Genomic DNA, 57,671 nt, shown 5'->3' on the forward strand with positions numbered 1-57,671 from the left:
AGTGGGCGGCCGGCTCGGGCACTCCCTCGCTCGTCGTCAGCGGCGAGGAATCGGTGAGCCAGGTGCGGCTCCGGGCGGAACCCGCGCTAGGAAAGCGGTACGGCGTAGCCGGGAATCGACGGCCAGCGCACGGTCAGCACGATCGACTCCTGCTCCGCCCACCAGGAATGATCGACTCCCGGCCCCCAGACGACGTAGTCACCCTGCCTGTCGAGCAGGACGGTCCGATCGGGCAGTTCGACCCGGAAGCGGCCGCTGATCAGCACCAGCAGCGCGGTACGCCGCTCGCCGGTCGCCCATTGCTCGCGCCGGTCCCCCGGCGGGTGCGCACCCCACTTGATCTCGACGTCGGCGCTGTGCCGGACCCCGGCTTCCGGCGGCATGAAGTGGCCGAGAAGCCATCCCCGTTCGAGCGGAGCGTCCACACCCGCATTGCCCACGTACACCTCGTCCGCCACAGCCCCTCCCGATCACAAGATCGCCGAAAGGATACGCGCGGACGATGGGCAGGGCCGCTTCCTCCGCGGAAAGCGACCGGAAGAGGCCCTGCCATCAGATCAGGCGGTGCAGGTACCGCCGTTGAGCTTCACGCCGCTCGCCGACGGGCTCGGCGGGCCGCTGCTGATGAAGCCGATCGAGGCCGACGCCCCGACGGCGAGGGTCTGCCCCCAACTCGGCGCGGTCGCGGTGACCGTGGTGCCGCTCTGCGACACCGTGGCGTTCCAGCCCTGGGAGACGGTGTTGCCGCTGGGCATCGTCCAGGTCGCCGTCCAGGGGCTCACCGGGGCGTTGCCCGTGTTGCGCACGGTCACGGTGGCCTGGTAGCCGCCCGACCAGGAACTGTCGATCCGTACCGTCGCCGCGCAGGCGCCGCTGCCGGCCGGCGGTGGGGTCGTCGTCGGCGGGGTGGTTGGTGGGGTGGTTGGTGGGGTGGTTGGTGGGGTGGTCGGCGGCGTCGTCGGACCACCGCCCCCGCCAAAGGTGACGTCCGAGCAGTTGTAGAACGCCTCGGGGCTGTCGGAGCGCTGCCAGATGGAGTAGATGATGTGGCGTCCGCTCTTGTTGGGCAGCCGCGCGTTCCACACGTACTCGGCGCCCGAGGCGCCGCTGCCCAGCGGCGGGTTCGTCACCTGGTCGAACGGGGTGGCCTCGAGGTCCGACCAGGTCAACGGGGTGTTCGGATTCCACCCGTCCTTCGTCACGTACTGGTACCAGGTGCCCGGGTGCGGCGCCCACGCGTTGTAGCGGAACGTGATGCCGGCGCCGGACTGGAGGGCGGTCGTCGGCCAGTCGGTCCGGGCCGCGTTGTACGCGGCGTACTTCACGGTCCCGGCGCCACAGAGCTGGCCGTCCGGGATGATCTCGCGGTGCCGACCGCCCGCGTTGCCGATCAGCACACCGTAGAAGTCCCACAGCGGCTGCTTGCCGCCCTGGGCCACGGCCGCCGCGCAGGCCGGGTTGGTGGGGTTCAGGTCACCGCCACCGCCCGCCTTGCCGTCGACGTAGCAGGCGTAGGTGCGGGTGGCCGGATAGGTCATCGCGCCGTGCGCGAGCGCCACCTCGGGCTTGAGGAGCAGCGGGAGCCCCGTGCCCAGCACCGCGGCGGCGGCGAGCACGGCAAACCTGGGTCTGATTCTCAACGTACTTCCCCTTCGGATGCGGCTGCGCCCGGCCGCGCAAGGCCCGTGCACGGGCCGGCGACGGAGGAAGGCGCAGGCGGGGTCCGCCGCGGGAGGCCCGCGGGACCCGGTTGCGAAACTGTCATGGCGGCGCTGCGGGATACGGTCCACATCGGAAAGCGCTGCCCTGACGCTTCCGAGCCCGGCACACCGTCGCAGCACACGGCCACTCGCTACCGCCACGTACCGACATTTCACCACGGCCCGGACGCGGACAGCAACGCACGTCGATACGTATGCCAGCCGCCTGCCGCCCATGACAGCGGCCGGCCCGGCCTCCCAGGTGCGGGAGGCCGGGCCGGCCGGTGCTGCGGGAGGGGTTACCGGCTGCCCCAGTAGCCCTGCTGGGTCTGCACGTTGAGTTGGTCGACCCGAACCGCGTGGGCCGTGACCGTACGCCAGTCCCTGATCTCCAGCACGTCCAGACCCTTCTGGATATCGCTGGAGTAGATGTGGCCGTTGTACCAGTAGGTCGACCAGGCGCCGCCGAGGATCGCGCGGTCGTTCGAGAGCGGTCCGCGCTCCCAGTAGCCGATTTCCACGGGGTGGGCGGAGTCGGTGAAGTCCCACACCGACACGCCACCCTGATACCACGCCTGGACCATGATGTCCCGCCCCAGCACCGGGATCAACGAGCCGTTGTGGGCCACGCAGTTCTCGTTGTTGGTGTTGGTCCGCGGGATCTTGTAGTAGCTCTTGAACACCATCTGCCGGTTGTCACCCTTACCGGTGATGTCGTAGATGGCGTTCGCGCCGCGGGTCGGACCCTCGGTCGGGTTACAGGTGGGCGCGCCACCGCCGCCGAGCTCGTCGGTGAAGACGACCTTCGTGCCCGTGTTGTTGAAGGTGGCCGAGTGCCAGAACGAGAAGTTGACCGTGTCCCGCACCCGGTTGATGACGCGTGGCGCCTCCCGGTTGGAGATGTCCATCAGGATGCCGTCACCCATGCACGCACCCGCCGCCAGGTCCTTCGACGGGTAGGCGGTGATGTCGTGGCAGCCACTCGTGTCCCAGGCACCCTCGCGACCGGGGTAGCCGCCGTCCGGGAAGAGGTTGGGCGTCGCGACCACGGCCGCGTCCGTCGGCTTCTTCACCGGCACCTTGATGATGGAGATGGAGTCGTGCGGAGGCTGGCAGTCCGGGAGGGTCGCGTCCGGGAAGTACGACGATACGTACAGGTAAACGGACTTGCTGTCCTTGCCCGGGACCAGCGTGTGGGTGTGCGAGCCACAGTTGGTCTCGACCGACTTGACGTAGCGCGGGTTGGCCTTGTCGCTCACGTCAAAGATCTTGATGCCCTCCCACGATTCCTTCTGCGTGGCGGAGAGGCGGACGCTGTCGCACGAGTCGTTACTGCGCCCCTGGTCCGTCGAGAGGAACAGCAGGTTGCCGTGGATCGAGATGTCGTTCTGGCTGCCCGGACAGAGCACCTGGGACACGATGGACGGCTTGCGCGGGTTCTTGACGTCGTAGATGACGAACCCGTCGTAGTTGCCGACAAAGGCGTAGCGCCCCTGGAACGCCATGTCCGTACCGAAGCTGGACTCCGTGTTGAACGGGGCCTGCTTCGGGATGTTCGCGATCTGGCGCATGTTGGGGCTGCTGGCGATCTCATCGACGCCGAGTTCGGCACCGGAGTCGTCCATTGCGGTCAGTTGTTGCTCGGTGAGGCACAGCTCGGCGAAGTTGTCGCCCGCACCGCGCAGCGCGGCACATTCATCGGACGTCGCTTGCGCACTGCTCGGCGTGGCGGCGGCGGCGCTCATCAGCATGAGCGTGGTCGCGGCCAGTCCGACGGTCCTGAGCTGCCGCGCCCCTCGGGGGGAGAGATTGAGCATTGGCGGCACCCTTCGAAGGAAAGGTATTGACGATGGCCCAGACCTTACATGTCGATGGTTGCCCTTGTTGTGACCTGGGTCACACCCGGGAACTATCGATGGGCGGTTACCATCGCCGCATCCTGGACCAGGAGGCGTGCCCATGACCCCCACCCACCGGCGGATCCTCGTGATCGGTGCCATCGCCGCGGCCGTACTTGCCGGCGGGGCCGGCGCGTACGCACTCGCGACGAAGTCCGCGACGCCGTCGGCGGCCCCCACAGTGGAGCCGAGTACACCCGGCCCGGCGGGGAGCGCGCCGGTCATCATGCCCGGCCGTCCCGGCGAATCCGCGCAGGTCACCCGGGCGGACCAGGTCAGCCCCCTGGCGGCCCCGGGCTACTCCACGTTGGACACCTGGTACATCCGCATGATGATCCCGCACCACACCCAGGCCCTGCAGATGGCGGCCCTCGCGCCCAACCGAGCCGAAGACCCGCGGATCCGTGCGCTGGCCGACCGGATCAAGGCGAGCCAGGGGCCGGAGATCCACCAGCTTCGCGCCTGGCTGGACGCCCGGGGCCTGGGCCCGGAGGACGCCAGCGGCCAGCACGAGCACGGCACGATGCGGGGTATGCAGACGCCCGAGGCGATGAAGGCCCTCGCCGCGGCGAAGGGGGACGCCTTCGACCGGATGTTCGTCCAGATGATGACCGACCACCACCAGGGCGCGATCGAGATGTCCAGAAACATGCTGAGGGTCGGCGTCGACCTCACGATCCAGGAGATCGCGACCTCCACCGCGACCGAGCAGCAGATCGAGATCACCCGGATGAGGGAGCTGCTCAAGAGCTGACAGCCGGTGCTCTAGGCTGGGCCGGTGGCAGAGGAACTGGACGAGGAGACGCTGGCCTTCGCGCACCGCATGTTCGATCTGGCCCGCGCGGGAGCGACCGAGGAACTGGTCGCGAACGTCGACGCCGGCCTGCCGGTGAACATGACCAACGACAAGGGCGACACGCTGCTCATCCTCGCCGCCTACCACTCACATCCGGACACGGTTTCCGCCCTGCTCACCCGGGGCGCCGACCCCGACCGGGTCAACGACCGCGGGCAGACCGCGCTGGCAGCGGCGACCTTCCGGCGCTCCGCCGAAACCGTGACCGCGCTGCTCGCGGCGGGCGCCGACCCCGCCGACGGCACCCCGTCAGCGATCGAGACGGCGCGCTTCTTCGACCTACCCGACATGGCCGAACTGCTCGGCGACGGCCCCACCTCCAGCGCGTCCTGAACAGCGCGATGGGGGAGGGCCGATGCCCTCCCCCATCGTCGTCTCACGTCAGGACGCGGCCACCGTGTCGACCTTGATGCGCTTGTGCGCCCTGGCCGCCATCGGTTGTTTGACCTCGATCATGATGTCGTATTCACCCGTCATCGGCAGCGTGGTGACCGCCTGGTACAGGCCCCTGCGCCCGCCCGACTCCGCCATCATGATCGGCCCCTGCCGGTGAGACATCGGCATCGCCACCATGTCGGTGTACGCCGCCACCTGCCCCATCGTGATCGGGTCGTAGGAGCCCGGCGAACTCACCTGTGCCTCGATCTGCACCTGCAGGTTGCCCAGATGCCGCGCGGTCACGTCGATCGCGGCCTGTGGCTGCCGATTCTGCTCCGTGGGCCGACCCGTCGCGGACGCGGCCGCCGGCGCGGGCACCGACGCCACCCCGGACCGCGTGACGATGAACGCCACCACGCCCAAGACCAGCGCGAGGCTCATCCCGACGGACATGCCGAGCAGGAACCCCTGCCGATACGACCGCCCCTCGTGGGGATGGCGCGTCCGGACCGACCGGGGAGCCCGGACGGGCCGCTTGGTCGGCCCGGACTTGCCCCGCATCTCGTCGGGCAGCACCAGTTTCGACCGGAGACTCACCGCCGCCTCCCCCGTCGTCCGGCGCGAGCCGGCAGGCTGCCGAACCACGCCACGGGACCGAAGCCGCTGGACTTCCGCGCGGCGCCCGACCCGCTCGCCGGCGCGACCGGATGGTCCGGCAGCGCGATCAGGTTGGGCGCAGCGGTGCTGTGGACCCGGAAGAGCCCCCACTGCCCACCGCTCAGGTGCCGGGCCAGGGTGCCGGAGCGGTAGAGATAGTCGCCCGCCACCCCGCGTCGACCGCCCGCACCGCCGGTGACCGCCGGATCGAGGTGGATGTTGTAGACCACGCCCGGATTGAACTGGCCCTGGTTGCCGGTAATCTGCGACTCGGGATCGATCGGGCCGCGCCGCCAGGTGTGCCCGTGCAGGGCGAAGGTCGTCGATCGCGGGTCACCGACCACCTGCGCCACCCGGAAGACGGTCTTGTCTCCCGCGTACGCCTGGAACAGCGGCGTGGATGGGTCGCCGTGCACGATCGAGCTGAAGATGTTCGTGATGTTCTGGTCATTGCGGTACCGGTGCGACCAGGGCTCGTTGCGGTAGTTCACCGAGAACTCGCCCTGATCCTCCGGGTCGTCCGCCTCCCGGCCCGGGGTGGTGACCAGGTCCAGGTTGTCCGGCACGGGCTGGTCGTCGGCCGGATTACCGTTTGTGTCCTTGCGGAACAGCGACAGGTCGCTGTTCATGAGCACGATGTTCTCCCGGAAGTCCGACTGACTCGGGTGCGTGATCACGGCCTGGGTACCGCTGGCGAGCGGCTGCCCGTTCTGCGGGTTCACGTAGCTCGACCCCGCCGGCTCGATGACCAGCGCGCCGTACAGGCCGTGGTGCGGGTGGTTCTGGACGTCGCCACGGTCCTCCAGGGTCGCCAGTCCGGTGACCCCCGGCAGCGCGTACCAGGTGTACGTGATCGACTCGCCGGGGCCGACCGTGCCGTCCCTGGTCGTCGACCCGAAACCGCCGACCTCGCCCCAGACATTGGTGCCGCCGGATTTCGCGTGGTATTTCACCAGTTGGGGCCGCATGGACACCCGGGCGCCGACCGGGAACGGCTGGAACCCGGGCACGTTGGCCTCGTTGCGCGGCGGCTGATCGAGACAGGCCGGATAGTTGACCACTCCCTGCTTGAAACCGAGCTGCCCCGGCTCGATCGCCTCGAAGCAGTGCGGCTTCAGCTTCGCCGGGTCCAGTTCGTTCTTGAGGGTCATCGTGATGCAGTCACCCTCGTTCGCGCGGATCACCAGTGGTTCCGGTTGCTTCGTGCCGTTCCGGATGGCCGCCACGTCCTGCGACAGCGCGTACATCAGCCCGTTCGGGTCGTGGTCACCGGCGCCGTTGTAGGTGATGTCCTTGTTGATCGCCGATACGGTGAACTGTTTCTGGGGCGCTCCCGTGGCGCATGGCGAGCTGTCGGGCATCGCTTCCGGAAATTCGCACCTGCCCACGAATTCCCGGTTGTCCGGCAGCGTCACCAGCGTCCCCGGAAATCCTCCACCCAGGTTGTCACAGGCCCGCACCTCCAATATTCCCCACGCGCCGAGGAACCAGTCGTCCGCTCCGTTGTAGCTGTACGAGTGATACCGGCTCATTCCGCCGTAGTCGGCCTGGAAGGCCTCGTGCTCTGTCTGCGCGCGTACGTCGATGTATTCGAGGATCCCGATGTGCTGAGCCTGGACGACGTTCGACTCGGGATCGTCGGGCTCGGCCTTCCACCGGAACCCGTCCAGGTTGAAACCGTGGGATTCTTCCTGCGACAACTGGAACAGTCTCCATTTTATTCGGTCGCCCTCGTACGCCCGGGGATACGGCGTGTACGGCAGCCCGTGACTTCGCGAGTCGAACAACTTCGACGGATCCAGGTTTCTCCGGTTCTCGAACGGCTCAAGGCGATAGTTGACACCCATCGCGCCCTGATCGTCGCTGCTCGACGGGAATTTCGCCGGGAAGATCGGCACCCCCTCCTCGGTGACGAACTGATCGTCGTTCGTCGTGTTGGAGTTGGCCGGTTGGAACATCGGGACGTGGTCCTCGATGAACAGGGACACGTTGCGGTAGTCCTCGCCGTTCGTCGCCTGCCCGCGGTAGTCGGTCGTCGGCGTACAGCGGACGTCCACGATCGTGCCGATGGTCACCGCGGCGCCGGTCGTCGAGTTGTGGAACGTACAGCCGGCCGGGTGGATGGTGGAGCCGCCGAACAGCCCGTTGTCCTGATGGACGTTCGAGAAGAAGTGGTCGTGGAAGCTGTTGGTGGCGGTGTCCTCGTGGACGAAGTCTCGATAGGTGATGGTCTGACCGAAGTCGGCGCCCTGGTCGTAATTCCAGCCGTTCGCGGCGCCGTCGGACGACAGCACGTCGAACTGGACCATGTGCTGGTGCAGTCCTACCTCGTTCGTTTCCTGGGCCCGGTCGAAGACCGTGCCGCCGAACTGCTCGGGTAGCCGGTTGGTCAGTTTGTAGACCACGCAGTCACCGACGTTGAGCAGCGGGGAGAACGGTTCCGGCTTCTGTCCGCCTTCGATCGCCGCGCGTTGGGACTCCAGGACGTACACCCGTGACTGCGGATTTCGCCAATTGAGCTCGGGGTTGTAGACCTGGTTGATCTGGATCGCGGAGATGTCGAAATTCTTCACGGGTCGGCCCGCGGGACACGGATCCTGGAAGAAGCCGCCCGGCACCTGGGCCCCGGAGTCGGCGGACGCCTTTTCTTGCGCGGTCGGTGGGAAGACCCCGGTCGCCGAGCGGGTGGGCACGCCGAGCGGCGGCTTCGGCGCCTTGAACCCGAACTTGCCGGGCACGAAGAGCGGGTAGCCCGGAGTGGTCGACGTGGGAGTCGCCGGCGCGTTCGTGCCGGAGACGCCGGGCTGGTAGTCGAAGTCCTCGAGGGGGAACAGCGCCGGGACCGGCGTCCCGTCCGGATTGACCCGCGTGCCGTCCTCCCGCTTGTCCAGCGTCCGGTTCAGCGCCCACATGCCGGAGGCGAAGTGGGGGTACAGATGACAGTGGAAGATGATGTCGCCAAAGGTGGCTCGCTTGTCCATGTGCGCCGATCCGGCGCCGCCCTGCGCGATCAGCCCGTAGTGGGCTCCGGGCGAGATGGCCTGGACGTCGAGGATGTTGGTCTTGCTCGTGCGGTGGTGGGGATTGCTGATCGCGGCGACACCCCCCTCGTCCTTCGGGTCGAACGGCCACCGGTTCACGTGCCAGTGGAAGGTGTGGGTCTCGAACTCCGCGGGGTGGAGCAGCCGGATCTGCATCGGCTCCCCGCGGTAGTTGGCGAAGACCAGGTCCCCGCCGCCGGGATCCCCGTACGCCCACGAGGAGAGGCTGGTCTCCTCGCCGACGCACTCGTTCGCGTCGAAGCCCTGTCCGGCGCTGGTCGCCTTCGGACAGCCGATCTCTTCCCGGTTGGCGCCCGGCTCGGCGCGGTAGTTGAAGGCGAACCACTCCAACTTCACCGGAATCTCGCCCTGCACCAGCGCGTCCGCGTCGCCACCGCTGAGCGCGGGCAGCGTGCCGGCCTTGAGTTTGGTCAACTGCGCGGTGGTGGGTTGGACGCACTCGTTGCCGCCGGAGTCGTCACCGCCCCGGCAGAAACGGGTGAGAATGCCCGGCTCGGCCTCCACCTCGTCATGCATGAAGAGCACGTGCTCGCGGAAGTCCGGCGCGTTGGGCTGCTTGATGACCGCGCGGGTCCCCGAGGAAAGCGGCGCACCCGTACGAGCGTCGACCCAGGCCGCGCCGGGCGGCTCCACCATGATCGCGCCGAACGCGCCGAACGAGTGCGATCCGATGAACCGCACCTTGCCGGCAGAGTCGACCGGGCGGGTCTGCTGGGACGAGAAGTCGGCCCCGTCCTTGAACTGGAACTCCCCCTCGGTCTGTGCGAAGAGGCGGTAGGTGATGCTCTGGCCGGGGCGGGCGGTGGAATCCGGGTTTTTGCCCACCACCGCGCCGTCGGAGCCCGTGACGTCGTAGTCCAGGCCGTCGAAGTGCATCGACGCGTTCGGCGCGGTCGTCGGGTCGAAATCGTTGTCCGGCTGGGTCGCGGCGGGGGCGAACTCGCGCGGGTCGGGCGTCAACGCGCCGGGCGCGCGCAGCGTTTCGCCGGGCAGCGTGAAAATCGACGCGTTGCGGTTGAACGACGGCGCGGCCTCGTTGAGCCGGTTGGTGAAGCGGACCTCGGCGCAGTCACCCACGTTGACCCGCAACGTCAGCGGCTCGATCAGGTCCTTCTCCGCGGCCTTCGCCGGGTTGGCCGCCTGCGCGAACCCGCTCCGCACGGCGGCGATGTTCTCGTCCAGCACGTACATCCGACCCTCGGGCACCACATCGCCGAAGCGGTTGAGGAAGATCGGGATGTTGATCAGCGAGACGTTGAAGGTCTTCGGGGTCTGCCCCGCGTTGCACGGGTTACCGGGTGTGGTCGCGACCGGCGGCGCCGGCAGCTGAGCGGCGGTGGCCTGGCCGACCATCCACATCGCCCCACCGAGCAGGGCGAGCCAGAGCCCGGCCCCGACGGCCATGGCGAGCTTGACCGGCCAGGACGGGCGACGCCGGGCACGGACGACGAAGAGCGCGGCGACGGCCAGGACCAGTAACAGAGGTGTGAGATCGGCGGACTGCGCAGTCACATATCCTCCCCAGGATTCTCACCCCGGGGTACGGCGCAGCGCGCTATGGCGCGGAACCGCATGCCGGTCCGCGGACAAGATCACAATGCGTATTTCCCCCGTGGCTCACTGCGATATTGATGCCAATCATGGTGCTCATTGTTTGCACTGTCAAGAACTTCGATCTACCGAGTGGCCTGCACCCCGTTTGAAGAGCCGTTACGCGGGTAGCCGGGCGACATGGCGACGCCGCGCGAACCCGACGCCCTGCTCACCGGCGGGCCACGGGACGACACACCGTTCAACGCGGAGGACTCCGCGATGGTGGAGCTCGAGATCGAAGGGCTGATCCACCGCTACATCACGACGCACCAACGCCGGGACATGGACGGACGGTCGCTCGCCGTCTACCGGTACGACGGGGTGGTCCGCCCACCAAATCACCCGAAAGGCGCCGAACCGAGGGACGGCGGAGACCGTCCCGCTCCCGGCGCGCCATCGCGTTGAGGCACGTGCGATGGCCCGGTGCGTCACCGGCGACGGCAGGCGGGCGCGTATACAGATGAGGTGGATGTCGAATCCGTACCGGCTCAGATGCGCGCGGCCGCGACCGGGCTGCTGCAGGCGCTCGACGACGATCAGCTCCGCCTGGCCGCGCTTCCCTTCGCCGACGACGCGGCCCGCCGCTGGATCGAGTACCGGCCGCGCCCCCGTCCGGGCGCATGCCTGGCCGACCTCGACCGCGACGCCCGCAAAGCCGCGCACCGGCTGCTCGCCACCGCGCTGAGCCCCCACGCCTACGCGCAGGCAATGGCGGTGGTCGCGTTGGAAGAAGTGCTCGACCGCCGCGAGGACTGGCGGCGCGGCCGGCACAGCGACGACTACTGGATCGCGGTCTTCGGCGACCCGGCCCGCGATGAGCACTGGTCTTGGCGCTTCGAGGGGCACCACCTCTCGGTGACGATGACGATCGCCGGCGAGCGCGTGACGCCCGGGCCGCTCTTCCTCGGCGCCAATCCGGCCCGGGTGACCTACGCCGGCCGGCCGGTCTCCCGCCCGCTCGGACCGGAGGAGGATCTGGCGCGCGCCCTGCTCGACGCGATGGGCAGTGCCGGGCGGGCGATGGCGATCGTCTCCGACTCCGCGCCCGCGGACATCCGCACCGCGACGCATCCGCGCGCCGAGTCCCGCATCGGGCCGCTCGGCGTGGCCGGCGGGCGGCTCGGCCCGACCGCCCGCGCGCTCCTCGACCAACTCGTGGCGCTCTACCTCGACCGGCTCCCCACCGAGCTCGCCGCACGGGAAGCGGCGCGCGTCGCCAGCGGCGAGCTGCACTTCGCGTGGGAGGGCCCGACCGGGCCCGAGCGGCGGCACTACTACCGGGTGCAGGGCGATGACCTGCTGATCGAGTACGACAACACCAGCGACGACGGCAACCACGCGCACACCGTGCTACGCCGACCGCTCAGCGACTTCGGCGACGACGTGCTCGGCGCGCACCACGGCCGGGCACACCGGGAAACGCTCTGAACGGAAGCCGGCTCAGCGGACGAACTGGCGGCGGGACTTGTACACCCGTCCGCCACGGCGGGCGGTGGGCACGGGCCGCCGCCCGGTCGGCTCCGCCACCGGCTCCTCGTCCATCTCCCGTACGAGCCGGGTGCCGAGGCGTACGCCGATGCCGCCGACGACGAGCGCGGCGAACTCGACCACGAGCAGGGCACCGCTCGTGACGTGGTGCGGCGCCCCGGCCCGGGCCAGGCAGACCAGCACGAAGAGCGCCGCCATGCCGACGGTGGCCAGGTTGAACGCCGCCAGCGTCCGACGCGGACCGCGGATCGGCCGGTCCCAGAGGTCGACCATGCCGGCGAGCGCGGTGAGCGCCGCCGCGCCCAGCCCCGCGATGATCGACCAGTAGGCGACGTCGCCGAGCAGCGAGAACACGGAGCCGCCGGCCAGCGCGCCGACGTCGAGCAGCACGGCCGACACGAAGAGGCCGACGGGGAACGTCACCAGCATCGGTTGAATCGGATGTCCGGAGACGCTCAGTCGGCTCTCCATGGTGCTCACGTCCCTCCAGCGGCGTACATCGGCGCTGCAAGGGTTACCCCGGGGTCGGGTCGCGACAAACGTCATGCGTCGGGACGGACTACCCGTCGCGGTCCCGCTCCACCGAGGCGACGAGCCGCTCCGCGACGTCGGGCAACGGAATCGACAGGGCTTCGGCGGCGGTGCGCAGCACGTCCAGCGCCTGACCCGGCGCGCAGCGCCGCTGCGTCATCACGATCCCGATCGCCTGGCTGATCACCTCGCCGTAGGTGAGGGCGTCGTCGATCTCGGCGGTCAGGGCCGCCTGCCGGGCCCGGTCGCGGACCGCGGCGAGCAGTAGCCCGGCATGCTCGGCGAGCAGCATCGCGGTCAACTGCTGCGCGGGCGTGAGCGCGCCGGCGTCCGCAGCGTAGAAGTTGATCGAGCCGATCACGTGATCGTCGATGTCGACGGGCGCGGAAAGTACCGCGTGGACGCCGCGGGCGAGGGCGGCGGGCGTCCACTCCGGCCACCGTTGCTCGCTCGCCAACTCCTCGGAAAGGACGATCTCCCGCCGGCGGATCGCCGTCATACCGGGCCCATCGGCTCCGTACTGCAACTCGTCCAGATCCTTGACCGACGGATCGGACGCGGCGACGGACGCGGGCTCGCCGGCACGCAGCAGAGTCACGCTCGACCACGCGATGCCGGGCAGGGCATGCCGGGTCGTCTGGGCCAGGTGGTCGAGAGCGTCGTCGAAGTCATCACTGGCGACCATGCCCGCGGTCAGCTCACGCAGCAGCGCAGCGGTCTCCAGCACTCCGAGGCTCGCCCCATCCGCCTGGGACGGCATCGGGCTCACCGTTCGCGGTCCTCCTCGTCCGTGGTCTCCGGCACCGTGCCGGAGTCGCGTATCGTGAGCCCTGTCTCCTGCGCCATGCTCGTTGTTCTCCCCCCGCTCGGACCCGGCTTTCTACCCGGGCGGAGAGAGCTCAAACGCTGACCCGCGCGGTCAGGGGCGGCCGGCGGAGATCAGCCGGCGGCCGACCGCCGCGATCAGCCGGTCCAACTCGGAGCCGAACGGGTTGTCGTGGACGAGGTAGGTCCAGGTGGCGCTCGGCCGGACCAGGCTGGCCTCGTCGGGCTGCCAGTCCTCGTCCACCTCGGTCACCTCGAAGGTCGCCACCGTGCGCGCCTCGATCTCGGGGATGAGCCGGTTGAAGGCCGGCACCGCCGCCCGGTGGAACTCGTCGAGCGGGTCGAGGCGGCCGAGCGCACGCAGGTGTACGCCCTCACGCACCTCCGAAAGCTCCGCGAGATGCTCCGCCCAGAGCCGGTCGAGGTGGTAGAGCGCGATCGAACGGGCGGCCCGGGAGAGCGCGTCCTCGCCGATCTCCACGCACCGGTCGCGGAACTTCTCGGTCAGCATCTCCGCAGCGATGTCGCTGGTCAGCAGCCGCTCACGCCGTTCGGCGAGCGCCATGCGCTGCTGTTCGATCACCACGCTGTAGCGCCACGTGTTGCGGTGGATCTCGTGGTTGACGCCCTCGGCGATGCGCTGGGCGTGTTCCACCGCGAAGTCGACCTGCTCGTCGGTGACCAGGCCGTCGGCGTTCATCCGCGGCGACGGCGGGATGGCGTCGGGCGCGTGTCGCAGCACCAGCTCGTCCTCGAGGCTGACGAAGAAGACGGACGCACCCGGGTCGCCCTGCCGGCCCGCCCGGCCCCGGAGCTGGTCGTCGACCCGCCGGCTGTCGTGCCGGCCGCTGCCCATCACGTAGAGACCGCCGAGCTCGGCGACCCGGTCCCGGTCGACCTGATCGCTGCCGCCGAGCCGGATGTCCACGCCCCGACCGGCCATCTGCGTGGAGACGGTGACCGCCCCGTACGCGCCGGCCTCGGCGATGATCGCCGCCTCTTCGTCGTCGTTCTTGGCGTTGAGCACCACGCAGGGCACGCCGGCGGCGGCGAGACCGGCGGCCAGCCCCTCCGACTCCTTGACGTCGAGGGTGCCGACCAACACCGGCCGTCCCACCTCGTGGCAGGCGGCGATCTCGGCGATCAGCGCCTCTTCCTTCTCCGCCCGCGTCGCGTAGATGCGGTCCGGCTCGTCCACGCGGACGCACGGGGTGTTCGGCGGGATCACCGCGACCTCGAGCTTGAAGAACTCGCGCAGCTGGTCTCCGACGAGCACGGCGGTCGCGGTCATGCCGCACACGGTCGGGTAGAGCGCGACATAGGCCTGCACCGTGATCGTGCCGAGCACCTCGCCCTCGGCGCTCGCGGCCAGCCCCTCCTTCGCCTCCACCGCCGCCTGCAGGCCGTCCGGCCAGCGCCGGCGCTGGGCCACCCGGCCGCGCATCTCGTCGATCAGCTCGACGCCGCCGTTGCGGACGATGTAGTCCACGTCGCGGTGCAGGAGGGCGTGCGCGTGCAGCGCGACGTTGACCGCGGAGAGCTGGGCGACGTTCTCATCGGCGTAGAGATTGATTCCGTCGAGCTTCGCCTCGATCGCGGCGAGCCCGGCCGAGGTGAAGGCGACGCTGCGGCCGTCGTCGGCGATCTCGTAGTGCCGGCCCGCACGCAGTCCCCGCACCAGGGCGTTGGCGGCGTGCACCGGGTCCTGCTCGCCGGCCACGGCGCCGGCGAGGACCATCGGCACGCGTGCCTCGTCGATGAGGATCGAGTCGGCCTCGTCGACGATCGCCGTGGTGAGCGTCGGCTGGACCCGGTCGGCGACGTCGGTGACGAGCTGGTCGCGCAGGAAGTCGAAGCCGGCCTCGCTGACCGACACATAGGTGACGTCCCGGTCGTACGCCTCGCGCCGCTGCTCGGGGGTGGACGCCTCGGTGACCCAGCCGACGGTGAGCCCCAGCAGGCGGTAGACCGGCTCCATCCACTCGGCGTCGCGGCGGGCCAGGTAGTCGTTGACGGTGAGCACGTGCACCGGCCCGTTGCCGCGGCGCACGTGCCCGTACGCGGCGATCACGGCGGTGAGCGTCTTGCCCTCGCCGGTGGCCATCTCGGCGACCTTGCCGGAGAGCAGCGCCATCGCGCCGAGCAGCTGGACGTCGTACGGCCGCTGGTCGAGCCCGCGCCGTGCGGCCTCGCGCCCGATCGCGCAGATGTCGACGTAGTCGTCGGCCCGCCCGGCCGCCTCGGTCAGCGCGGCGTCGTCGAGCTCCGTCAGCTCCTCCTCGCGCGCCGCGATGGCCGGCAGCCGCTTCTCCAACGGAGCGAGGTCAACCGTGGTCCCCGGGCGCTGGAGGAAACGCCGGAACCTGCTCTTCAACCGTTGCGACACACCCATGTCCGGCAACGCTACGCGATGCCCGAGCATGCCGGCTGCCCCGCCCGTCCCCGCCCGGTATGCCGGGATGCGACTGCATGCATATCGCGCCGGATCGCGGGTAGGCCCCGGTGCCTCGCCGCGCGGGCGGGGGCCGCGACGAAGGAGGGCGCATGAAGGCGCTGGTGTACGAGGGTCCACGGCGGGTTGCGGTCAAGGACGTACCGGACGCCCGGATCGAACGACCCACGGACGTACTGGTGCGGATCACGACGACGAACATCTGCGGGTCGGATCTGCACATGTACGAGGGGCGCACCGACATGGAGCAGGGTCGGGTACTCGGGCACGAGAACCTCGGCGAGGTGGTCGAGGTCGGCGCCGGGGTGGACCAGGTCCAGGTCGGCGACATGGTCGTCATGCCGTTCAACGTCGCGTGCGGGTTCTGCGAGAACTGCGAGCAGGGCCTCACCGCGTTCTGCCTGCTGAGCAACCCGAACCCGTCGATGGGGGGCGCCGCCTTCGGCTTCGCCGACATGGGGCCGTACCAGGGGGGCCAGGCCGAGCTGCTGCGGGTGCCGTACGGCGACTTCAACTGCCTGAAGCTGCCCGAGAACGCCCGGGACGTGCGGAAACAGCGCGACTACGTGATGCTCGCCGACATCTTCCCCACCGGTTGGCACGCCACGGAGCTCGCCTGCGTGCAGCCCGGCGACAACGTCGTCATCTACGGCGGCGGCCCGGTCGGGCAGATGGCCGCCCTCTCCTGCAAGATCAAAAGCACCGCGCAGACCATGGTCGTCGACCGGCATCCGGACCGGCTGGCGCTCGCCGAACAGGTCGGCGCGATCCCGATCAACGACGCCGAGTGCGACCCGGTCGAGAAGGTCATGGAGCTGACGGACGGGAAGGGCGCGGACCGGGGCTGCGAATGCATCGGCTACCAGGCGCACGACCCGCAGGGCCGCGAGGACCCGAGCCTGGCCCTGAACCGGCTGGTCAGCTCCGTGCGCTTCGCCGGCACGATCGGCGTGGTCGGCGTCTACGTGCCGCAGGATCCCGGCGGCCCGAACGACATGGCCAAGCAGGGGAAGGTCGGCTTCGACTTCGGCATGTTCTGGTTCAAGGGACAGACGATGGGCACGGGGCAGTGCAACGTGAAGAACTACAACCGGCGGCTGCTCGACCTCATCTCCGCCGGTAAGGCGAAGCCGTCGTACATCGTGTCGCACGAGCTGCCCCTGGCGGAGGCGCCCAACGCCTACGAGCACTTCGACAAGCGGGACCAGGGGTGGACGAAGGTCATCCTGCACCCCGACGGCGCCGGGGCTAATCCATCGGTGTGACGAGGAGCTGGTGGGCGGCGAGCTCACGGTAGAGCTCGCTGCTCCCGAGCAGCTCCTCGTGTGTCCCGAGCGCCACGACCCGACCGCCGTCGAGCACCACGATCTGGTCGGCGTCGACGACCGTGGAGAGCCGGTGCGCCACGATCAGCAGCGTGCGCCGGACGGCGACCGCGTCGACCGCCCGGCGCAGCGCGGCCTCGTTGCGGGCGTCCAGGTTGCTGGTGGGCTCGTCGAGCAGCAGGATCGGCGCGGCGCCGAGCAGCGTACGGGCGATCGCGAGGCGTTGGCGCTCGCCACCGGAGAGCAGCACGCCGCCCTCCCCCACCTGGGCGTCGAGTCCCTCGGGTGTGCGCGACACCAGCCCGCCGAGATTCACCTCGTCGAGCACGTCGAGCATCTGCGCCTCGGTCGCGTCGACGGCGCCGAGCAGCAGGTTGTCCCGGAGCGTGCCGGCGAGCACCGGCGCCTCCTGCTCGACGTAGCCGAGCTGCCCGCGCAGCACGTCACGCGGCAGATCCCGGATGTCCGTCCCGTGCACCCGCACGGTCCCGGCGCTGACTTCGTAGAAGCGCTCGACGAGCGAGAGCAGGGTCGACTTGCCCGCGCCGGAGGGCCCGACCAGGGCGGTGCGGGTGCCGTGCGGCACGGCGAAGCTGATCTCGTGCAGCACGGGCGACGCGCCGGCGTAGCCGAAGCTCACCCGGTCGAACTCGACGGCGAACGGCGCGTGGACGGGCGGGGCGGCCCGCGTGGGCCGGTCGCTCTCCAGCGGAATCTCGAACATCTCCTCGATCCGCTCCAGCGCGCCCAGCCCGGTTTGCAGCTGGGTGTAGGCGTGCATCGCCTGGCCGAGCGGGATGACCAGGAAGAACAGGAACATGATGAACGCGACCAGGTCGCCGACGGTGATCGAGCCGGCGGCCACCCGCGCGCCACCGACGGCGAGCACGAGCAGGAAGGAGCCCTGGATCGCGGTGGTGCTGGCGGGGCCGACCAGCGCCTGCAACCGGGCGACCCGCACGCCGGCCCCGTACGCCGCTTCGGCGCTGCGCGCGACGGCGGCGGCCTCGCGCTCCTCGGCCCGGGCGGCGCGGATCGTGCGGGCGGCGGAGATCGCCCGTTCGACGGCGGAGGTCATCTCGCCGATCCGGGCCTGGGCCTGCTGGGACATGCCGCGAACGCGGCGCGCGAAGACGAGCGCCACCACGAGACCGACCGCGAGACCGGCGAGCGTGACGCCGAGCAGCAGCGGGTCGAGCAACGCCATCGCGGTCGCCGCGCCGACCACCATCACCGCACCGGTGACCATCTCGAACAGGCCGGAGGTGACCACCGCCCGCAGCAGGGTGGTGTCCGCGCCCACGCGGGAAAGCAGGTCGCCGGTGCGCCGCTGGTCGTATTCGGCGATCGGCAGGCGCAGCAGGTGCGCCGCGAGCCGGCGGCGGGTGCCGAGCACCAGCCCTTCGGCGGTGCGCTGCAACAGATAGTCGCGCACGCCACCGATGGCGGCGCCGACCACGAGCAGGACGACCAGCGCCAGCACGACGCGGGTGACCGGTCGGGAGGCGGTTATCCCGTCGAGGACCGCACGGGTCAGCAACGGTTGCAGCAAGGCGGCGCCGGCGCCGACCAGGGAGAGGAGCGCGACGACGATCAGGGTGGCGCGGTGCGCGCGCAGATGCGGTAGGAGCGCGCGGAGCCCGACGCGGCGCGCCGGAACGGTCATGGTGGGACTGGAGGCGTCGGCAGGCACGACGTCGAGGGTAGCGGCGGCATGCCCGGGACCCGGGTGGTCATGGACGGGTCGCGCCTACTTCGAACTGCCGGCCGGCTTGGTCACGTTCCACACGAGGAGCGCGACCACCAGGCCCAGAAAGGCGAGTGCCCCCGCGCGGGAGGAGTTGTCGCCGGCGCCGGAGACGCCGAAGGCGAACGTGGCCACGCCGGCGGCCAGGGACAAAATCACCCTCGTTCCGTGAGTCACCCCCACAAGCTACTAAAAGTAGCCATGTGATCATTCTCCGCTATTTAGCGCGTTCCTGTCACCCATCGACCGGTTCGCCGGATCCACCCGACAGCGCCCATTCGGATGATCGTCGATCGGACTCCGCCGACCGGCGGCGGTCCACCCGCAACGCCGGAGGTCGCCGCGCCGACACGCCGCCGAAGACGTCGCGTGCGCCCGTCGCGCCGGCGTTTGCCCCATCACGGGTCGGGCACCCGTACCACGAGACCTTTCCCTGGAGGTGAAGCGAGATGGTGAGTAGAACCGGTACGACGATGGCGGGGCGCGCGGCGACCCGGCCGCTCGTGACGACCTTCGCGACGATCGTGGGCGCGGCGTTCCTGCTGATCGGGATCCTCGGATTCATCCCCGGCATCACGACCGACTACGGGGACCTCTACCTCGCCGGTCACGAGTCGGGCGCCAAGCTGCTGGGCGTGTTCCAGGTGTCCGTCCTGCACAATCTCGTGCACATCGCCTTCGGGATCGCCGGACTGGCGATGGCACGCAGCGTCGCCACCGCCCGGACCTTCCTGATCGGCGGCGGCGCCGTGTATCTCGTCCTCTGGCTCTACGGACTCGCCGTGCACGAGAGCAGTCCCGCCAACTTCGTGCCGTTCAACACCGCGGACAACTGGCTTCACCTCTTCCTCGGCGTGGGCATGATCAGCCTGGGCCTCCTCGCCAGCCGCCGCTCACCGGCCTGACCCGCCCCTCGTGCGACGTCACTTCGCCACCGGCCCAATCGCGGGCCGGTGGCGAAGTGGCGTCGCACCCCAACGCGCCGGGCTTCGGTAACGTGACCACCCGGTACGTACGGGTCGCCGAGGTGAGGGTGGAGATGACGCTCGATACACGCACCGAGGCCGACGGCAGGGGACGGCTGATCCTCCATGTCCACGGCGACGTGGACCTCGGCACCGAGACGCTGCTCGGAGCGGCGTTGACCGAGGCGCTCGCGGACCGCGCGGTGCGCGAGGTGGTCGTCGACCTCGCGGGAGTGCCGTTCCTCGACTCCACCGGAGTCCGCGTCCTGCTGGAAGGACGCCGCACGGCGCTCGCTCGCGGCGCGGCACTGACCGTACGCAACCCGCGGCGCGTCGTGCACCACGTCCTGCAGGTGACCGGCGTCGCCGAGGCGCTCGGGCTCCCCGTCGCGCGGGACGGAGACGAGCCGACGCGCGGGTGAGCGGAGCGGGGGTCGCCCCCGCCCGCGGCCGCTTTGTCCCCTCTCGGTTTCCGTGATCCGCGCCGAGGGTAACGGAGCGGGCAACCGCGATGAGGGGGAAAACGCGATGCCCAACCGGATGAAATGCCTGGTGGACGACGGACTACCGGTGACGGTGGCGCGGCTGACCGGCGTTCTCGACCCGACGACCACAGCGGCGGTCCAGACCGCCCTGCAGCGCTGCCTCGCCGACCAGCCGGATGCGCTCGTGGTCGATCTGCACGGGCTGACCGTCCCGGACCGGTCGACGCTGTCGGTGTTCGCGTCGATCGCACGGCAGGCCGCCGAATGGCCCGCGGTGCCGATGCTGCTCTGCTCCCCCGACCCGGACACCGCGTGGCAACTCGCGCACTCACCCGTGAGCGGCCTCGTGCCGGTCCGCGCCTCCCGGTCCGCGGCGCTGCGCGACGCGCAGCGTCCCGGCGCCTCACCCCGGCTCCGCACCCGCCTGCAACCCGTGGTCGACGCGTGCCGCCAGGCGCGCGAACTCGCCACCGAGGCCTGCGCCCGGTGGCACCTGCCCGAGGTCGCCGACGCCGCGCGCGTCGTGCTCAGCGAGCTGGTCGCCAACGGGGTGCGGCACGCCCGTACCCCGATGGAGGTCACGCTGACCCTGCGCCGGCCCTACCTGCACGTCGCCGTGCACGACGGCAGCGTGGCCGCGCCGCGGCCGGTGACCGCGGACCTCAGCACGACCGGTGGGCGCGGAATTCTGTTGATCCGCGAGCTCGCGCAACGGTGGGGCACGCTGCCGGCGGGGAACGGCAAGGTGGTCTGGGCAAGCCTCGCCGCTTGACGCCCGACCCGACCAGAAAAAGTCACCCCTCCCGTTTCAACCGGTCTCAGCGGGGTAGCCGCGCCTCGTCCGTGATCCGGCTGTGGCGAGGTGGGACCGATGGTGAAGCGAGTGGCGCCGGCGCCGGACCGGGAACGGCGGGCGATCATCATCACGCCGGGGCACATGCCGGGGTATCCCGGACCGGTACGGCGCACGCCGCCCGGCGCCGTTCTGGTCCGCATGCTGGCGACCACCGACGCGAAGCAGATCGGCCTGCTCTACCTGGTGACGTCCTTCGTGTACTTCGTCCTCGGCGGCATCATGGCCCTGGTGATGCGGGCCGAACTGGCCCGTCCCGGGATGCAGTTTCTCTCTCCCGAGCAGTACAACCAGATGTTCACCATGCACGGCACGGTGATGATGTTCCTTTTCGCCACGCCGCTGGTCTTCGGCTTCGGCAACTACTTCGTGCCGATCCAGGTCGGCGCGCCCGACGTGTCGTTCCCGCGGCTCAACGCACTGGCGTACTGGCTGTATCTCTTCGGCGGCGCGATCGTCATGCTCTCCTTCGTCACCCCGAGCGGCGCGCCCGACTTCGGCTGGACGGCCTATCCGACGTTGAGCAGCTCCGAGCACGTTCCCGGCATCGGTGGACACATGTGGATCGTCGGTCTGGTTCTCTCCGGGCTCAGCACCATCCTGGGCTCGGTCAACCTGATCACCACGATCATCACGCTGCGCGCGCCGGGGATGACCATGTTCCGGATGCCGCTCTTCACCTGGGGCCTGTTGATCACCGCTCTGATGGCGATCATCGTCTTCCCGCTGCTCTCCGCGACCCTGCTCGCGTTGCTGGCCGACCGCCTGCTGGGCGCGCAGGTCTTCAGCGCCAGGCACGGCGGGCCGCTGCTGTATCAGCATCTCTTCTGGTTCTTCGGTCATCCCGAGGTCTACATCGTGGCGCTGCCGTTCTTCGGCATCATCAGCGAGGTCATTCCCGTCTTCAGCCGTAAGCCGCTCTTCGGCTACAAGGGCATGGTCATCGCGATGGTCGTCATCTTCGGCTATTCGATGATGGTCTGGGCACACCACATGTTCGCGACCGGGTTGGTGCTGTTGCCCTTCTTCTCGGCCGCCACGTTCATCATCTCCGTGCCGACCGGTGTCAAGTACTTCAACTGGATCGGCACCATGTGGAAGGGTCAACTCACCTTCGAGACGCCGATGCTCTTCGCGATCGGCTTTCTGGTGACGTTCCTGTTGGGCGGGCTCTCCGGGGTGCTGTTGGCCAGTCCACCCATCGACTTCCACACCCACGACAGTTACTTCGTCGTGGCGCACTTCCACTACGTGCTCTTCGGGACCATCGTCTTCGCGGCGTTCGCCGGCGCCTATTTCTGGTTTCCCAAGATGACCGGACGGATGCTCGACGAACGCCTCGGCAAGATTCACTTCTGGACCATGTTCATCGGCTTCCACATGACCTTTCTGGTGCACCACTGGCTCGGCAACCGCGGCATGCCCCGCCGCTACGCCGACTACCGCCCGTTCGACGGCTTCACCACCTGGCATGCGATCTCCACCGTGGGCTCGTTCGTCCTCGGCATCTCCACGCTCTTCTTCATGTGGAACGTCTGGAAGTCCTGGCGCTTCGGCCGCGTGGTGACCGTCCACGACCCCTGGGGCTACGGCAACTCCCTGGAGTGGGCGACCACCTGCCCCCCACCGCTGCGCAACTTCGACCGGATCCCCCGGATCCGCTCCGAGCGCCCCGCGTTCGACGAGAAGTACGGCTACCTCGTGTCCGACCTGGGCCACGACCTGCCGCAGCGGGAGACGAAGCCGCGGCAGACCCTCGCCGAGGAGATGCGGCCCGGCCATCGCACGACACCCGAGACCGAGCGCCCGAGCGAGAAGGGCGCCACCGGACCCGCCGAGGCATCCGAGCACCAGCCGCCCCCGGAGTCCGGGGCGCGCCCGGTCAAGGTGCCGCACCCGGAGAACGTGACCCGACCGGACTACGACGAACGCGAGAAGCCCGACAACCCCATCGACAGCGAACGGGGCGGGCGGGAAACCAACAAGCGGTGGCGCACCGGGAAGCCGTCGGACGAGGGCAAGTAGCGCCGAGGTTGCCTCCCGCCGTGGCCGGTGCCAGCCGGCCGCGGCGGGGGGATCGCTCCAGCACGAACGTCGTCACTCCAGCAGGGGTGCCAGACCCGCGACGGTGAGGCTGCGCCGCACGTACGGCTGCGCCTTCGCCACCCGCAGCCGGGTCGTGCTCCGGCGGGCGGCCTCATGGCTGGCGAGCAGCGCGGCGATGCCGGCGGCGTCGATGAACGGCACCGCTTCCAGGTCGATGATGACGTCGGCCGACTGCGCCGCGGTGACCGTGTCCACCACCACGTCACGCAGCTGGTCGGCGGTGTCCCGATCGACCTCGCCGCCGACCGCCACCACCACCCAACCGCCCGGATACTCGCCGCAGCGCTGGACCGACAGCCGCAGTCCCTGGCCGTCGAGTTGACCCCCACCGGACTCCCAGCGGGGCGGCGTGTCGGTGAGCATCGCCTGGCGTAGCCAGGTCAGGGTGCGGGACAGCAGCCGGGAGACGTGCATCTGGGAGATGCCGAACTCCGCCGCGATGTCCGACTGGGTGTAGTTGCCGTAGAAGCGCATCGCCAGGATGCGCCGCTCCCGCGCCGGCAGCCGGTAGAGCAGGCCGCTCACGGTCAGCCGGTCGTCGACCGACTCCAGGTCGGCGTCGAGCGCGCCGAACATGTCGCCGAGCTCGGCCGGCCCGTCGTCACCGACCGGACCGTTGAGCGACGCCGGCGTGTAGCCGGCGGCCGACTCCAGCGCCGCCAGAATGTCCTCTTCGGACGTGTCGAGACGCGCCGCCAACTCCGCCACGGTCGGCGACCGGGACAGCTCCGTGGTCAGCACGGCGGTCGCCTGGCTGACCTCGATGGTGAGATCCTGCAGACGGCGCGGTACGTGCACGCCCCACGTCCGATCACGGAAGTGCCGTTTGATCTCGCCGGTGATCGTCACTGCGGCGTACGCGGTGAAGGATCCGCGCTCCGGGTCGTAGCGGTCCACCGCCTTCACCAGGCCGAGTCGGGCCACCTGCTCGAGATCCTCCAGCGGCTCTCCCCGTCCGCGATAGCGGCGGGCGAGCCGACCGGCGAACGGCAGCGCCAGCTGCACCAGGTCTTCCCGCAGTCCGTGTCGCTCCGCCGACGGACGGTCGGCGATCTGTGCGGCGTACGACAATGCCGCGCCGTCCAGATCTTCGAGTACGCCCTCCGGCCGTGTTCCTGCCCGCTTGTGTCCGGACATTCCGCCCCTCCCGGGTAATCCGGCTCTGAGCTGCGCATCCGGTGGATGAGGGTGGCAGACGCGAACAGGCCGGCGACAGGGACGTGACAGCAACCCCCGCTGACTGCCCGCGCCGAACGCGCTGCTCTCCCTAAGCCGGACCCTACTGCCCATGGTCCGCGCGCCCAATCCATCGGCCAGAAAAAGGCAGGTGAAATTTCCACGCGAGGCGCTCCCGTCCAGCTCCGGTCAACACACCAGCAGGCCGAGAGACGTCCCGTTCTCCCGCAGCCCGCCCAGTGCCGCACCGACCGGCAACGGCGCCGGACGCGGCAGGTCGTACGGCTGGCCCCGCAGCACCTCCGTGGCGCGCCGGGTCGGCACCGGGTTGCCGGGATAGCCGCGCGCGGCCACCCGGTCCAGCGCGCCCCGCCGACGACCGAAGGACGCCACGGCCCGCCACTGCGCCAGCCCGGCGACCGCCTCCGAGTCCAGCCCCGGCGGCTCGGGCAGCACATCCACCGAGCTGAACGAGGAGCTGCCGGCCAACCACCACTCGGCGGCGGAAACCGTGCGCCGAGCGGCGTTCTCACACCAGTACGGCACGAGCCCCGCGCGCACCACCTGCCACGGATCGATCAGCCGGCCGCACTCAATCACGCAGCGGTTGCCCGTCTTGCCCGCCCCGCGCAGCCACCCGCGGTAGAGATCGGCGGTCGCGGCGCTCAGCGCCTCGGGACGGGGGAAGAGCACCCGGTGCAGCGCGCTCCCGGCCGTCTCTGCCCAGCTGCCCACGCTCTCCTCGAAGGCCGGCTCCACGCTGTGTTCGGCGAAGCCGATCGGGCAGGCGACCGCCGGGGCGCGCCACTGCGACCGGTCACCACCGGTGTGCCGCAGCACCCGGCCGAGCTGCTCACTGGTCGGTAGATAGTCGTCCGGCTCCAGCCCGCTCGCCGGGCCACCGACCTGGAAGCTGTGCCGCGTGCCGGCGTCGAGCACCGGCCAGGTGCGGGCGTCGCGCAACATGATCACCGGGGACGCCGGGGCCAGGCAGGCGGCCAGGAACCGCCGATAGGGAACGGGCAGCTCGCACCAGCGGGCGACCAGCGTGATGGTGCAGCCGACCAGATGTCCGCGCCCGGCCGGATCGTGCACCTGCCGCACCGCGAGCCCCGGATTCGCCCCGAGCAGCCGGTCGACCACCCCACCGCCATGCACCAGCGCACCGGCCGGATCGTCGACCGACCCCTGCGGCCAGTGCACCGCCATCTCGAACTCCGACGGCAGCCAGGGCACCCCCATCGCGGTCGCGAGGTGCACCGCACCGCCGTGCGGCGACCCGAACACGACACCGGGATACCACCGTTGCGGGTAGTGCTCGACCACCCACTGCGCGATCTGATCGCCGTCGATCTCTCCGACGTGCTGCGGTGCCACCGCGGCGCGCGCCGCGGCGCGGGCGACCGCGGCCCGGCGCAGTGGCTCCGGAGTGCTGCGGAAACGGGACAGGATCGGGAGGTACCGCAGGTCGTCGCAGTCGCGGCCGTGCAGCGCGCGCGCCGTGGCGGCGAGCAGCACCCGACAGGGACTGTCCGGCGAGACGATCTGTTGCGGCGCCGGCACGCCGCCGGTCGCGAGCCACCCGGTTATCTCCCGCACCCGTCCCGCTCCCCTCATCCGCGACGAGGAACGGCTTCCCGCACACGACCGGTCCAAACGGCGCACCGGGCGCGTGTCGCCCCGGCGCACGGGGATGGGACACGGCGTTTCGGCGCGGCGGGTAACGGGCACCTACCCGCCCATGCCTGACCAGGAGATCGAGTCCCGTCCCGCCGCCACCGTGACCCCGTACGAGGACGGCCCGCTGCTGCTCCGTGGCGACTTCGCGCTGGTGACCCCCGATGGCGAGAGCATCGAGGCGGGTCGCCGCACGGTGGCGCTGTGCCGGTGCGGCAAGTCGGCGATCAAGCCGTTCTGCGACGGCACGCACAAGGTGATCAACTTCCGGGCCGGCACGGGCCGCGCCTGACCGCCGGCACCGGCCGCTCGTCATCGCGACGTCCGAGCGGCGCTGGCCGGAAGATCCGCGTGATCAGGGGCTGTCACGGGCGGCACGCCCGGGCACGCCGAACCGGCTCCCTGATCACGCGGATCTTTGCGTCGGGCGCTAGGCGGCTTGGAGGGTCGGCTCACGCAGCGAACCCTCTCCCGCCTCCCAGCGATTGAGCAGGTGGGTGGCGAAGAGACGGTCCACGGCGAGGCCGCAGGCGGCGCCGAACAGCACCTCCGACGCGTTCTCCGGCTCGGCGGCGGCGAAGCTGCCACACATATCGTGCGCCGCGATCTGCTCATGCACCGCGTCCGCCTCGACGTGCTCGTCGTAGAAGCGGGTGGCGACCGGGCTTCCACCCAGACGGCGCAGCCCGTTGCCGTACCGGCGGTTCGGCAGCGACGACGTCATCTCGAACGCCGCGAGATGACCGAGCAGCGCGCCCCGCAGCCGCCGGTGCAGGCCGAAAAGCGAGATCAGGTTGCTGGTCGCGAGCGTGACCGCGGGCACCTGCGGCAGGTAGCCGCCGTACGTGGTGTCCAGGTGCAGGCACGACATGGTGGTGCGGAACAGCTCGGCGTGCATGGCGTCGAGCTGGCCGCCACCGTACTCGTCGATCTGGATCTCGATCAGCGCCGCCTTCGCCCGCCCACCGAGGCGCGGGATCGCCCAGGTGTGCGGATCGGCCTCCTTCAGGTGGTAGACCGAGCGGTGCATGACGAACTCGCAGAACTGCTCCCGCGTCGCCCGCCGCTGCAGGTAGCCGGCGAGCGACGGCCCGTCGTCCGCGGCGACCAGGCCTGCGAGGGCGCGCGGGACGTCGGCGGGGGCGGTCTCCGGCAACGGTTCGACGAGCCGGCGCAGCGCGCTTTCGAACCGCTGCTCGGCGGCGGCCCGCAGGCCGAGCAGCGACGGTTGCCACTCCCACCCGTCGTCGACCCCGTCGAACCCGCGGTAGTGCAGCTCGTAGCAGACGAAGAGGGTGAGCTGCAGATCCTCGTCCGTGATCGGGTCGCCGTCGCCGAACCCGTCGGCGAGCCCGGCGGGAAGATCGTGCGGCGCGGCCTGCAGTGCGGCGGTCAGCGCGGCCGAAACCGGTCCGCGGGGCGGTGGCAGCTTCATCGTCCGTCACCGGTCCGGGTCATGCGGGGCTCCTTCACTGTTGCCGTATACCGCAGTTGTCACGGTGGAACAGTTGCCCTACCGCCGGTTCCGCAAACCCCGCCCCTGGTGATGTCGGTCGCCACCGGCCTCGTAGGAGCGGTCGCCGCGCCCCGGCGTCGACGGGTCCGCGTAGCGCAGCACCGCGCCGACCCCACCGTCGAGGTCGACCTCGTCCGGGCCGACCAGCACCAGGCTGGCGTGGGTGCCGGTGAGCGCCCGCAGCAGCGCGGCGTCGGCGCGCACCCGCTGCGGTTCGGGCACCGCCATGGCCACCAACTCGCCGCGCTCCACACCGACCTGGGTCGGCTCCGGCCCGATCCAGAGCCGTTCCGTCGACGCCGGGTCGTCGACGAGGAGCAGCGTGTCGACCTGGTTGCGCTGCAGCGCCTGTACGACGGCGGACAGGCCGTTGCCGAGCCCTTCCTGCGCGGCGTACCGGTCCAACGCGCTGCGGGTGTGCTGGTCGGCCACCTCGGCGATCGCCTGGATCGTCACGTCGTTGAGCGGCTCCGGGTCGGAGCCGAGGGCGCGCGAGCCGGCGTCGGTCTGCACCATCCGCCGCTGCCAGCGCGTCGGCAGCTGCGCGATCAACTGCTGTCGCGCCTGCGGGTCGCCCGCGACGACCACCACCTCCGCCCCGATCATGTCGGCGAGCTCCGTGGTCGCCCCCGCGGCGTCGCCGGCGTTGCGGTGCCACGTCATCTCGGCGGCCCGCTGGAAGTGCGACTGCGACCACCCACCGGGCTTCACCTTGCGCAGCGGGTACTTGCTCCGGCCATCCAGGTGCGCGTGCCGTGGCAGGCAGCCGGCGCTGACCGCGTCGATGTCGGCGCCGGTCCGGTTGACCAGCACCCGCAGCCACGAGATCTCCTCGCCGCGCTGGGCGACCAGCGGCATCGCGTGCGGCAGAGGTTCGTACGTCGCCACGTCGCGCAGCGGCGGCGCCGCCAGGTAATGGCTGAGCACCACCTCGCCGTCGGCGGCCGACAGGGCGAGGCCGTACTCGCCGGGTCGGGGGTCGTGCCGCAGCACGGCGTCGCCGAGCGCGTGCACCGTGTCCGGGCTGGTCCCCTGCTCGGCCAGCCGCTCGCGCAGGGCGCGCCAGCGCAGCTGCAGCGCGGCGTCCGCGTCGGCCGTGTTGTGCGAGGCGTCCAGGTAGACCGAGGCCCACGGCCCGGAGTGGGCGTAGAGCGGGCTCAGGAAGGACAGGTCCATGGTCACCCCCCTCTCCATGTTCGAGCCGCATACCCGGCCAGCGCCACAAATCACCTGAGCCGGGGACGGGATGCGGCGATGGGTGAGCCGGGTTCACTCACGTGCCTCATCCGAACCCGTCGATACAATCTGCACACGGCTGCGGACTCTCGGTGGTGAACATGGACGGCGACCTCTTCGCGCGGGCGGCGCACCGGGCCGGCCCGGTCATCACCGGTCACGTGGTGCGCCTGGTCGAGGGCTACCCACGCGAGATCAAGGTGGGGCAGCATGTCCTCGTCGCGGTGCTGTTCTCCGCCGGGATCGCCCGGGCGCTCGGCCTGCTCCTCGCCGCGCTGCGCCAGGCCGGCAGCGGTGGCGCCGCGCGGCGCCGCTGGCGGGAACTGCGCAAGGGCCCCGAGTTCCTGGTCACCCCGCTCCACGTGCGGGACACCCGGGGGGTGCTGTGCGAAATGGAGATCCACGGGCACCTGCCGCAGAGCGCGCTGGATCCCGGCGACCACGTCCAGGTGACCGTCCGCCGGCAGAAGGACGCCGGGTTGCCACCGCGGATCGAACGGATCGTCAACATCACCACCGGTCAGTTGCTCACCCCGCGGACCCCGACGCTCTGGTCACATCTCGGCCCGGCGCTGCTGCTGCAGGCCACGCTCGGGCTGCTGCTGGTCGGCGCCGTCGCCGGGTGGACGATGACACGCTGAACCGCGGCGCGCGTTTGCCGCGGGACCCGACGGGCACGCTACGGGTATCCCAGCGACCGCGAGGTGATCGACGTGAGCGAGCCAGAGGACCCCCGCCGAAACCCGAGAAACGCCGGCGATGATCCGATCAACCACGGCGAGTACGAGCCGGGGGCGGTGAACGAGGTCAACGAGCCGGCCGGTGACCCCTTCCATCAGGAGCAGGAGCAGGACCCGTACGACCCGGCGGACGCCCGGGTGGACCCCGAGGTGCTGCGCAACGGTGGCCCCACCCGGGCCGGGGGCGCCGTGACCACCACCGGCGGCACGGCCGGTCCGGCCAGCGTGCGGCGGGTCGCGCGACGCGGCCGGAACGTCGCGCCGACCACACCCGGAAGCGCGGAGACCGGGGGCATGACCACCCCGGCGCGCGGCAACATGACGGACGCCAACACGCCGGCCCCGACCGCCGGCCGGTTCACCGACGAGTGAGCGTCAGCGGGCCGCGGCGGGCTGGGGCTCGGGCGCGCGCTCGGCCGGGTCGAGCAGACCCCGCCGACGGGCCCACCGTTCGAAGATGATCGTCGCGAACGGCGGAACCGCGCAGAGCAGCGCGACCACGGTCGTCCACCAGCGCCACCGTCCGAGCCGGGCCACGACGAGGACCAGCAGCACGTACGCGACGAAGAGCGCGCCGTGCACGGGTCCGAAGATCTTGACCCCGATCTCGTTCTGTGGCGGGCCGTACTTGACCACCATGCCGGTCAAGAGCGCCAGCCAGGAGATCGCCTCCGCGATCGCCGCCGTGATGAACAAGGACATCGCCGTACGACGCATCCGTCCCTCCCCCGTAGCCTCGGCCAGTGATGATATGCCGGTGCCACGGCGGAGGGTGCGGCGCGGCGAGCGGAGGGGCTGCGTTCCGCGGCGGGGCCGGTTCAGGGCGCGGCGACGACCACCGCGGACTCCGCCGGCAACTCCACGACGTCACGCATCACGGTGACCCCGGCGCCGGTCGCCAGCAGCACGGCACGGACCACGCCGGGCAGGGTGATCCGCTGCGACTTCGGCGCAAGGTTGGCGGCCACGACGCAGTCACCGCGGCGCACGACGACGAACCGGTCACCATGGCGCACGTCGACCCGGTCCAGCCGCGGATCGGACAGGTCCGGCCGGCTCTTGCGCAGCGCGATGAGACGGCGGTAGAAGTCGTACGTCTCCCGGTGCTCGGGCTTCTCCAACTCGGCCCAGTCGAGTCGGGACCGGGCGAAGGTGGCCGGATCCTGCGGGTCGGGGATGTCACCCTCCGGCCACCCGTGCGCGGCGAACTCGCGTCGGCGCCCGTTGCCGACGGCCGCCGCCAGCTCCGGCTCGGGGTGGCTCGTGAAGAACTGCCAGGGCGTGCTCGCGCCCCACTCCTCACCCATGAAGAGCATCGGCGTGAACGGCGCGGTGAGCAGCAGCGTCGCGCCGACCCGCAGCAGCCCCGGCGAGAGCGTCGACGCCACGCGGTCGCCGACCGCCCGGTTGCCGATCTGGTCGTGGTTCTGCAGGTAGGCGACGAAGCGGTGCCCGGGCACGGTGGCGCGGTCCACGGGGCGGCCGTGGCTGCGGCCGCGGAAGCTGGACCAGGTGCCGGCGTGGAAGAAGGCCCCGGTGAGCACGTCGGAGAGGCACTCCAGCGAGCCGAAGTCGGCGTAGTAGCCCTGACTTTCCCCGGTGAGCAGGCTGTGCAGCGCGTGGTGCGCGTCGTCGTTCCACTGGGCGTGCAGGCCGTACCCGCCCGCCTCGCGGGGCGTGATCAGCCGGGGATCGTTGAGGTCGGACTCGGCGATCAGCGACAACGGCCGCCCGACGTGGGTGGAGAGCGTCTCCACCTCGGCCGCCAGCTCTTCGAGGAGGTGGGTGGCCCGGTGGTCGACCAGCGCGTGCACCGCGTCCAGGCGCAGCCCGTCGACGTGGTAATCGCGCAACCACATCAGGACGCTGTCGATGATGAACCGGCGCACCTCGTCGGAGTGCGGACCGTCGAGGTTGACGGCACGGCCCCAGGTGTTGCTCGCCTCTGCCAGGTAGGGCCCGAACAGCGGCGCGTAGGCCCCGGAGGGGCCGAAATGGTTGTAGACGACGTCCAGGATCACCCCCATCCCCCGCGCGTGCGCCGCGTCGACGAAGCGTTTGAGCCCGTCCGGTCCGCCGTAGCTCTCGTGCGGGGCGTACCAGCAGACCCCGTCGTAGCCCCAGTTCTGCACCCCGTTGAAGGCGTTGACCGGCAGCAGCTCGATCAGATCCACCCCGAGTTCGGCGAGGTGGTCGAGGCGGCCCACCGCGGCGTCGAACGTCCCCTCGGCGGTGAACGTCCCCACGTGCAGTTCGTAGAGGACGGCGCCGGGCAGCTGCCGACCGGTCCAGCCATGGTCGGTCCAGTCGAAGGCGGTGTCGTCGTAGACCCGGCTCGGGCCGTGCACGCCCTGCGGCTGCCACCGCGAACGGGGATCGGGCAGCGCCTGCTCCCCGTCGTCGATCAGATAGGCGTAGTCGGTGCCGGGCGGGATGTCGGGGAGATCCACGCGCCACCAACCATCGTCCTCGCGCCGCAGGTCACAGTCGGGGTGACCCGCGACGCGCAGCCGCAGCCGGGATGCGTCGGGAGCCCACACGGCGAACTCGGTCATGGCGCCACCTCCGAGTCGACGGGAGTCAGGAGAGCGACGGGATAGCGGTCGAATAGCTCGGCCATCGTGACCCGAGAGCCACTGTAAACCCGTCCTGTGAAGCTATCGATGCAATCATGTACAGGTAGTGACAACGCCGTGTCACGCCAGCCACCGGAAACGGTCAATCTGACCGGCAGCCGGGTGGCGACCGCGATGGCGCCGCCACGGTCGAACGCGACCACATGCCCGGCCGCCGGGCCGTCGGCCGTGACCGGCGTGTACCGCGTGAACAGCTCGGGGCGCGCGCGGCGCAGCCGCAGGGTCCGCGCGACCACCAGCAGCTTCGCGGCTCCGCTCTCGTCGATCGGTGGCAGCCACCCGCCGTCGACCCGGGCCAGCAGCTCTGCCCGCCGCGCGAAGTCCACATCCCGTCGGTTGTCCGGGTCGACCAGCGAGTTGTCCCAGAGTTCGGTGCCCTGGTAGGTGTCGGGCACGCCGGGCATGGCGAGCTGGACGAGCTTCTGACCGAGCCCGTTGACCCACCCCGGCGGCGTCAGCTCGGCGGCGAAGCGGGCCACCTCGGCGGCGAGCGCCGGGTCGTCGTAGATCCGGTCGATCACGCCGTGCATCGCCGCCTCGAAGGCCCGGTCCGGATCGTCCCAGCTCGTCGAGACCGACGCCTCGCGCGCGGCCTTCTCCGCGTAGGCGTGCAGCCGCTCCCGCTCGATCGGCCAGGCGGCGACCACCGTCTGCCAGAGCAGGTGGGCGAACGCGGGGTCGGGCAGCGGCGCGGTCACCATCCACCGGTCCAACGCCGCCGACCAGCGCTCCGGGACCTCGGAGAGCACGGCCAGCCGCGCCCGCACGTCCTCGCCGCGCTTCGTGTCGTGGGTGGAGAGGGTGGTCATCCCCGCGGGCCAGCGTTGCTGCCGGGTGGCCGCCGCGTGGTGGAAGCGCTCCGGCGGCACGGCGAAGTGGGCGGGATCGCCGCCGACCTCGTTACGGGCGATGAAGCGCGACCAGCGGTAGAAGGCGGTGTCCTCCACCCCCTTCGCCATCACCGCCCCGGTGAACTGCTGGAACCGCAGGGCCAGCTCGTCGTCGGGGTCGCGCAGCCGCGCGGTCAGCGCGTCCAGCGTGGACGCGAGATCCGGCCGGCGGCGGCCCGCCTCCGAACGCGCCTCGGCGAGGTGCCGGATGCCGCCGGGCAGGTAGGAGCGGTAGACCGGGAAGCAGGCGGCCAGCTCGGCGAGGGCCGCCGGGGCGTCGGGCGAGTTGTGGGCGAGGCGGGCCAGCCGGGACAGCTCGGCGGCGAGCAGCCGGGTCGCCGCCTCGAGCTTGGTGTCATGGGTCAGCTCCGCCCACGACGTGTCGTGGCCGGTCAGCCGGGAGTCGAGCGCGGTGAACGCGGCCTCGGCGGCCGGATCGACGAAGATCCCGCACACGTCGGCGAGCGCCTCGTAGCCGGTCGTCCCCGCCACCGGCCAGTCCGGCAACTCCTCGCCGTACTCGAGGATCTTCTCGACCAGCAGCCAGGCGTCGGGCGCGGCCTCGCGCAGCCGGGCCAGATAGCCGGCGGGGTCGCGCAGCCCGTCCGGGTGGTCGACCCGGATACCGTCGATCTCCCCCGCGGCATACCACCGCAGCAGCTCGGCATGGGTCGCCCGGAAAACCGCCTCGTCCTCGACCCGCAGGCCGGCCAACTCCGACACGGCGAAGAACCGGCGATAGTTGATCTCGGAGTTGCCGCGTCGCCACGACACCAGCTCGTAGTGCTGCCGGTCGTGCACCTCGCGGGGCGTCCCCCCGCCGGTCCCCGGCGCGATCGGAAACCGCAGGTCGCCGTGGCGCAGCTCGTCGTCGGCGATGGTCAGCTCGGCGTCGTCGTCGGGGAGCACCGGCAGCAGCAGCCGCGGCCGGGACCAGTCGATGTCGAACCAGCCGGCGTACGCCGAATCGCGGCCGTGGCGCAGCACGTCCCACCACGCCGGATTGACGGCCGGCACCCCGACCCCGGCATGGTTGGGCACGATGTCCACCACCAGGCCCAGCCCGGCGGCGCGCAGCGCGGCGACGAGCCGTTGCCGTGCCGGCTCGCCACCGAGTTGCGGGTTGACCGCACGATGGTCGACCACGTCGTAGCCGTGCCCCGAGCCCGGCGTGGCGGTCAGCAGCGGCGCCGAGTAGAGATGGCTGACGCCGAGCCGCGCCAGATAATCGGCGAGCCGCGCGGTGGCGTCCAGGTCGAAGCCCGGTCGCACCTGCACGCGGTAGGTGGCGGTGAGGGGGCGCGGTCGCGCTGCCGGCCGCCCCTGACCGGACACCGGCTCTGCCAGCTGACTCATCTCACACCGCCCGCTCGAACACCACGAGCGAACGGTCCGGCACCTGGATCGTGCCGCCCGGCTCGACCACCACCGGGTCGTCCGGCCCGGCGTCGGCGGTCGTGATCACCCGCTCCCACTTCTGGCCGTATTCGTCGGTCGGGACGGTGAAGTCGATCGGCGCGTCGTGGGCGTTGAAGCAGAGCAGGAACGAGTCGTCGACGTGACGTTGGCCGTACTGGCCGCGCTCCTTGATCCCCTCCCCGTTCACGAAGAGCATCACCGTGCGCCCGAAGTCGTTCCCCCAGTCCTCCCCGGTCATCTCCCGCCCGTCCGGCGTGAACCACGCCAGGTCCGGCACCGGTCCTCCGGCGATCCGGGTCTGCACCGGCAGCCCCGTGAAGAAGCGGCGGCGGTGGAAGACCTGGTGGCGGGCGCGGAAGGCGGTCAGGGTACGGACGAAGTCCAGCAGCTGCTGGTCGGCCCCGTCCCAGTCGATCCAGGTGAGCTCGTTGTCCTGGCAGTAGGCGTTGTTGTTGCCCTGCTGGCTGCGGCCCAGTTCGTCGCCGTGCCCGATCATCGGCACGCCCTGGGAGAGCATGAGCGTGGCGAGCACGTTGCGGCGCTGCCGGGCGCGCAGCGCCAGGATGCCCGGGTCGTCCGTCGGGCCCTCCACTCCGCAGTTGAACGAGCGGTTGTGACTCTCCCCGTCGCGGTTCTCCTCGCCGTTGGCCTCGTTGTGCTTGTCGTGATACGAAACCAGATCGGTGAGGGTGAAGCCGTCGTGGCAGGTGACGAAGTTGATGCTGTGGAAGGGGCGGCGGCCGTCGTCCTGGTAGAGGTCGGCCGAGCCGGAGATCCGGGAGGCGAACTCGGCCAGCGTGGCGGGTTCGCCGCGCCAGAAGTCACGCACCGTGTCGCGGTATTTTCCGTTCCACTCCGTCCAGAGTGGCGGGAAGTTGCCGACCTGGTAGCCGCCGGGGCCGACGTCCCACGGCTCGGCGATGAGCTTGACCTGGCTGATCACCGGGTCCTGCTGGATCACCTCGAAGAAGGTCGAGAGGCGGTCGACCTCGTAGAACTCCCGGGCCAGGGTCGCGGCCAGGTCGAAACGGAACCCGTCGACGTGCATCTCCTGCACCCAGTAGCGCAACGAGTCCATGATCATTTGCAGGGTCTGCGGGCTGCGCACGTTGAGGCTGTTGCCGCAGCCCGTGTAGTCCACGTAGTGCTCCGGCGACTCCTCGTCCAGCCGGTAGTAGCTGGCGTTGTCGACCCCCTTGAAGCCCAGGGTCGGACCGAGGTGATTGCCCTCGGCGGTGTGGTTGTAGACCACGTCGATGATCACCTCGATGCCCGCCGCGTGCAGGGCCTTGACCATGCCCCGGAACTCCTGGACCTGCTGGCCGAGCCGGCCGGTCGCCGCATAGCCGTGGTACGGGGCGAAGAAGCCGATCGTGTTGTAACCCCAGTAGTTGCGCAGTCCGAGGTCGACCAGCCGGTCGTCATGGACGAAGTGGTGCACCGGCATCAGCTCGATCGCGGTCACCCCGAGCTTCCTCAGGTGCTCGATCACCGCCGGATGCGCCACACCCGCGTACGTGCCGCGCAACTCCTCGGGCACGTCCGGGTGGCGCATGGTCAGCCCCTTGACGTGCGCCTCGTAGATCATCGAGTGGTGGTACGGCGTTTTCGGCGGCGCGTCGTTACCCCAGTCGAAGTACGGATTGACCACCACCGCCTTCGGCATGTAAGGCGCCGAATCCGCCTCCGACATCCGCTCCGGCGAATCGAACTCGTAGCCGTAGACCGACGGGTGCCAGTCGATGTCCCCGTCGATCGCCTTCGCGTACGGATCGAGCAGCAGCTTGTTCGGGTTGCACCGCGCGCCCTGCGCCGGGTCGTACGGGCCGTGCACCCGGAACCCGTAGCGCTGGCCCGGTTCCACACCGGGCACGTACCCGTGCCAGACGTACGCGTCGACCTCCGGCAGCCGTACCCGCCGCTCCGTGCCGTCGGCGTCGAAGAGACACAGCTCCACGGCCTCGGCAATTTCGGAGAAGATCGCGAAGTTGGTCCCCGTCCCGTCGAAGGTGGCCCCGAGGGGGTAACGCTCACCCGGCCAGACCTGCATCGCACTTCCTTCCCCATGGTCAACAGCGCGCCGCGGCCGTCTCGGCCATCCGGCGCGCGCCTCCGGTATTGCCCTCCCCGGAGCTGCTGTAATCCCCCGGGCGGCATGAAATGATCTCTGTCGGGTGTTGTCGGTCACCATCGCGCGGCTTAGGGATGCGGTTTGCGCCCTGGTGCCTTTTCCTAGTAGAGGGCCACGACGCACCGACGCGAACGCGGGTCCTCCTCGGCCATCGGCCACCATCTCACTCTTGTACTGCCGTCATCGGCGCCGGCGCGCACGCCCTCATGCATGGATGGAGACAATTGTGACCCTGCGGGTCAGCGACCAGGTCGCAAACGCATCGGTCAATGACGGCGCCTGCCGTCCCACCCCTACGTCGCGGCAGCCGCACCCGGGCCTGCCCGCCACCGCCGGCATGGCCCCCGACGGCAAGCGCCGCATCCTGATGCTCTCCTGGGAATACCCGCCGGTGCTCGTCGGTGGCCTCGGCCGCCACGTGCACGCGCTCTCCGTCGCCCTGGCCGCCGCCGGCCACGAGGTCACCGTCGTCACCCGGCACGCCGAGGGCGCGCCGCTGGAAGAGTACGCCGACGGCGTGCGCATCGTCCGCGCCCCCGAGGACCCGCCGGTCTTCCCGCTCGCCACGCCGCAGCTGCTGGCCTGGACCATGGCGTTCAACCACACGCTGACCCGCGCCGCGCTGCGCGCCGCCCAGTCCGGCGAGTACGACGTCATCCACGCGCACGACTGGCTCGTGGCGCACACCGCCATGACCCTCAAGGAGCACCTGGACATCCCGCTGGTGACGACCATCCACGCCACCGAGGCCGGACGGCACCAGGGCTGGCTCCCCGAGGAGATGAACAAGGCGATCCACTCCGTCGAGTGGTGGCTGAGCCAGGAGTCCGGGCGGGTCATCGTCTGCTCCGGCTACATGAAGGACGAGGTCACCGGGCTCTTCGACGTCCGCCCCGAGCGGGTCGACGTGGTCCCCAATGGCGTGGAGACCCAGCGCTGGCAGGTGCCGACCGAGGCCGTCGCCGCGGCGCGCAAGCGCTTCGCCGGTGAGGGGCCGCTGATCACCTTCGCCGGTCGGCTCGTCTACGAGAAGGGCGTCCAGCACCTGATCGCCGGCCTGCCCCAGCTGCGTCGGGCGCACCCCGGGCTGCGGCTCGTGATCGCCGGCGACGGCCCGTACCGGGCCGAGCTGGAGGCGGACATCGACCGTCTCGGGCTCCGCTCGGCGGTCACCTTCCCCGGCTTCCTCGGCGGCGTCGAGCTGCCCGCGATGATGGCCGCGTCCGACTGCTTCGCCGTGCCGAGCATCTACGAGCCGTTCGGCATGGTCGCCCTGGAGGGCGCCGCCGCCGGCGCGCCGCTCGCGGTCGCCGCCACGGGGGGCCTCGCCGAGATCGTGGAAACCGGCGTCAACGGCATGACGTTCCAGCCGAAGAACCCGGAGTCGCTGGCGGACGCGGTCAACGCCCTGCTGGTCGACGGCGAGCGGGCGCGTCAGCTGGCCCGCCGGGCCCGCCGGATGGTGCACGACCAGTACGGCTGGTCGTCGATCGCGCACCGCACGGCGGCGGCCTACTCGGCGGCGATCGCGCAGGCGCCGGCGTTCAACGCGGAGCAGGCGGCGGCCCGGATGGCGCAGGGACGCCCCACCGTCGTGATCCGCGAAGGTAACCTCCTCGCCGGAGCTGCTCGCCGATGACCGACACGATGGAGGCACCCCCCATCGACACGATCAGTGATTTTGATCTTCACCTCATCTCTCAGGGCCGCCACGAGCGGCTCTGGACGGTGCTCGGTGCCCACCCGCAGGCCGGCGGCTGCCGGTTCGCGGTGTGGGCGCCGAACGCCCGCGAGGTCCGGGTCATCGGTGACGCCGTGGGCTGGGGCCCGTTCGACGGCGTGGCGATGGAGCGGCTCGGCTCCAGCGGCATCTGGACGCTCTTCGTTCCGGGGGTCACCGCCGGGCAGCGCTACAAGTACCGCATCCACGGCGCCGACGACGTGTGGACCGACCGGGCGGACCCGCTCGCGGCCGCCACCGAGATTCCGCCGCTCACCGCGTCGGTGGTCTACGAGTCGGCGTACGGGTGGGGTGACCGCGCCTGGCTGACCGCGCGCCGCGCCGACCACCACGCCCGGCCGATGTCGGTCTACGAGGTCCACCTCGGCTCCTGGCGTCCCGGCCTGAGCTACCGCGACCTCGCCGAGCAGCTCGTGGAGTACGTCTCGGACCTGGGTTTCACCCACGTCGAGTTCATGCCGGTCATGGAGCATCCGTTCGGCGGCTCGTGGGGCTACCAGGTGACCGGCTACTACGCCCCCACCGCCCGCTTCGGCTCCCCGGACGACTTCCGCTACCTCGTCGACCGCCTCCACCAGGCCGGCATCGGCGTGCTGCTCGACTGGGTGCCGGCGCACTTCCCGCGCGACGCCTGGGCGTTGGCCCGCTTCGACGGCACCGCCCTGTACGAGCACCCCGATCCGCGCCGCGGGGAACACCCCGACTGGGGCAGCCTGGTGTTCAACTACGGGCGGTGGGAGGTGCGCAACTTCCTCGTCGCGAACGCGCTCTACTGGCTCGAGGAGTTCCACATCGACGGGCTGCGGGTCGACGCCGTCGCCTCGATGCTCTATCTGGACTACTCGCGTGGGCACGGCCAGTGGGAGCCGAACGCGCAGGGCGGCAACGCCCATCTGGAAGCGATCGACCTGCTGCGGGAGCTCAACACCACGGTCTACCGGGAACACCCGGGCGCCGTCGTGATCGCCGAGGAGTCGACGGCCTGGCCGGGCGTCTCGCGACCGGCGGACTGGGGCGGGCTCGGCTTCGGCCTGAAGTGGAACATGGGCTGGATGCACGACACCCTCGGCTACGTGTCCCGCGACCCGGTGCACCGCAGCTACCACCACGACGATCTCACCCTGCCGGGGATGTACGCCTTCGACGAGCAGTTCCTGCTGCCGATCAGCCACGACGAGGTGGTGCACGGCAAGGGCTCGCTGGTCCGCAAGCTCCCCGGCGACCGCTGGCAGCGCCTCGCCGGACTGCGCGGGCTCCTCGGCTACATGTGGGCATTCCCCGGCAAGCAACTGCTCTTCATGGGCTGCGAGCTCGCCGACGAGCAGGAGTGGAGCGAGCAGCGCGGGCTCGACTGGGGGCTGGCGGCCGACCCGTACGTCACGGGGGTCCAGGACCTCACCCGCGACCTCAACCGGATCTACCGCGACTCCCCCGCGCTCTGGTCGCAGGACACCCTCCCCGACGGCTTCCGCTGGATCAGCCACGACGACCGCGCCAACAACGTGCTCTCGTTCCTGCGCCGCGGCGCGGACGGCAGCGTGGTCGCGTGCGTGGTCAACTTCGCCGGGGTGCCCCGCAACGACTACCGGGTCGGCCTGCCGACGGCGGGGCGCTGGGATGAGCTGGTCAACACCGACGCCACCCTCTACGGCGGCTCGGGGGTGGGCAACCTCGGCAGCGTCACCGCGGACGGCCCGGCGCGGCACGGGCAGCCGTGCTCGGCGACCGTGCAGCTCGGTCCGTACGCCGCGGTCTGGTTCCGCCCGTCCACCGACTGACCCCGGACGCGGACGCGCCGCGCCGCTCGCCCGTCCCCGTCGATCAAGGGCGCATTCACGTGGCTTGATCTCCGATCATGTGAGTACGCCCTTGATCGGCGCGCAATTCCTTGATCGACGCCGCCCCACGGACGACGAAACCGGCCGTGACGCCCGAGCGTCGCGGCCGGTTTCGGTGTCGTACGGGTCAGCGCTGGTCGAGCGGCACGTACGCCCGCTCTTCCGGGCCGACGTAGAGCTGCCGCGGACGGCCGATCTTCGTCGTCGGGTCCGAGATCATCTCGCGCCACTGCGCGATCCAGCCGGGAAGCCGGCCGAGCGCGAAGAGCACGGTGAACATCTTCGTCGGGAAGCCCATGGCCTTGTAGATCAGGCCGGTGTAGAAGTCGACGTTCGGGTAGAGCTTGCGGGAGACGAAGAAGTCGTCCGCGAGGGCGATCTCCTCCAGCTTCACCGCGATGTCCAGCAGCGGGTCCGGCTTCGCCATCCGGTTCAGCACGTCGGTCGCGGCCTTCTTGACGATCGCCGCGCGCGGGTCGTAGTTCTTGTAGACCCGGTGGCCGAAGCCCATGAGCTTGACGCCCTGCTCCTTGGCCTTCACCCGGCGGACGAAGGCCTCGACGTCCCCGCCCTCGGCCTGGATCGTCTGGAGCATCTCCAGCACCGCCTGGTTGGCGCCGCCGTGCAGCGGACCGAAGAGCGCGTTGACACCGGCCGACACCGACGCGAACAGGTTGGCGTTGCTGGAGCCAACCAGGCGCACGGTGGAGGTCGAACAGTTCTGCTCGTGGTCGGCGTGCAGCACGAAGAGCATGTCGAGCACCTGCGCGACGACCGGATCCACCTCGTACTGGGTGGCCGGCACGCCGAACGTCATCCGCAGGAAGTTGTCGACGTAGCCCAGCGAGTTGTCCGGGTAGAGCAGCGGCTGGCCGATCGACTTCTTGTACGCGTACGACGCGATCGTCGGCACCTTGGCGAGCAGCCGGACGGTGGACATCTCGACGTGCTCGGGGTCGAACGGGTCGAGGCTGTCCTGGTAGAACGTCGACAGCGCGCTCACCGCCGAGGAGAGCACCGCCATCGGGTGCGCGTCACGCGGGAAGCCGTCGAAGAAGCGCTTCATCTCCTCGTGCAGGAGCGTGTGCAGGCGGATCCGCTGGCTGAAGTCGGCCAACTGGTCCGCGGTCGGCAGCTCGCCGTAGATCAGCAGGTAGGAGGTTTCCAGGAAGGACGCCTTCCCGGCCAGCTGATCGATCGGGTAGCCGCGGTAGCGGAGAATCCCGGCGTCGCCGTCGATGTAGGTGATCTCCGAGGCGCACGCCGCGGTGTTCACGAAGCCGGGGTCGTAGGTGACGTTCCCCGTCTCCTTCAGCAGCTTACCGACGTCGATCCCGGACGGGCCCTCGACGGCACGCTGCACCGGCATAGACAGCTGTCCACCAGGGTGGTCGAGCTTGACATCCGTCATGTGGTCCCTCGCTTTACCGGCAGATCTTCGTTGAATGCCTCACGTTTTACCGTAATCGTTCAGTACGCCGTACCCCTGGTGACGGCGAGACGGTGAGTGATGCGTCACCATCGGGGTCTGCCGCAGGGGCCATCACCCCTCCGTCGGTCGATCACGTGCCCGCTCACCGCCGTCGATTGAAGCCAACATCGGCCATCTGGGTGATTTGCCCCAATAATGCGATTCTACGCGTAGTGGCCACGATGCGGCCCGCGCATCGTGGCCGATTCGTTCAAGACGCCCAGCGGCCGCCGCCCTACGGTGGGCGCATGACAACGCCTCGACTCGACCTCATCGGCCTGGTGGTCGCCGACATGGCCCGCTCGCTCGCGTTCTACCGCCGGCTCGGCCTGCCGATCCCGGCTGCCGCCGACACCGAGCCCCACGTGGAGGTGGCGCTCCCCGGCGGGCTCCGTCTCGCCTGGGACACCGCCGATACGATCCGCTCCTTCGATCCGGCGTGGAAGCCGGCGACCGGAAGCCGGATCGCGCTCGCCTTCGCCTGCGACAACCCCGCGGCCGTCGACGCGACCTACGCGGAGCTGACCGCGGCCGGCTACCAGGGCCACCTCGCCCCGTGGGACGCCTTCTGGGGACAGCGGTACGCGGTCGTCCACGACCCGGACGGCAACGCGGTCGACCTCTTCGCCGCTAACCCGTGACCGCGTGCCCACGGCACGCCGGCCAGGTACCGGATCTCGCGGGAGAGATCGGCCTGGTCGGCCGGGCCGGTGCCGGGCGGGAAGCGCAGCCCCACGTACGCGTCGCCCGGCCGACTGGCGACCAGATGGACATCCGGCCAGCCCCGACGCCACCTCCCGCTCTACGGTCACCACCATCTCAGCTCTCGTCCCGGGCGGCGGCGGCCGCCCCGCGAACGACCGCCGGCGAGGCGGCCGACGGATCCGCTAACCCCGCCGTCGTCTGCGCAGGCGCAGCACGGCGACCGTGGCGGCCACGATGAGCAGCGCCGCCGCGCCGGCCAGCAGCGGCATCGTCAGCCGGCGGACCGGCTCGTCGGCGACCTGCGCCACCCGGTCGAGGCCGGCGCGCCCTGACGCGGTCGGCGCCGGCGGACTCGACGGCACGGGCGCCGCCTCCGTCGGCGTCGCCGCCGCTCCCCCGCGCGTGGGTGTGGCGGCTGGCGCGGCGGGGCGGGCACTGCCGCCGGCGCCGGTGAGCAGTACGTCGGAGCAGGAGTAGTAGGTGTCGGGGGTCTCCGAGTTCTGCCAGATCGTGTAGATCACGTGCCGACCGGTCCGCGCCGGCAGCGCGCCGCTGATCGCGTACGCGCCGGAGCGCAGCGGCGGATCGGTCGCGGTGAGGAACGGGCGGGAGTCCAGATCGGACCAGCGCAGCGGGCGGCCCGGGTCGTAGCCGTCCTTCGTGACGTAGAGCCGGAACGCGCCGCGGTGCGGGATGGTGATGCCGTAGCTGAAGGTGAAACGGGCGCCCGCACGCAGCCGGGTGACCGGCCAGTCGCCACGCGCCAGGTCCAACCCCGCGAACCGGTCGAGGCCGCCGCTGCAGAGTTGGCCGTCCGGGACCACTTCCCGGTCCCGACCCCGCACGTTGGCGATCCGCAGGTTGTCCCAGTCGTCGAGGGGCTGCCCGCTGCCGGCTGCCACCGCGGCGACACAGGCGGGCGACGCGGAGTGCTGCGCCGAGGCGCACGCCGACGCGCGGCTGACCGGGTTGGTCATCGCCCCGTGGGCCCGCGCCGGCGTGGGCGCGGCGGCCAGAAGCAGAACCGGGGCGAGCCCCAGAGCGGCGAGCGTGCGACGTACGGTCATCGGAGCGGGACCTCCTTCGGCGGAGCCGGCGCCGGTGCCGGTCCACAGTGGTGACCGGGCCCGCGCGGACCCGGCTCTATGCCGTATTACGGACGCCTCCGGTCAATCGTTCACCGCACGCTCCCCCGGTTTTGGCCGGACCGAACACGCGGCGACGGTGCCGGCCGGCTGACCACCGGTCACGGGCGGTAGGTCAACACCGCCGAGACCAGGTGCACGATCGACTCGGTGAGCGGGGCGAAGGCGGCGTCGGCGCCGGGCTCGACCACGGTGGTGCCGGCGTACGGGTCGACGACCTGCAGCAGCAACTCGTTGAGGCCGCCGACGAGCGCGACCGCCAGCGCCGGGGAGAGTGGCGGGATCTGCGGGTTGGCCGGACGCCCTTCGGCGACGATCTCGATCAGCGTGCCCGCGAAGCGACGCTGCATCTCCTGGCGCAGCCGGTAGGCCCGCGCGCCGGCGGCCTGGACCTCCACCAGCAGGGTGCGGTTGACCGCGGGCAGCGCGTCGAGCGCCGACAGGTACGCGGCGACGACGGCGCGGACCCGTTCCCGCCACGGTTGATCGGGGGTGCCGGCGGCGCGCAGCACCGTCATGAGGCTGGTGCAGGCGTCGGCGTAGAACGCCATCAGGCACTCCTCCTTGTCGGCGAAGTGCTCGTAGAAGGTGCGCTTGGAGACCCGGGCGTGGGCGACGATGTCGGCGATGGTGCTGGCCGCGTAGCCCTTCTCGGCGACCGCCGCCGCGAGGCCCTGCGCCAGGCTCAGCCGCACCTCGGCGGAGGCCCTCGATGAGGTCGCCACACACGCTCCCCTGCTCCGCGCCCGCGAGGGCGTTGGTACCGAATGGTACCGCGAACATTTCCATCTACCGTCCCGCTTTACTCGGTGGTAACTTCCCGGTTAAGCCCGGTGGTACCGACCGGTACCGTCACCGCCGAGCCGGTAAGGAGCGAGCCTCGATGACCACCGCAGACCCCCGGCACGTGCGCATCGCCATCATCGGTGCCGGATTCGGCGGAATCGGCGCCGCGATCCGTCTGCGCCAGGAGGGCCACCACGACTTCCTGGTCTTCGACCGGGGCAGCGAGGTCGGCGGGACGTGGCGCGACAACTCCTACCCCGGATGCGCCTGCGACGTGCCCTCCCACATGTACTCGCTCTCCTTCGCACGCAACCCCGAGTGGAGCCGCAGCTTCTCCGGCCAGGCCGAGATCTGGGCCTACCTGCGCCGCTGCGTGACGGATCACGGCGTGCAACCGCACCTGCGGCTCGGACACGAGGTGCAGGGGGCGGCCTGGGACGACGCCGCCGGGCACTGGGTCATCGACACCTCGCAGGGGCGCTACACCGCGGACGTTCTCGTCGCGGCCGGCGGGCCGCTCACCGAACCCTCGACGCCGAAGCTGACCGGCCTGGAAACCTTCGAGGGGGAGCTCTTCCACTCGGCCCGCTGGAACCACGACCACGACCTGACCGGGCGGCGGGTGGCGGTGATCGGCACAGGCGCCTCGGCGATCCAGTTCGTGCCCCGGATCGCGCCGACCGTCGAGCGCCTGCACCTCTTCCAGCGCACCCCGGCCTGGGTGATGCCCCGCGCCGACCGCGCCATCACCCGCGTGGAACGGAGCCTGTTCCGGCACGTCCCGGCCGTCCAGCGCCTCGCCCGCGCCGGCGTGTACTGGGGACGCGAGGCCATGGCCGTCGGATTCCTCCATCCGGCCGTGATGCGGCTGTCGCAACGGATCGCCCGCCAGCACCTCAACCGGGTGATCAAAGACCAGCGGCTGCGGGCAAAGCTCACCCCCCGCTACACCATGGGGTGCAAGCGGGTCCTGCTCTCCAACGACTACTACCCCGCACTCGCGCGCGACAACGTCGACGTGGTCACGGACGCGATCGTCGAGGTCCGACCGAACGGGATCGTCACCGGCGACGGCACGCTGCACGAGGTCGACACCATCATCTTCGGCACCGGCTTCCACGTCACCGACATGCCCATGGCGCAGACGATCCGTGGGCGCGACGGACGCACGCTGGCCGAGACGTGGCGCGGCAGCATGCGGGCCTTCCAGGGCACCTCCGTCACCGGATTCCCCAACCTGTTCCTGCTGCTGGGACCGAACACCGGCCTCGGGCACACCTCCGTCGTGTTCATGATCGAGTGCCAGATCACCTACCTGCTCGGCATGCTGCGGCACCTGCGGCAGACCGGCGCCCACGCCATCGAACCCACCCCGGAGGCCCAGGAGCGCTTCGTGGCGCACGTCGACCGCAAGATGGCCGGCACGGTGTGGTCACAGGGAGGCTGCCGCAGCTGGTATCTCGACGAGAACGGCCGCAACTCCGCCCTGTGGCCCGGTTACACCTGGTCGTACTGGCTGCGTACCCGCCGGTTCGACGCGGCCGCGTACCGACCGGTCAGCACGCCCGACCGCCCAGCCGCCGACGTCCGCGTCGGCGCCGAGGTGGAACGGTGAAGCGCCCACTCGCCGGCACCGTCGTCTTCATCACCGGCGCCGCCCGCGGCATCGGCGAGCACACCGCCCGGCTCGCGGCGGCCCGCGGCGCCCACGTCGCGCTCGTCGGCCTGGAACCGCAGCGCCTCGCCGCCCTGGCCGGCGAGCTGGGCGAGGGACATGCCTGGTTCGAGTGCGACGTGACCGACCAGGCCAGCCTGGACCGGGCGGTGGCGGGCACGGTCGAGGCGTTCGGCGGTATCGATACGGTGGTCGCCAACGCCGGGGTCGCCAACCGGGGCACGATCGCCGTCGGTGACATCAACGCGCTGACCCGTACGGTCGAGGTCAACCTCATCGGCGTGATGCGCACGGTCGGCGCGACCGTGTCGCACGTGATCGACCGGCGCGGTTACCTGCTGCTGATCTCCTCGGCGGCCGCCTTCACGGCGCTGCCCGGGATGGCCGCCTACTGCGCGTCGAAGGCCGGCGTCGAGCATTTCGGCAACGCGATCCGGCTCGAACTGGCCCACCGCGGCGTCCGGGTCGGCACCGCCCATCCGTCCTGGATCGACACCGACCTGGTCCGCGACGCCAAGGACGACCTGCCCGCCTTCCGCGAGGCACTCCAGAAGGTGCCGTGGCCGCTGGGCTCGACCACCTCGGTGCAGGCGTGCGCCGCCGCGTTCGTCGACGGGATCGAGCGGCGTCGCCGCCGGATCTACGTCCCGCGCGCCGTCGGCGCCGTGCAGGCACTCCGCACCGCGGTGCTCAGTCCGCTGTCGGACCTGGTCATCGGTCGGACCGCCCGGACCTCCGTGCCGCTGATGGAGGCCCAGGTACGGACGCTGGGACGCGCGTTCGGCGCGCACACCGTGCAGACGGCGAACGCCGGCACGGACGGTACGAATGATCGGGAGGTGCGGTGACCATGGAGCGGGAGCTCTCGTACGACCGGCGGGGCGCGGGCGAGCCGCTCGTGTTGCTGCACGGCATCGGCCACCACTGGCCGGCGTGGGAGCCGGTGCTGGACCGGCTCGCCGAGGTGCACGACGTGATCGCGATCGACCTGCCCGGCTTCGGAAAGTCCCCGGTGCCGTCGGCCGGTCTCCCCGGCAGCATGCCGCAACTGGTCGACGCGGTGGCCGAGATCTTCACCGCGCTGGGGCTGGAACGCCCGCACGTCGCCGGCAACAGCCTGGGCGGGGCGATCGCGCTCGAACTCGCCGCCTCCGGGCGGGCCTCCTCGGCCACCGCCCTGTCGCCGGCCGGGTTCTGCACCCCGCGGCAGCTACGCGGGGCGCTCCGCAAGCTCGGCCTGCTCCGGCTCGCCGCCCATCTGCCCCAGCCGATGCTGCGGGCGACCTACCGGTCACCGTTGCTGCGGGCGATGTCGTTCGGCCTGCTGCTGGCCCGGCCACGCCGGATCACCGCGGAGGCGGCGCTCGCCGACACGCTGGCGCTGCGCAACGCTCGGGCCTACCGCGCCGTGGCCCGCAACGGCCTCAGGTACGCCTTCCAGGGCGCCCCGACGGTGCCGGTCACGGTCGCGTGGGGCACCCGGGACCGGATCCTGCCGTACACCGGCGCGGCGCTGGCCCGCGAGCTGCTGCCCCTGGCGAGCCACGTCGACCTGGCCGGCTGCGGCCATGTGCCGATGCTCGACGACCCGGAGCTGGTCGCCTCGGTCATCCTGGCCACCACGTCGGCGGCGGCGCCGAGCCAGACGCCGGAGGTCACCGCCTGACGGGCGGGATGCGCCGGCGCATCCGGCCCCGACCCTCCGTGGCGGGTCCGGCTGTTCCGGCGACGTCACCCGGCCAGCGCGTCACCCGGCCAGCGCGTCACCCGGCCAGCGCTTCACCCGGCCAGCGCGTCACCGGGCCAGCGCGGCGAACTGCGCGGAGGCGAGGACGGCGGGAATGATCTCGCGGTAGGCGCGCCCCATCGGGAGCCCGGGGATCCGGTCGAGCGGCATGAAGACCATGTCGGCGCCCTCGTTGCACTCCACCTCGTCCTGGCTCGCGGTGGTCCGGGCGACGAACACGTGATAGTCGGCCTCGCCGTTCGGCGTGTGGGCCGACGGTCCGCGCCCCCGCCAGGCCAGCAGCAGACCGGTGTCGGGTCGCAGGCCGGTCTCCTCCCGCAGCTCGCGCAGCGCGGCCGTGGCCGGATCCTCGCCCGCTTCCGCCGCGCCGCCCGGCAGGCACCAGCGGTGCGGGTCGGTGCGGGTGTTCCCGTCGCGAAGCTGTAGCAGGATCCGTCGCTGTGGGTCGACGAGCATCACGCCCACGACGGTGCGGCAACTGTCGCTCACAGCGTCGCAGCGTAGATGGTCCGTCCGGACGCGCGAGCCCGAATCCGGACCCGATCACGGCCGGGGACCCCCTGTTCACGCCGCGTTTCGCGGGGTTGGGGCCGGGTACGGCGTCGGGGGGCGGGACAACGCGGAGGTTCGACGATGCCGAGAACAACTACATGGGTACACCAGGCCACGGCGACCGCGGAAGGAGGACGCGTGCGAACCGACGACGGGGAACTGTCGACGAGATTGTCCTCGCCGCTGGCGCCCGAAGGCACCGGACTGACCCCCGAACAGCTGCTGGCAGCGGCCTTCGCCTCCTGTCTGCACCACGCCGCCGTCGAGGCCTCCACGCAGATCACCGACGAGTCGCACACCGTGCAGGTACGGGCGGAGGCCCGTCTGGAGCGCGACGAGGACGGCTGCTACCACGCGGACGTACGGGCCAGCATCGGCTCCTGCGGGCTCTCCCCGGGGCAGCTGTCGTCGCTGGTGGAGTACGCGGACCGGCTCTGGCCGTTCTGCCGGAACGGCGAACCCCGGCACACGTTGACGGTGGTGCCGGCGGGTCACCAGGCGCGGTGACGATCCGGGCCGGGCGCACCCGGGCGGGCGCCGCCAGGGGCGAGGACCCGCGCCGCGCTATCGACGGAATCCGGCGACGACCGCCCGGTGGTCGCTGGCCGGGGTGCGCACGACCCCGGCCGAGACGGCGGTCAGGCCCCGGTACAGGACGTGGTCGGGGCGGGTGACCGGCAACGCCGACGGCCAGGTGAAACCGAATCCCCGGCCGGCGTCGGCCTGCGCGTCGCGCAGCTGATCGGTCAGGGTCGACATGACCCGGTCTGTCGTGGCCGTGTTCAGGTCGCCCAGGACGATGATCCGCTTCGCGCCGTCTCTGCGCAGCGCGGTGGCGAGACGCTCGACGGTGTGGTCCCGGGTCGCGGTCCGCCCCGCACGCGCCGAACCGAGGTGCACGACGTAGACCACGACGTCGCCCTGGGGGACGGCGACGATGGCGCGCAGCGCCCGCGTCCACTCCAGGCCGGTGTCCACACCGACGTACTCCCGGATCGGCCAGCGGCTCGACAACGCCACGGTGGACTCCACCGCCCGGTGCGGGTAGCGCCCGCGCAGCGTCTCCCCCACCGCGTCCCCCCGGCCACCGGCGATCTCCTGCAGCGCGATCAGATCGGGGTCGGTCGCGACGAGCGTCCGCAGCGTGGCGGCCTGATCGGGATTACCGGCCTTGAGGTTCTGACTGGCGACGCGGAGCTCGACCGGTCCGTCGGCGCGCGCCGGCAGCCAGGCCCGACCGAAGAGCGCGCCCCAGGTCAACGCCGGCAGCAGAACCGCGACCAGGGCCCGCCGCGATCGACGCAGCAGTGCGGCGAGCGCCAGCAGCGGCACGCCGAGTCCGAGGAACGGCGCTCCGCTGTCGATCAGGCTGCCGAGGCCCCGCACGTTGGGAACGAACCGGTGCCCGGCGAGCGCCGCCGCGAGCAGAATGGCGGCGAGCATGATCAACAGTCCGCGGCGGCGGGGTCGCGCCGGGGACGGCGGTTCGCCACCGCCATTGTTGATCTTGTCCGCGCTCACCGGAGGAATGGTAGCGGAGAGCAGCACTCCATACGCTGCGAGTCACGCTCACTGCGCCATCCGTAGCCCCGCCTCGGCCGCACCGCGCATGTTCACGTACCCGGCGATCCGCTGCTGAATGCGCGCGTAGGCCGCACGCCGCTCGACCGGCACCGCCGGGTCCGCCGTCGCCCCCGGCAGGTTCACCACCCGCGCCTCCGGTCGGTACTCCATGAAGGCGGCGAACACCCGCACCCGCGACACCGCCCACCGGTCTCCCGTCTTCGTGAAGGTGAACTCAGGGAGCACCGAATCCTGCGTCTTCTCCGGCGAATCGTCGGGGAACCGCGCGGTGAGATTGCCCATGCCGTACGCGACCCACTTGTTGCCGATCTTCTCGATGGGCTGCACGACGTGCACATGATGCCCGACGATGAGATCCACGTCGGGCGAGGCGAGCAGCTCGGAAGCCAGGTCCAACTGGTCGGCGTTGGGTTCGTTCCGATACTCGTCGCCCCACTGCACCGAGAGGATGACGATCTCCGCACCCGCCTCCCGGGCCCGACGCGCCTCCGCGAGGATCGCGCCGGCGTCGATGAGGTTCGCGCTGTCGTCGATGAGGTTCGCCGTCCAGGGAGCGCTCCGTTGGATGCCGTTGAGGCTCAGCGTGTACGACAACTGGGCCACCTTCACCCCGCCGACGTCCAACACGTTCGGTGTCGCCGCCTCCCGCGGGGTCCGCGCCGTGCCCGTGTGCCGCAGCCCGACCCGGTCCAGGTTGTTGAGGGTGCGGCGGATCCCCTCGTCACCGGTGTCGAGCGAGTGGTTGGAGGCCGTGGAGCAGGTGTCGAAGCCGGCCTGGGCGGCGGCGTCGGCGAGTTGCGGCGGAACGCTGAACCTCGGATAGCCGGTGAACGGCCCGCTCGGCTCGGCGAGCGGGGTTTCCATGTGGCAGATCGCGAGATCGGCCCTGCTGATCACCGGCCGGACCGCGGCGAGCACCCGACCGAAGTCGTGTCCGGGCCTGTTCATCGCGTGCGCGTCCGCGGCGGCCTGATCGGTGAGCGGTGGATGGACCAGAAGGTCACCGGCCGCGACCACGGTCAGTGTCGTCCGGGGTGACGCGGGCTGCTGCGCCGGGCGGCGCGACGGAAATCCGGACTCCTGCGCGCCGGCGGTGCACCCGGCGACGAGGAGGAGGGACCACAGAGCGAGGTATACGGATGTTTTCCTCATAACGGATATATCCTGATCCGCTCTCGGTCGAGAGGAACGCCGCTTCCCCGGGTCGGTCCGAGATTGGCCGATCATCGGAAGCCCTCCACGGCTGAACGGCCCCCACCCGAGGTCCGTCCGCACAGGACACCGGAGCACGCGGCCACCGGTCGCGCGCCGGGTGAATTACCCGTCTATATGCCACACGAGGGGGAAAGACTGGAATGCCGGTCTCGGTCGCTACGCACCCGAGGACACCGCTATCAGGCCCGTTGACTGAGTAGTCAGCCAGTATTGTGCGGCATCACACAGAGCGGACCGGTTCGATCCGGGAAAAGCCTGTCTAGCCTCGGCGCGTGCGGCAGAAGAAGAAACCCCAGCATGCGGCGACGACCCCCGGTCGGATTGTCCGTTCGGTCGATCCCGGGTCGGGTGAGCAGCCCCCCGGCCGACACCGGGCCACCCGCCCCGCCGATCCCCTCGGGATCCGGCGTCGTCCGCTGCTGACCTCCGCGCCCGTGCGGGTCGGGCTCGCCGCCGCCGTCGTCGGAGGCCTCGGGTTCGCCGCATTCACCCAGTCCCAGCCGCCCCGCGCCAGCGGGTCACCCGCTACGGCGGCCATGGCCGAGCGGGACGCCGCGGCCGCCGAGCAGGCGGCCTCGCGCTCCCTCGACCGCTCGACGAGCGCTCCCCCGGCCGCGGCCACACCGTCGCCGACGGCCAAAGCGCCCGGACCGACCGTCGCGGCACAGGTCCAGCCGGTCGCCGGTCTGACCCAGGCGCAGATGGAGAACGCGCGGGCGATCGTGGCGTCCGGCGTCAAGCAGAAGATCCCGCGCTTCGGACTCATCGTCGCGATCGCCACCGCGATGCAGGAGAGCAACCTCTACAACGTCGCGAGCGAGGTGCTGCCGGAGTCCAAGAACTACCCCCATCAGGGCACCGGCTGGGATCACGACTCGGTCGGGCTCTTCCAGCAGCGGACGAGCACCGGGTGGGGAGCGGTCCGGGACCTGATGCAGCCCACGTACGCGGCCGACCAGTTCTTCCGGGCGCTGCGCAAGGTGCCCGGATGGGAGATGCTCAGCGTGACCCGGGCAGCGCAGACCGTACAGGGGTCCGCCTTCCCGGACGCCTACGCCAAACACGAAACGAGGGCGACCACCGTGGTGGACGCCCTCCTCGTCTGACCAACCCGCCGGCTACCGCCCCGCAGAGATCATCCGGCTCCGGATCCGCGGCCACCGCCCGACCGTGCGACGAGTGCCCTCGGAATCGGCCGGAATCGTCTCGTCACGCGACGGCGGTGCCGACTCTGGCGTCGTGATGACCGTCGATCCGCAGGTCGACACCCGACCCCCGGTCGGCGCCGCGTGCGGATCATCGAGCGGGACGTCGGCGACATCCCCCGCGGCGCCGACCCCGTCGCTGATCACGACGCGACGCAGGATCACGTCCACCTCCTGCTCACGACGGCGACGTGCCTGCAGGGCCGCCTCGAAGTCGCGCCGCGCCTGCACCGCCTCGTTGTACGCCCGGTCACGCAACTCCGCGGCCTCGCGCCGCGCGGCGGCCAACTCTTCGTGCGCCTGCGCCACGATCTCGGCCGCCTCCTCCTGCGCCAACTCGAGCATGTGATGCAGCCGCACAGAGGTGCGGTAGACGGCCGGACGACCGCGCAGCATCCGGCGCAGGCGGGTCACCTCCTCCCGCACCAGAGCCAGTTCCGCGTCCGCCGCCGCCGCGGCCCGCGCCTCCGCCGTCATCTTTTCGAGCTGATCGCCGAGATCCTCCAGGCAGTGGTCGACCTGCTCACGGTCGTACCCCAACTCCACCCCCGAGAATTCCATCCGTATCCCCCAAGCCGGTTACTTCCCCTGAGTCATCCTCTCGGCCCGGCAGGGGCGTTCGTGAAGGTATCGCGAAATCCATTCGTACCCATCCGACGGCGAATCGCGCCGGCGCACGGTCAGGGCGCGCCCGCCGGCGCCGCCTCCCCGGACACCGCGCGCCGTCGACGAGCCGCCTCCACGAACATCAGCACGCCGACCACCAGCGCGTAGACACCGAGGACCCGGGCTATCGCGAGCGCACCCAGCGTGGGCAACACGAGGACGAGCACACCCGCCGCGATCGACACCGCACCGGTCAGCGCCGTCAGCCAGTGCCCCCGCTGCTGGGCCGCGGCCCAGACGTCGGCGATGCCGGTGACCACCGCCCAGGCCCCGACCAGCGTCACCAGCACCAGCACGGTGATCTGGGGCCACATCAGGGTCGCCAGGCCGGCGGCGACGCCCAGGACCGCGGCGATCAGCTGCGGCACCCGCCGCCGCACGCGCTCCCGCCGGCTCCCGTCCCCCGCACGCAGGACCTCGATCAGGACGAAGACGCTGTTGACCAACGCGAACGCGCCGAACAGCAACGCCAGGGCGTACACGGTCAGCCGCGGCCAGAGGATGGCCAACAGGCCGAACAGGACCGCTACGGCGCCGCGCAGCGCGAGCGTCCCCGTCGTCGACCTCATCATCGGGATCACCTCGCCCTCTCCACGGCCAGCTCCGCCCGCGCCGGCTGCAATTCCTGATCCGTGCGCATCCGCGGGACCGTGGTGCGCCAGCGGTGGTAGATCCGCTCGTAACGCCGGGCCATGATGTCGGGCGAGAAGTGCGTCCGCACGTGTTCCGCACACGCCCGCGGATCCATCCCCGCGACCCGCTCGATCGCCTCGGGCAGCTCCTCGGGACGCTGGCAGACCAGCCCGGTCTCGCCGTGCCGGACCACCTCGGGCACGGCGCCGTGGGCGAGCGCGACGATCGGGGTCCCGCTCGCCATCGCCTCGAGCAGGACCATGCCGAAGGGTTCCTCCCAGCGGATCGGCATGAGCAGGCAGCGCGCCTGCGCGAGCAACTCCCAGCACCGCTCGCGGCTCGGACTGACCAACAGCTCCACGTCCGGTCCGAGCATCGGGCGGATCACCTCGTCGAGGTAACGCTTCTCGACCGGCTCGCTGGCCTTGCCCGCCAGGACCAGGGGCACACCCGCGGCACGGCAGGCTTTGATCGCCAGGTCCGGACCCTTGTCCGCCGCGAACCGCGCCAACCACAGCGCCGGGCCCTCCGGTGTCGGCCGCGGCTTGGGCTGCACCTCCGCGGCAAGGCCGTTGTAGACGGTCGCCGCCCACGGGAGCCCGGCGCCGACCCGGCGCTGCGAGTACGAGATGGCCACGAGCGCGACCGCACGGTCGATGTGCCGCAGGTATTCGCCGAGCTCGCCGGTGGGTGAATTGTGGATGGTGACCACGGTCGGCACCCGGCGTTGCGCCGCGGCGAGCGGTCCCACCATCGTGTGGTCATGCACGACGTCGAAGCTGTCCTCTTCGATCAGACGGTCGACGCGGGCGAGGTGGACCAGTTCGGGGAGCGACTGTCCGAGACGGTCGGACTGGGTGTCCTTGACCGTGCTGACGAAGGTGGCGGACGTCCCGGTCCTGCTGCCGGCCCCGAAGAGCGTGACGTCGTTGCCGCGCGCGACGAGCGCGTCGACGAGCGCCGCGCAGACCTGCTCGACCCCGCCGTAGCTGGGCGGTGGCAACTCGTAGTAGGGCGGGACGATCATGGCGATGCGCAGCGGCCGCTGCCCGGTCGGCGTCGACGGGATGTCCTGCATGGCGAACCCCCTGGGCGTCCTCCCGACGCGACGGTCGGATACATGAGCGTTACCCAGGGTTGTACGGGTAATGCGCCGCGCCCGACCTCCCGCGGGCCGTCGGAGCGGCCGGGCTACGGGAGGCGACCACACCGCCCTCACCACCGGGCCGAGCGGGCCCCGCCGGTCGCCAGCGACTCGACGGCGGCGAGGATCCCGTCGGCTCCCGGGTTGACCTCCACCGGGGACACGTGGCTGTAGACGACCGTGCCGTCACCGTCGACGAGGAACAGTGCGCGCTCGGAGAACCCGTCATCCGGGCGGTAGACGCCGTACCGCTGCGCGACAGCGCCCTTGGGCTGGAAGTCGGAGAGCAGGTCGAAACGGATCGCCCGATCCCGCGCGAACGCCCGGTGGGACCAGACGCTGTCCACCGACACCCCCACCACGGCGGCCCCGAACTGGTGAAACTCCGGCATCACCGTCTGGTAGAGCGCCAGCTGTTCGCCGCAGACGCGGCTCCAGTCGCCGGGGTAGAACGCCAACACGACCGGGCGGCCCCGCAACGACGAGAGGGTCAGCTGGCGATCCGGACCGGCCGGCAGCGTGAAGTCGGGCGCCGGTGTACGGGGCAGCAGAACATCGGAGCCATGCATCATGCGTCGATGGTCGAGGCGTCGGGGATGAGGCCGGCTCACCCCGCCCGGATGGTTGCCGCGCCGGGCCGATCCGACCGGGCAGCCAGGAGCATCGCCGGACGCGGGTGAGCGGAGCCCAGCCAGGGACGGTGGTCGGGGCGACCCGACCCGGCCCGTGACGTTAGTTCACGGACGATCCGGGAACGCGACGGCCGACGCGCCGGGCGGGACCACCACGACACCCCGACAGGTCCCGGACAGCAACCGCGCGCCACCTCCACGACGCCTCGACGACAGCGCACGGAAAGGGAACGGTGCCCGATGCCCACAGCCGGCCAGGAAACCGCAACGACGTGGCAGCGGTCGTCGCGACCGACCCAGACGGTGCAGCCCCCCGCGATCGATCCGCCGCGGACGCTGCCCCGCACCGTCGAGCCCGACGAGTTTCTGCTGCTGGCATCCAAGCTCACCGTCCCCGACCCGCCCGCCGCGGTGGTGGACCGACCGCGGCTCACCAAACTGCTGGACACCGCCACCCGCGGCCCGGTGACGATGGTCGCCGCGCCGGCCGGCTGGGGCAAGACAGTGCTGCTGAGCTCGTGGCTGTCCGCCGGCGGCTCCGCGCACCCCGCCGTCTGGCTGACGCTCGAAGAAGGCGACGAGGGGCGACGGTTCTGGTCGTACCTGCAGGCCGGGCTCACCACCGCCGAGCTGCCGCACCACCCGCCCGGCCCGCCAACCGGCCCCTCCGACGAGGCGTTCCTTCCCCGGCTCGCCGCGGCCGTCGCCGCGCGGCACGAGCCCGTGCTGGTGATCCTCGACGACTTCCATCTGGTCCACGACCCGACGGTGCTGCGCGGGCTGGAGTTTCTCCTGCGTCACAGCAACGGACGCTTCCGGCTGGTCATCGCGGCGCGGACCGAACCGGTGCTGCCGCTGCACCGCTGGCGGCTCACCGGCGAGCTGACCGAGTTGCGCGCCGGTGACCTGGCGTTCACGGAGGCCGAGACCGCCGAGCTGATCGCCCGGCACGGGCTGACCGTGCCCCGCCGGCTGGCCCAGACCGTGCACGCGCGGACGGAGGGCTGGGCCGCCGGGGTGCGGCTGGCCGCGCTCGCCCTGCGCGGCGACCCCGATCCGGCCCGCTTCGTCGCCGATTTCGCCGGCGACCACCAGGGCGTCGCCGACTATCTCACGGCCGAACTGCTCACCCCGCTCACCGGGGAGGTGCGCGACCTTCTGCTGCGCACCGCGGTGCTGGACCGGGTGTCCGGGGAATCGGCGGACGCGGTGACCGGCGGCGGCGACGGGGAACGCCTGCTCACCACCGCGGTCGGCGAGGCGAACGGGTTCGTCGTGCCGCTGCCCGGCGAGCCCGGCTGGTACCGCTACCACCGGCTCGTCGGCGACCTGCTGCACGCCGAACTGAGCCGACAGCGCCCCGGCGACCTCGCCGAGCTGCACCGCCGCGCGGCGCGCTGGCACGCCGCACACGGCTTTCCCGCCGCGGCCCTGCGGCACGCGCTCGCCGGCCACGACTGGCCCACCGCGGAGGGGCTGCTCGCCGCGCACTGGCCACAGCTGACCCTCTGCGGGCACGACGAGACACTGCGGGCCGCGCTCCCGTCGGCGCCGCCCGAGACGCTGCGCACCGCGCCGCTGCTCGCGCTGGCGTACGCCACCGACCGGCTGGACGTCGCGGACCCCGACGGCGCCGACGACCAGCTACGGCTCGCGGCGCGGCACACGGACGCCGACCCGCGCGGGCACGCCCGACCGGAATCCGCAGCCGCGGCGCTCGCGGCCGGTCGGCTCGTCCGGGCGCAGGCGACCGGCGATCTCGGCGAGGTCATCCGCGCCGCACACGACCTCGTCGCCGGCACCGCGTCCGAGCGTGACCGCCCGGCAGAGCAGGGCCACGTCATCGCGCTCACCGCGCTGGGCGGCGCCCACCTCAGCCTCGGCGAGTTCGCCCCCGCGGAGACCGTGTTGACCGAAGCGCTGCAGCGCGCGACCGCGATCGGGTTCGGGTGCGCCGAACGGCGCGGCGGCGCGCTTCTCGGCCTGCTGCACGCCATCCGCGGCCAGCTCCGGGCCGCCGAGACGACAGCGCGCACCGCGCTGGCCGTGCCCGCCTGCCGCGGTCGGCGTTGCGCCGGCCATGTCGCCGCCGCCCACCTCGCGCTGGCCGTGGTTCACCACCAGCGGGACGAGCGGGCCGAGGCCGACCGGCAGCTGGAACGGGTCGTCGAACCGGCCGCCGAGCCGGCCCTGATCGCGCCGCTCGCGATCGTCCGCGCCTGGGTGCGGGAGGCGAGCGGGGACCGCGTCGGGGCCCTGGAGGTGCTCCTCGCCGGCCGCCGGGAACTGCACGACGGACACCGCACCCGGCACCTCGATCACTGGTTGTGCGCGACGGAGGCGGAGCTGCGGGGCGCACACGGCGACGGCGGGGGCGCCCGCGATCTGCTCGCCGCCGCCCTCGCACGGTCCACCGAGCCCGCAGACGAGCTGACCGTCGCGCTCGCCCGGACCCACCTGCGCGCCGGCGACCCCGCCACCGCCGTCGCGACCCTGCCCGACTGGCCGGCCGATCGGGAACCGCAAGTCCCGCTCGCCTCGCGGCTCGACGCCGCCGTCGTCCGGGCGCTGGCCGTGCGCGCCCTCGGCG

General features: G+C 71.2%; 49 protein-coding genes (1 of these 49 running past the window's edge). 21 read left to right on the forward strand and 28 right to left on the reverse strand.

Features of this window, described 5'->3' with window-relative positions; translation table 11 throughout:
* Positions 1-86 precede the first annotated feature (86 nt).
* The 3 genes from AB0J06_RS15635 to AB0J06_RS15645 form a co-directional block, all read right to left on the reverse strand.
* On the reverse strand, positions 87-458 hold the full coding sequence (locus AB0J06_RS15635; protein ID WP_357428891.1) for a signal peptidase I: 372 nt from the start codon (positions 456-458) through the stop codon (positions 87-89).
* Positions 459-557: 99 nt separating this feature from the next.
* A complete protein-coding gene (locus AB0J06_RS15640; protein ID WP_357428893.1) occupies positions 558-1,640 on the reverse strand; it encodes a lytic polysaccharide monooxygenase in 1,083 nt (360 codons plus the stop codon).
* A gap of 359 nt (positions 1,641-1,999) precedes the next feature.
* On the reverse strand, positions 2,000-3,517 hold the full coding sequence (locus tag AB0J06_RS15645) for a hypothetical protein (protein ID WP_357428895.1): 1,518 nt from the start codon (positions 3,515-3,517) through the stop codon (positions 2,000-2,002).
* Between the two features lie 142 nt (positions 3,518-3,659).
* On the opposite strand from AB0J06_RS15645, the gene AB0J06_RS15650 reads away from it, so the two are divergent.
* A complete protein-coding gene (locus AB0J06_RS15650) occupies positions 3,660-4,352 on the forward strand; it encodes a DUF305 domain-containing protein (RefSeq protein ID WP_357428897.1) in 693 nt (230 codons plus the stop codon).
* 24 nt (positions 4,353-4,376) lie between these two features.
* Entirely contained in the window at positions 4,377-4,787 is a 411-nt protein-coding gene (locus AB0J06_RS15655; protein ID WP_357428899.1) for an ankyrin repeat domain-containing protein, read from the forward strand.
* A 48-nt stretch (positions 4,788-4,835) separates the two neighbouring features.
* On the opposite strand, the gene AB0J06_RS15660 is transcribed toward AB0J06_RS15655, so the two are convergent.
* The gene (locus AB0J06_RS15660) at positions 4,836-5,429 is read right to left on the reverse strand and encodes a hypothetical protein (RefSeq protein WP_357428901.1); all 594 of its coding nucleotides are present in this window, start codon (positions 5,427-5,429) and stop codon (positions 4,836-4,838) included.
* Positions 5,426-10,063, reverse strand: coding sequence for a hypothetical protein (locus AB0J06_RS15665; protein WP_357428903.1), 4,638 nt, complete (start codon positions 10,061-10,063; stop codon positions 5,426-5,428). Before AB0J06_RS15665 ends, AB0J06_RS15660 begins: the two co-directional genes overlap by 4 nt.
* A 219-nt stretch (positions 10,064-10,282) precedes the next feature.
* Between AB0J06_RS15665 and AB0J06_RS15670 the strand changes: the two genes are divergently transcribed.
* Entirely contained in the window at positions 10,283-10,549 is a 267-nt protein-coding gene (locus tag AB0J06_RS15670) for a hypothetical protein (protein WP_357428905.1), read from the forward strand.
* Between the two features lie 87 nt (positions 10,550-10,636).
* Positions 10,637-11,572: a DUF3500 domain-containing protein gene (locus AB0J06_RS15675; protein ID WP_357429066.1), complete on the forward strand. Its 936-nt coding sequence runs from the start codon at positions 10,637-10,639 to the stop codon at positions 11,570-11,572.
* 12 nt (positions 11,573-11,584) lie between these two features.
* Here the strand turns inward: AB0J06_RS15675 and AB0J06_RS15680 are convergent, their stop codons facing one another.
* The 3 genes from AB0J06_RS15680 to secA2 all read right to left on the reverse strand — a co-directional run bounded on the left by AB0J06_RS15680 (position 11,585) and on the right by secA2 (position 15,380).
* Positions 11,585-12,103: a DUF2231 domain-containing protein gene (locus AB0J06_RS15680; RefSeq protein WP_357429068.1), complete on the reverse strand. Its 519-nt coding sequence runs from the start codon at positions 12,101-12,103 to the stop codon at positions 11,585-11,587.
* A gap of 88 nt (positions 12,104-12,191) precedes the next feature.
* Positions 12,192-12,923, reverse strand: a complete 732-nt coding sequence (locus AB0J06_RS15685) for a GAF and ANTAR domain-containing protein (protein ID WP_357428907.1) — start codon at positions 12,921-12,923, stop codon at positions 12,192-12,194.
* Between the two features lie 159 nt (positions 12,924-13,082).
* A complete protein-coding gene (secA2, locus tag AB0J06_RS15690) occupies positions 13,083-15,380 on the reverse strand; it encodes an accessory Sec system translocase SecA2 (RefSeq protein ID WP_357428909.1) in 2,298 nt (765 codons plus the stop codon).
* 152 nt (positions 15,381-15,532) lie between these two features.
* On the opposite strand from secA2, the gene AB0J06_RS15695 reads away from it, so the two are divergent.
* A complete protein-coding gene (locus tag AB0J06_RS15695; protein ID WP_357428911.1) occupies positions 15,533-16,705 on the forward strand; it encodes a glutathione-independent formaldehyde dehydrogenase in 1,173 nt (390 codons plus the stop codon).
* Here AB0J06_RS15695 and AB0J06_RS15700 read toward each other — a convergent pair.
* Positions 16,689-18,458, reverse strand: coding sequence for an ABC transporter ATP-binding protein (locus tag AB0J06_RS15700; protein WP_357428913.1), 1,770 nt, complete (start codon positions 18,456-18,458; stop codon positions 16,689-16,691). The two genes, AB0J06_RS15695 and AB0J06_RS15700, sit on opposite strands and share 17 nt — an antisense overlap.
* Before the next feature lie 57 nt (positions 18,459-18,515).
* Positions 18,516-18,671 (reverse strand): hypothetical protein, encoded by a 156-nt coding sequence (locus AB0J06_RS15705; protein ID WP_357428915.1) that lies wholly within the window; start codon positions 18,669-18,671, stop codon positions 18,516-18,518.
* 314 nt (positions 18,672-18,985) lie between these two features.
* Here AB0J06_RS15705 and AB0J06_RS15710 point away from each other — a divergent pair, with 314 nt between their 5' ends.
* The 4 genes from AB0J06_RS15710 to ctaD all read left to right on the forward strand — a co-directional run bounded on the left by AB0J06_RS15710 (position 18,986) and on the right by ctaD (position 22,840).
* Positions 18,986-19,417 (forward strand): DUF4383 domain-containing protein, encoded by a 432-nt coding sequence (locus AB0J06_RS15710; protein ID WP_357429070.1) that lies wholly within the window; start codon positions 18,986-18,988, stop codon positions 19,415-19,417.
* A gap of 56 nt (positions 19,418-19,473) precedes the next feature.
* Positions 19,474-19,899 (forward strand): STAS domain-containing protein, encoded by a 426-nt coding sequence (locus AB0J06_RS15715; protein WP_357428917.1) that lies wholly within the window; start codon positions 19,474-19,476, stop codon positions 19,897-19,899.
* A 106-nt stretch (positions 19,900-20,005) separates the two neighbouring features.
* Positions 20,006-20,734 carry an ATP-binding protein gene (locus tag AB0J06_RS15720; RefSeq protein ID WP_357428921.1) on the forward strand — a complete coding sequence of 243 codons (729 nt, stop codon included), beginning with the start codon at positions 20,006-20,008 and terminating at the stop codon, positions 20,732-20,734.
* Positions 20,735-20,833: 99 nt separating this feature from the next.
* Positions 20,834-22,840: a cytochrome c oxidase subunit I gene (gene ctaD, locus AB0J06_RS15725; RefSeq protein WP_357428923.1), complete on the forward strand. Its 2,007-nt coding sequence runs from the start codon at positions 20,834-20,836 to the stop codon at positions 22,838-22,840.
* Between the two features lie 72 nt (positions 22,841-22,912).
* Here the strand turns inward: ctaD and AB0J06_RS15730 are convergent, their stop codons facing one another.
* Both AB0J06_RS15730 and AB0J06_RS15735 read right to left on the reverse strand, forming a co-directional pair.
* The gene (locus AB0J06_RS15730) at positions 22,913-24,058 is read right to left on the reverse strand and encodes a SigB/SigF/SigG family RNA polymerase sigma factor (RefSeq protein ID WP_357428925.1); all 1,146 of its coding nucleotides are present in this window, start codon (positions 24,056-24,058) and stop codon (positions 22,913-22,915) included.
* Between the two features lie 228 nt (positions 24,059-24,286).
* The gene (locus AB0J06_RS15735; RefSeq protein WP_357428927.1) at positions 24,287-25,714 is read right to left on the reverse strand and encodes a hypothetical protein; all 1,428 of its coding nucleotides are present in this window, start codon (positions 25,712-25,714) and stop codon (positions 24,287-24,289) included.
* 124 nt (positions 25,715-25,838) lie between these two features.
* Here AB0J06_RS15735 and AB0J06_RS15740 point away from each other — a divergent pair, with 124 nt between their 5' ends.
* Positions 25,839-26,066: a CDGSH iron-sulfur domain-containing protein gene (locus AB0J06_RS15740; protein ID WP_357428929.1), complete on the forward strand. Its 228-nt coding sequence runs from the start codon at positions 25,839-25,841 to the stop codon at positions 26,064-26,066.
* A gap of 138 nt (positions 26,067-26,204) precedes the next feature.
* Here AB0J06_RS15740 and AB0J06_RS15745 read toward each other — a convergent pair whose 3' ends face one another.
* Together AB0J06_RS15745 and AB0J06_RS15750 are read right to left on the reverse strand one after the other, a co-directional pair.
* Positions 26,205-27,209, reverse strand: a complete 1,005-nt coding sequence (locus AB0J06_RS15745) for an iron-containing redox enzyme family protein (protein ID WP_357428931.1) — start codon at positions 27,207-27,209, stop codon at positions 26,205-26,207.
* Between the two features lie 78 nt (positions 27,210-27,287).
* Positions 27,288-28,466 (reverse strand): Vms1/Ankzf1 family peptidyl-tRNA hydrolase, encoded by a 1,179-nt coding sequence (locus AB0J06_RS15750; protein ID WP_357429072.1) that lies wholly within the window; start codon positions 28,464-28,466, stop codon positions 27,288-27,290.
* Between the two features lie 161 nt (positions 28,467-28,627).
* Between AB0J06_RS15750 and AB0J06_RS15755 the strand changes: the two genes are divergently transcribed.
* Both AB0J06_RS15755 and AB0J06_RS15760 read left to right on the forward strand, forming a co-directional pair.
* Positions 28,628-29,167, forward strand: coding sequence for a hypothetical protein (locus AB0J06_RS15755; RefSeq protein WP_357429074.1), 540 nt, complete (start codon positions 28,628-28,630; stop codon positions 29,165-29,167).
* Between the two features lie 156 nt (positions 29,168-29,323).
* Positions 29,324-29,638 carry a hypothetical protein gene (locus tag AB0J06_RS15760; RefSeq protein WP_357429076.1) on the forward strand — a complete coding sequence of 105 codons (315 nt, stop codon included), beginning with the start codon at positions 29,324-29,326 and terminating at the stop codon, positions 29,636-29,638.
* 3 nt (positions 29,639-29,641) lie between these two features.
* Here AB0J06_RS15760 and AB0J06_RS15765 read toward each other — a convergent pair whose 3' ends face one another.
* From AB0J06_RS15765 to glgX, 4 genes are all read right to left on the reverse strand, one after another.
* Positions 29,642-29,983, reverse strand: coding sequence for a DUF3817 domain-containing protein (locus AB0J06_RS15765; protein WP_357428933.1), 342 nt, complete (start codon positions 29,981-29,983; stop codon positions 29,642-29,644).
* A gap of 101 nt (positions 29,984-30,084) precedes the next feature.
* Positions 30,085-31,821: a malto-oligosyltrehalose trehalohydrolase gene (gene treZ, locus AB0J06_RS15770; protein ID WP_357428935.1), complete on the reverse strand. Its 1,737-nt coding sequence runs from the start codon at positions 31,819-31,821 to the stop codon at positions 30,085-30,087.
* Positions 31,818-34,148, reverse strand: coding sequence for a malto-oligosyltrehalose synthase (treY, locus tag AB0J06_RS15775; protein WP_357428938.1), 2,331 nt, complete (start codon positions 34,146-34,148; stop codon positions 31,818-31,820). The genes treZ and treY overlap by 4 nt, the downstream gene beginning before the upstream one ends.
* Before the next feature lies 1 nt (position 34,149).
* Positions 34,150-36,261: a glycogen debranching protein GlgX gene (glgX, locus tag AB0J06_RS15780; RefSeq protein ID WP_357428940.1), complete on the reverse strand. Its 2,112-nt coding sequence runs from the start codon at positions 36,259-36,261 to the stop codon at positions 34,150-34,152.
* A 304-nt stretch (positions 36,262-36,565) separates the two neighbouring features.
* On the opposite strand from glgX, the gene AB0J06_RS15785 reads away from it, so the two are divergent.
* On the forward strand, positions 36,566-37,981 hold the full coding sequence (locus tag AB0J06_RS15785; RefSeq protein ID WP_357429078.1) for a glycosyltransferase family 4 protein: 1,416 nt from the start codon (positions 36,566-36,568) through the stop codon (positions 37,979-37,981).
* Entirely contained in the window at positions 37,978-39,861 is a 1,884-nt protein-coding gene (gene glgB / locus AB0J06_RS15790) for a 1,4-alpha-glucan branching protein GlgB (protein WP_357428942.1), read from the forward strand. Before AB0J06_RS15785 ends, glgB begins: the two co-directional genes overlap by 4 nt.
* A gap of 187 nt (positions 39,862-40,048) precedes the next feature.
* Here glgB and AB0J06_RS15795 read toward each other — a convergent pair whose 3' ends face one another.
* Positions 40,049-41,332, reverse strand: coding sequence for a citrate synthase (locus tag AB0J06_RS15795; protein ID WP_357428944.1), 1,284 nt, complete (start codon positions 41,330-41,332; stop codon positions 40,049-40,051).
* Positions 41,333-41,640: 308 nt separating this feature from the next.
* Here AB0J06_RS15795 and AB0J06_RS15800 point away from each other — a divergent pair, with 308 nt between their 5' ends.
* Positions 41,641-42,033, forward strand: coding sequence for a VOC family protein (locus AB0J06_RS15800; RefSeq protein ID WP_357428946.1), 393 nt, complete (start codon positions 41,641-41,643; stop codon positions 42,031-42,033).
* Positions 42,034-42,279: 246 nt separating this feature from the next.
* Here AB0J06_RS15800 and AB0J06_RS15805 read toward each other — a convergent pair whose 3' ends face one another.
* Positions 42,280-43,164 (reverse strand): lytic polysaccharide monooxygenase, encoded by an 885-nt coding sequence (locus AB0J06_RS15805; protein WP_357428948.1) that lies wholly within the window; start codon positions 43,162-43,164, stop codon positions 42,280-42,282.
* 179 nt (positions 43,165-43,343) lie between these two features.
* Entirely contained in the window at positions 43,344-43,967 is a 624-nt protein-coding gene (locus AB0J06_RS15810; RefSeq protein WP_357428950.1) for a TetR/AcrR family transcriptional regulator, read from the reverse strand.
* A 158-nt stretch (positions 43,968-44,125) separates the two neighbouring features.
* On the opposite strand from AB0J06_RS15810, the gene AB0J06_RS15815 reads away from it, so the two are divergent.
* The 3 genes from AB0J06_RS15815 to AB0J06_RS15825 are packed head-to-tail and all read left to right on the forward strand — an operon-like array spanning position 44,126 to position 47,369.
* Entirely contained in the window at positions 44,126-45,643 is a 1,518-nt protein-coding gene (locus tag AB0J06_RS15815) for an NAD(P)/FAD-dependent oxidoreductase (RefSeq protein WP_357428952.1), read from the forward strand.
* Positions 45,640-46,551 carry an SDR family oxidoreductase gene (locus AB0J06_RS15820; RefSeq protein WP_357428954.1) on the forward strand — a complete coding sequence of 304 codons (912 nt, stop codon included), beginning with the start codon at positions 45,640-45,642 and terminating at the stop codon, positions 46,549-46,551. Before AB0J06_RS15815 ends, AB0J06_RS15820 begins: the two co-directional genes overlap by 4 nt.
* Positions 46,552-46,553: 2 nt before the next feature.
* Positions 46,554-47,369 carry an alpha/beta fold hydrolase gene (locus tag AB0J06_RS15825; protein WP_357429080.1) on the forward strand — a complete coding sequence of 272 codons (816 nt, stop codon included), beginning with the start codon at positions 46,554-46,556 and terminating at the stop codon, positions 47,367-47,369.
* Between the two features lie 129 nt (positions 47,370-47,498).
* On the opposite strand, the gene AB0J06_RS15830 is transcribed toward AB0J06_RS15825, so the two are convergent.
* A complete protein-coding gene (locus tag AB0J06_RS15830; protein WP_357428956.1) occupies positions 47,499-47,939 on the reverse strand; it encodes an NUDIX hydrolase in 441 nt (146 codons plus the stop codon).
* 144 nt (positions 47,940-48,083) lie between these two features.
* On the opposite strand from AB0J06_RS15830, the gene AB0J06_RS15835 reads away from it, so the two are divergent.
* On the forward strand, positions 48,084-48,509 hold the full coding sequence (locus AB0J06_RS15835) for an OsmC family protein (protein ID WP_357428958.1): 426 nt from the start codon (positions 48,084-48,086) through the stop codon (positions 48,507-48,509).
* A gap of 57 nt (positions 48,510-48,566) precedes the next feature.
* On the opposite strand, the gene AB0J06_RS15840 is transcribed toward AB0J06_RS15835, so the two are convergent.
* Together AB0J06_RS15840 and AB0J06_RS15845 are read right to left on the reverse strand one after the other, a co-directional pair.
* Complete coding sequence (locus AB0J06_RS15840; RefSeq protein WP_357428960.1) at positions 48,567-49,523, reverse strand: endonuclease/exonuclease/phosphatase family protein; 957 nt, start codon at positions 49,521-49,523, stop codon at positions 48,567-48,569.
* 48 nt (positions 49,524-49,571) lie between these two features.
* Positions 49,572-50,738 carry a CapA family protein gene (locus tag AB0J06_RS15845; protein ID WP_357428962.1) on the reverse strand — a complete coding sequence of 389 codons (1,167 nt, stop codon included), beginning with the start codon at positions 50,736-50,738 and terminating at the stop codon, positions 49,572-49,574.
* A gap of 335 nt (positions 50,739-51,073) precedes the next feature.
* Here AB0J06_RS15845 and AB0J06_RS15850 point away from each other — a divergent pair, with 335 nt between their 5' ends.
* The gene (locus AB0J06_RS15850; protein ID WP_357428964.1) at positions 51,074-51,907 is read left to right on the forward strand and encodes a hypothetical protein; all 834 of its coding nucleotides are present in this window, start codon (positions 51,074-51,076) and stop codon (positions 51,905-51,907) included.
* A 12-nt stretch (positions 51,908-51,919) separates the two neighbouring features.
* Here the strand turns inward: AB0J06_RS15850 and AB0J06_RS15855 are convergent, their stop codons facing one another.
* The 4 genes from AB0J06_RS15855 to AB0J06_RS15870 all read right to left on the reverse strand — a co-directional run bounded on the left by AB0J06_RS15855 (position 51,920) and on the right by AB0J06_RS15870 (position 55,021).
* Complete coding sequence (locus AB0J06_RS15855; RefSeq protein ID WP_357428966.1) at positions 51,920-52,567, reverse strand: ATPase; 648 nt, start codon at positions 52,565-52,567, stop codon at positions 51,920-51,922.
* Positions 52,568-52,686: 119 nt separating this feature from the next.
* Positions 52,687-53,244, reverse strand: coding sequence for a DUF308 domain-containing protein (locus tag AB0J06_RS15860; RefSeq protein WP_357428968.1), 558 nt, complete (start codon positions 53,242-53,244; stop codon positions 52,687-52,689).
* 5 nt (positions 53,245-53,249) lie between these two features.
* The gene (locus tag AB0J06_RS15865; protein WP_357428970.1) at positions 53,250-54,383 is read right to left on the reverse strand and encodes a glycosyltransferase family 4 protein; all 1,134 of its coding nucleotides are present in this window, start codon (positions 54,381-54,383) and stop codon (positions 53,250-53,252) included.
* A 137-nt stretch (positions 54,384-54,520) separates the two neighbouring features.
* Positions 54,521-55,021 carry a redoxin domain-containing protein gene (locus tag AB0J06_RS15870; RefSeq protein WP_357428972.1) on the reverse strand — a complete coding sequence of 167 codons (501 nt, stop codon included), beginning with the start codon at positions 55,019-55,021 and terminating at the stop codon, positions 54,521-54,523.
* A 300-nt stretch (positions 55,022-55,321) separates the two neighbouring features.
* Between AB0J06_RS15870 and AB0J06_RS15875 the strand changes: the two genes are divergently transcribed.
* On the forward strand, positions 55,322-57,671 hold the 5' portion of the coding sequence (locus tag AB0J06_RS15875) for a LuxR C-terminal-related transcriptional regulator (protein ID WP_357428974.1). The gene runs 401 nt beyond the window's last position; only the first 2,350 of its 2,751 coding nucleotides appear in the window; the start codon lies at positions 55,322-55,324; its stop codon lies off the right edge, out of view.

This window comes from Micromonospora sp. NPDC049679, assembly GCF_040659735.1.
Taxonomy (GTDB): Bacteria; Actinomycetota; Actinomycetes; order Mycobacteriales; family Micromonosporaceae; genus Micromonospora_I.

Coding starts and splice junctions, on each gene's coding strand:
- AB0J06_RS15870 (WP_357428972.1), bottom strand. CDS start 55,021: ATGATGCATGGCTCCGATGTTCTGCTGCCCCGTACACCGGCGCCCGAC.
- AB0J06_RS15685 (WP_357428907.1), bottom strand. CDS start 12,923: ATGCCGTCCCAGGCGGATGGGGCGAGCCTCGGAGTGCTGGAGACCGCT.
- AB0J06_RS15755 (WP_357429074.1), top strand. CDS start 28,628: ATGGACGGCGACCTCTTCGCGCGGGCGGCGCACCGGGCCGGCCCGGTC.
- AB0J06_RS15680 (WP_357429068.1), bottom strand. CDS start 12,103: ATGGAGAGCCGACTGAGCGTCTCCGGACATCCGATTCAACCGATGCTG.
- treZ (WP_357428935.1), bottom strand. CDS start 31,821: ATGACCGAGTTCGCCGTGTGGGCTCCCGACGCATCCCGGCTGCGGCTG.
- AB0J06_RS15650 (WP_357428897.1), top strand. CDS start 3,660: ATGACCCCCACCCACCGGCGGATCCTCGTGATCGGTGCCATCGCCGCG.
- AB0J06_RS15800 (WP_357428946.1), top strand. CDS start 41,641: ATGACAACGCCTCGACTCGACCTCATCGGCCTGGTGGTCGCCGACATG.
- glgB (WP_357428942.1), top strand. CDS start 37,978: ATGACCGACACGATGGAGGCACCCCCCATCGACACGATCAGTGATTTT.
- AB0J06_RS15835 (WP_357428958.1), top strand. CDS start 48,084: ATGCCGAGAACAACTACATGGGTACACCAGGCCACGGCGACCGCGGAA.
- AB0J06_RS15765 (WP_357428933.1), bottom strand. CDS start 29,983: ATGCGTCGTACGGCGATGTCCTTGTTCATCACGGCGGCGATCGCGGAG.
- AB0J06_RS15815 (WP_357428952.1), top strand. CDS start 44,126: ATGACCACCGCAGACCCCCGGCACGTGCGCATCGCCATCATCGGTGCC.
- AB0J06_RS15730 (WP_357428925.1), bottom strand. CDS start 24,058: ATGTCCGGACACAAGCGGGCAGGAACACGGCCGGAGGGCGTACTCGAA.
- treY (WP_357428938.1), bottom strand. CDS start 34,148: ATGAGTCAGCTGGCAGAGCCGGTGTCCGGTCAGGGGCGGCCGGCAGCG.
- AB0J06_RS15695 (WP_357428911.1), top strand. CDS start 15,533: ATGAAGGCGCTGGTGTACGAGGGTCCACGGCGGGTTGCGGTCAAGGAC.
- AB0J06_RS15750 (WP_357429072.1), bottom strand. CDS start 28,466: ATGGACCTGTCCTTCCTGAGCCCGCTCTACGCCCACTCCGGGCCGTGG.
- AB0J06_RS15865 (WP_357428970.1), bottom strand. CDS start 54,383: ATGCAGGACATCCCGTCGACGCCGACCGGGCAGCGGCCGCTGCGCATC.
- AB0J06_RS15735 (WP_357428927.1), bottom strand. CDS start 25,714: ATGAGGGGAGCGGGACGGGTGCGGGAGATAACCGGGTGGCTCGCGACC.
- AB0J06_RS15720 (WP_357428921.1), top strand. CDS start 20,006: ATGCCCAACCGGATGAAATGCCTGGTGGACGACGGACTACCGGTGACG.
- AB0J06_RS15675 (WP_357429066.1), top strand. CDS start 10,637: ATGCGCGCGGCCGCGACCGGGCTGCTGCAGGCGCTCGACGACGATCAG.
- AB0J06_RS15795 (WP_357428944.1), bottom strand. CDS start 41,332: ATGACGGATGTCAAGCTCGACCACCCTGGTGGACAGCTGTCTATGCCG.
- AB0J06_RS15860 (WP_357428968.1), bottom strand. CDS start 53,244: ATGATGAGGTCGACGACGGGGACGCTCGCGCTGCGCGGCGCCGTAGCG.
- secA2 (WP_357428909.1), bottom strand. CDS start 15,380: ATGGGTGTGTCGCAACGGTTGAAGAGCAGGTTCCGGCGTTTCCTCCAG.
- AB0J06_RS15710 (WP_357429070.1), top strand. CDS start 18,986: ATGGCGGGGCGCGCGGCGACCCGGCCGCTCGTGACGACCTTCGCGACG.
- AB0J06_RS15740 (WP_357428929.1), top strand. CDS start 25,839: ATGCCTGACCAGGAGATCGAGTCCCGTCCCGCCGCCACCGTGACCCCG.
- AB0J06_RS15825 (WP_357429080.1), top strand. CDS start 46,554: ATGGAGCGGGAGCTCTCGTACGACCGGCGGGGCGCGGGCGAGCCGCTC.
- AB0J06_RS15645 (WP_357428895.1), bottom strand. CDS start 3,517: ATGCTCAATCTCTCCCCCCGAGGGGCGCGGCAGCTCAGGACCGTCGGA.
- ctaD (WP_357428923.1), top strand. CDS start 20,834: ATGGTGAAGCGAGTGGCGCCGGCGCCGGACCGGGAACGGCGGGCGATC.
- AB0J06_RS15855 (WP_357428966.1), bottom strand. CDS start 52,567: ATGGAATTCTCGGGGGTGGAGTTGGGGTACGACCGTGAGCAGGTCGAC.
- glgX (WP_357428940.1), bottom strand. CDS start 36,261: ATGCAGGTCTGGCCGGGTGAGCGTTACCCCCTCGGGGCCACCTTCGAC.
- AB0J06_RS15745 (WP_357428931.1), bottom strand. CDS start 27,209: ATGAAGCTGCCACCGCCCCGCGGACCGGTTTCGGCCGCGCTGACCGCC.
- AB0J06_RS15805 (WP_357428948.1), bottom strand. CDS start 43,164: ATGACCGTACGTCGCACGCTCGCCGCTCTGGGGCTCGCCCCGGTTCTG.
- AB0J06_RS15845 (WP_357428962.1), bottom strand. CDS start 50,738: ATGAGGAAAACATCCGTATACCTCGCTCTGTGGTCCCTCCTCCTCGTC.
- AB0J06_RS15670 (WP_357428905.1), top strand. CDS start 10,283: ATGGCGACGCCGCGCGAACCCGACGCCCTGCTCACCGGCGGGCCACGG.